Annotated in this window: 50 protein-coding genes (2 of these 50 only partly in view); 24 read left to right on the forward strand and 26 right to left on the reverse strand. The window is 70.4% G+C overall.

Going from position 1 to position 57,671, the window contains the following annotated elements:
• The 6 genes from OG272_RS45400 to OG272_RS45425 form a co-directional block, all read left to right on the forward strand.
• A protein-coding gene (locus OG272_RS45400) for an extracellular solute-binding protein (protein WP_405895928.1) crosses the window boundary here: on the forward strand, nt 1-488 show its end. 760 nt of this gene lie to the left of the window's left edge; the window shows 488 of its 1,248 coding nt (coding positions 761-1,248); its start codon lies beyond the left edge, outside the window; the stop codon is at nt 486-488.
• A gap of 20 nt (nt 489-508) precedes the next feature.
• The gene (locus OG272_RS45405; RefSeq protein WP_405895929.1) at nt 509-1,480 is read left to right on the forward strand and encodes a carbohydrate ABC transporter permease; all 972 of its coding nucleotides are present in this window, start codon (nt 509-511) and stop codon (nt 1,478-1,480) included.
• A 17-nt stretch (nt 1,481-1,497) separates the two neighbouring features.
• Nucleotides 1,498-2,322: a carbohydrate ABC transporter permease gene (locus OG272_RS45410; protein WP_326585483.1), complete on the forward strand. Its 825-nt coding sequence runs from the start codon at nt 1,498-1,500 to the stop codon at nt 2,320-2,322.
• Nucleotides 2,323-2,361: 39 nt separating this feature from the next.
• Nucleotides 2,362-4,113 (forward strand): amylo-alpha-1,6-glucosidase, encoded by a 1,752-nt coding sequence (locus tag OG272_RS45415; RefSeq protein WP_405895930.1) that lies wholly within the window; start codon nt 2,362-2,364, stop codon nt 4,111-4,113.
• A gap of 166 nt (nt 4,114-4,279) precedes the next feature.
• Nucleotides 4,280-5,803, forward strand: a complete 1,524-nt coding sequence (locus OG272_RS45420; protein WP_405895931.1) for an ABC transporter substrate-binding protein — start codon at nt 4,280-4,282, stop codon at nt 5,801-5,803.
• Between the two features lie 6 nt (nt 5,804-5,809).
• A complete protein-coding gene (locus tag OG272_RS45425) occupies nt 5,810-7,597 on the forward strand; it encodes an ABC transporter permease subunit (protein ID WP_405895932.1) in 1,788 nt (595 codons plus the stop codon).
• Between the two features lie 147 nt (nt 7,598-7,744).
• Here OG272_RS45425 and OG272_RS45430 read toward each other — a convergent pair whose 3' ends face one another.
• Nucleotides 7,745-8,560, reverse strand: coding sequence for an SAM-dependent methyltransferase (locus OG272_RS45430; protein WP_405895933.1), 816 nt, complete (start codon nt 8,558-8,560; stop codon nt 7,745-7,747).
• A 385-nt stretch (nt 8,561-8,945) separates the two neighbouring features.
• Between OG272_RS45430 and OG272_RS45435 the strand changes: the two genes are divergently transcribed.
• Nucleotides 8,946-9,221, forward strand: a complete 276-nt coding sequence (locus tag OG272_RS45435; protein ID WP_405895934.1) for a glycoside hydrolase family 95-like protein — start codon at nt 8,946-8,948, stop codon at nt 9,219-9,221.
• A gap of 215 nt (nt 9,222-9,436) precedes the next feature.
• On the opposite strand, the gene OG272_RS45440 is transcribed toward OG272_RS45435, so the two are convergent.
• The gene (locus OG272_RS45440; RefSeq protein WP_405895935.1) at nt 9,437-9,727 is read right to left on the reverse strand and encodes a hypothetical protein; all 291 of its coding nucleotides are present in this window, start codon (nt 9,725-9,727) and stop codon (nt 9,437-9,439) included.
• 316 nt (nt 9,728-10,043) lie between these two features.
• On the opposite strand from OG272_RS45440, the gene OG272_RS45445 reads away from it, so the two are divergent.
• The 8 genes from OG272_RS45445 (at nt 10,044) to OG272_RS45480 (ending at nt 19,238) form a co-directional block, all read left to right on the forward strand.
• Entirely contained in the window at nt 10,044-10,787 is a 744-nt protein-coding gene (locus OG272_RS45445; RefSeq protein ID WP_405895936.1) for a DUF5701 family protein, read from the forward strand.
• Between the two features lie 240 nt (nt 10,788-11,027).
• Nucleotides 11,028-12,050, forward strand: coding sequence for a sulfotransferase family protein (locus OG272_RS45450; RefSeq protein ID WP_405895937.1), 1,023 nt, complete (start codon nt 11,028-11,030; stop codon nt 12,048-12,050).
• Nucleotides 12,051-12,280: 230 nt separating this feature from the next.
• The gene (locus tag OG272_RS45455; RefSeq protein WP_327726309.1) at nt 12,281-12,805 is read left to right on the forward strand and encodes a GtrA family protein; all 525 of its coding nucleotides are present in this window, start codon (nt 12,281-12,283) and stop codon (nt 12,803-12,805) included.
• 284 nt (nt 12,806-13,089) lie between these two features.
• Nucleotides 13,090-15,045, forward strand: coding sequence for a calcium-binding protein (locus OG272_RS45460; RefSeq protein ID WP_405895938.1), 1,956 nt, complete (start codon nt 13,090-13,092; stop codon nt 15,043-15,045).
• A 530-nt stretch (nt 15,046-15,575) separates the two neighbouring features.
• Nucleotides 15,576-15,992: a hypothetical protein gene (locus OG272_RS45465; RefSeq protein ID WP_326573727.1), complete on the forward strand. Its 417-nt coding sequence runs from the start codon at nt 15,576-15,578 to the stop codon at nt 15,990-15,992.
• Nucleotides 15,993-16,137: 145 nt separating this feature from the next.
• Entirely contained in the window at nt 16,138-17,274 is a 1,137-nt protein-coding gene (locus OG272_RS45470) for a hypothetical protein (RefSeq protein ID WP_327726307.1), read from the forward strand.
• Nucleotides 17,275-17,583: 309 nt separating this feature from the next.
• Nucleotides 17,584-18,153: a snapalysin family zinc-dependent metalloprotease gene (locus OG272_RS45475; protein ID WP_327726306.1), complete on the forward strand. Its 570-nt coding sequence runs from the start codon at nt 17,584-17,586 to the stop codon at nt 18,151-18,153.
• A gap of 224 nt (nt 18,154-18,377) precedes the next feature.
• Nucleotides 18,378-19,238, forward strand: coding sequence for an oxygenase MpaB family protein (locus OG272_RS45480; RefSeq protein ID WP_326573722.1), 861 nt, complete (start codon nt 18,378-18,380; stop codon nt 19,236-19,238).
• Nucleotides 19,239-19,748: 510 nt separating this feature from the next.
• Here the strand turns inward: OG272_RS45480 and OG272_RS45485 are convergent.
• From OG272_RS45485 to OG272_RS45495, 3 genes are all read right to left on the reverse strand, one after another.
• Nucleotides 19,749-20,477, reverse strand: a complete 729-nt coding sequence (locus OG272_RS45485) for a dienelactone hydrolase family protein (RefSeq protein WP_327726304.1) — start codon at nt 20,475-20,477, stop codon at nt 19,749-19,751.
• Nucleotides 20,478-20,828: 351 nt separating this feature from the next.
• Nucleotides 20,829-21,176 (reverse strand): hypothetical protein, encoded by a 348-nt coding sequence (locus OG272_RS45490; RefSeq protein WP_327726303.1) that lies wholly within the window; start codon nt 21,174-21,176, stop codon nt 20,829-20,831.
• 37 nt (nt 21,177-21,213) lie between these two features.
• Nucleotides 21,214-21,906, reverse strand: coding sequence for a TetR/AcrR family transcriptional regulator (locus tag OG272_RS45495; protein WP_327726302.1), 693 nt, complete (start codon nt 21,904-21,906; stop codon nt 21,214-21,216).
• Between the two features lie 148 nt (nt 21,907-22,054).
• Here OG272_RS45495 and OG272_RS45500 point away from each other — a divergent pair, with 148 nt between their 5' ends.
• From OG272_RS45500 to OG272_RS45510, 3 genes are read left to right on the forward strand one after another with little or no spacing between them, the layout of a single operon-like run.
• Nucleotides 22,055-22,726 carry an SDR family NAD(P)-dependent oxidoreductase gene (locus tag OG272_RS45500; RefSeq protein ID WP_327726301.1) on the forward strand — a complete coding sequence of 224 codons (672 nt, stop codon included), beginning with the start codon at nt 22,055-22,057 and terminating at the stop codon, nt 22,724-22,726.
• Nucleotides 22,727-22,767: 41 nt separating this feature from the next.
• Complete coding sequence (locus OG272_RS45505; RefSeq protein ID WP_327726300.1) at nt 22,768-23,226, forward strand: hypothetical protein; 459 nt, start codon at nt 22,768-22,770, stop codon at nt 23,224-23,226.
• A 14-nt stretch (nt 23,227-23,240) separates the two neighbouring features.
• Nucleotides 23,241-23,429, forward strand: a complete 189-nt coding sequence (locus OG272_RS45510; protein WP_405895939.1) for a hypothetical protein — start codon at nt 23,241-23,243, stop codon at nt 23,427-23,429.
• Between the two features lie 153 nt (nt 23,430-23,582).
• On the opposite strand, the gene OG272_RS45515 is transcribed toward OG272_RS45510, so the two are convergent.
• The 5 genes from OG272_RS45515 to OG272_RS45535 all read right to left on the reverse strand — a co-directional run bounded on the left by OG272_RS45515 (nt 23,583) and on the right by OG272_RS45535 (nt 28,149).
• Complete coding sequence (locus OG272_RS45515; RefSeq protein WP_405895940.1) at nt 23,583-24,413, reverse strand: amidohydrolase family protein; 831 nt, start codon at nt 24,411-24,413, stop codon at nt 23,583-23,585.
• The gene (locus OG272_RS45520; RefSeq protein ID WP_405895941.1) at nt 24,410-25,492 is read right to left on the reverse strand and encodes a tyrosine-type recombinase/integrase; all 1,083 of its coding nucleotides are present in this window, start codon (nt 25,490-25,492) and stop codon (nt 24,410-24,412) included. The genes OG272_RS45515 and OG272_RS45520 overlap by 4 nt, the downstream gene beginning before the upstream one ends.
• 268 nt (nt 25,493-25,760) lie before the next feature.
• Nucleotides 25,761-26,186, reverse strand: a complete 426-nt coding sequence (locus OG272_RS45525; protein ID WP_326573704.1) for a DUF6003 family protein — start codon at nt 26,184-26,186, stop codon at nt 25,761-25,763.
• A 279-nt stretch (nt 26,187-26,465) separates the two neighbouring features.
• Nucleotides 26,466-27,689 carry a phospholipase D-like domain-containing protein gene (locus tag OG272_RS45530; RefSeq protein WP_405895942.1) on the reverse strand — a complete coding sequence of 408 codons (1,224 nt, stop codon included), beginning with the start codon at nt 27,687-27,689 and terminating at the stop codon, nt 26,466-26,468.
• 289 nt (nt 27,690-27,978) lie between these two features.
• Nucleotides 27,979-28,149, reverse strand: a complete 171-nt coding sequence (locus OG272_RS45535; RefSeq protein WP_326573700.1) for a hydrophobic protein — start codon at nt 28,147-28,149, stop codon at nt 27,979-27,981.
• A gap of 558 nt (nt 28,150-28,707) precedes the next feature.
• Here OG272_RS45535 and OG272_RS45540 point away from each other — a divergent pair.
• Nucleotides 28,708-29,157, forward strand: coding sequence for an ATP-binding protein (locus OG272_RS45540; RefSeq protein WP_326573698.1), 450 nt, complete (start codon nt 28,708-28,710; stop codon nt 29,155-29,157).
• A gap of 105 nt (nt 29,158-29,262) precedes the next feature.
• Here OG272_RS45540 and OG272_RS45545 read toward each other — a convergent pair whose 3' ends face one another.
• The 3 genes from OG272_RS45545 to OG272_RS45555 form a co-directional block, all read right to left on the reverse strand.
• The gene (locus OG272_RS45545) at nt 29,263-30,108 is read right to left on the reverse strand and encodes an RNA polymerase sigma factor SigF (protein WP_328224615.1); all 846 of its coding nucleotides are present in this window, start codon (nt 30,106-30,108) and stop codon (nt 29,263-29,265) included.
• Nucleotides 30,109-30,357: 249 nt separating this feature from the next.
• Nucleotides 30,358-31,548 (reverse strand): PP2C family protein-serine/threonine phosphatase, encoded by a 1,191-nt coding sequence (locus OG272_RS45550; RefSeq protein WP_327726293.1) that lies wholly within the window; start codon nt 31,546-31,548, stop codon nt 30,358-30,360.
• Between the two features lie 815 nt (nt 31,549-32,363).
• Entirely contained in the window at nt 32,364-32,810 is a 447-nt protein-coding gene (locus OG272_RS45555; RefSeq protein ID WP_327726292.1) for an ATP-binding protein, read from the reverse strand.
• 214 nt (nt 32,811-33,024) lie between these two features.
• On the opposite strand from OG272_RS45555, the gene OG272_RS45560 reads away from it, so the two are divergent.
• Nucleotides 33,025-33,390, forward strand: coding sequence for an STAS domain-containing protein (locus OG272_RS45560; protein WP_327726291.1), 366 nt, complete (start codon nt 33,025-33,027; stop codon nt 33,388-33,390).
• A 69-nt stretch (nt 33,391-33,459) separates the two neighbouring features.
• Here the strand turns inward: OG272_RS45560 and OG272_RS45565 are convergent, their stop codons facing one another.
• Both OG272_RS45565 and OG272_RS45570 read right to left on the reverse strand, forming a co-directional pair.
• Entirely contained in the window at nt 33,460-33,873 is a 414-nt protein-coding gene (locus OG272_RS45565) for a hypothetical protein (RefSeq protein ID WP_326573689.1), read from the reverse strand.
• 241 nt (nt 33,874-34,114) lie between these two features.
• Nucleotides 34,115-34,711: a TIGR03086 family metal-binding protein gene (locus OG272_RS45570; protein WP_327726290.1), complete on the reverse strand. Its 597-nt coding sequence runs from the start codon at nt 34,709-34,711 to the stop codon at nt 34,115-34,117.
• A gap of 263 nt (nt 34,712-34,974) precedes the next feature.
• Between OG272_RS45570 and OG272_RS45575 the strand changes: the two genes are divergently transcribed.
• On the forward strand, nt 34,975-35,877 hold the full coding sequence (locus OG272_RS45575) for a hypothetical protein (protein WP_327726289.1): 903 nt from the start codon (nt 34,975-34,977) through the stop codon (nt 35,875-35,877).
• A 453-nt stretch (nt 35,878-36,330) separates the two neighbouring features.
• Nucleotides 36,331-37,116 carry a DUF5995 family protein gene (locus OG272_RS45580; RefSeq protein ID WP_326573684.1) on the forward strand — a complete coding sequence of 262 codons (786 nt, stop codon included), beginning with the start codon at nt 36,331-36,333 and terminating at the stop codon, nt 37,114-37,116.
• Nucleotides 37,117-37,169: 53 nt separating this feature from the next.
• Here OG272_RS45580 and OG272_RS45585 read toward each other — a convergent pair whose 3' ends face one another.
• Complete coding sequence (locus OG272_RS45585) at nt 37,170-37,583, reverse strand: arsenate reductase ArsC (protein WP_326573682.1); 414 nt, start codon at nt 37,581-37,583, stop codon at nt 37,170-37,172.
• Nucleotides 37,584-37,674: 91 nt separating this feature from the next.
• Between OG272_RS45585 and OG272_RS45590 the strand changes: the two genes are divergently transcribed.
• Entirely contained in the window at nt 37,675-37,983 is a 309-nt protein-coding gene (locus OG272_RS45590; protein ID WP_326573680.1) for a metalloregulator ArsR/SmtB family transcription factor, read from the forward strand.
• Nucleotides 37,980-38,759, forward strand: a complete 780-nt coding sequence (locus OG272_RS45595; protein ID WP_326573678.1) for an MIP/aquaporin family protein — start codon at nt 37,980-37,982, stop codon at nt 38,757-38,759. Before OG272_RS45590 ends, OG272_RS45595 begins: the two co-directional genes overlap by 4 nt.
• A gap of 373 nt (nt 38,760-39,132) precedes the next feature.
• Here OG272_RS45595 and OG272_RS45600 read toward each other — a convergent pair whose 3' ends face one another.
• The 10 genes from OG272_RS45600 to OG272_RS45645 form a co-directional block, all read right to left on the reverse strand.
• Complete coding sequence (locus OG272_RS45600; RefSeq protein WP_405895943.1) at nt 39,133-42,276, reverse strand: alpha-N-acetylglucosaminidase TIM-barrel domain-containing protein; 3,144 nt, start codon at nt 42,274-42,276, stop codon at nt 39,133-39,135.
• 97 nt (nt 42,277-42,373) lie between these two features.
• Nucleotides 42,374-43,288 carry a beta-glucosidase gene (locus tag OG272_RS45605; protein ID WP_405895944.1) on the reverse strand — a complete coding sequence of 305 codons (915 nt, stop codon included), beginning with the start codon at nt 43,286-43,288 and terminating at the stop codon, nt 42,374-42,376.
• Complete coding sequence (locus OG272_RS45610; RefSeq protein ID WP_405895945.1) at nt 43,285-44,229, reverse strand: hypothetical protein; 945 nt, start codon at nt 44,227-44,229, stop codon at nt 43,285-43,287. The genes OG272_RS45605 and OG272_RS45610 overlap by 4 nt, the downstream gene beginning before the upstream one ends.
• 5 nt (nt 44,230-44,234) lie before the next feature.
• Nucleotides 44,235-45,659, reverse strand: a complete 1,425-nt coding sequence (locus tag OG272_RS45615) for an alpha-L-fucosidase (protein WP_405895946.1) — start codon at nt 45,657-45,659, stop codon at nt 44,235-44,237.
• A 39-nt stretch (nt 45,660-45,698) separates the two neighbouring features.
• Nucleotides 45,699-47,861 carry a GDSL-type esterase/lipase family protein gene (locus OG272_RS45620; RefSeq protein WP_405895947.1) on the reverse strand — a complete coding sequence of 721 codons (2,163 nt, stop codon included), beginning with the start codon at nt 47,859-47,861 and terminating at the stop codon, nt 45,699-45,701.
• A 9-nt stretch (nt 47,862-47,870) separates the two neighbouring features.
• Nucleotides 47,871-49,115 (reverse strand): SGNH/GDSL hydrolase family protein, encoded by a 1,245-nt coding sequence (locus tag OG272_RS45625; protein ID WP_327726283.1) that lies wholly within the window; start codon nt 49,113-49,115, stop codon nt 47,871-47,873.
• 10 nt (nt 49,116-49,125) lie between these two features.
• The gene (locus tag OG272_RS45630; protein WP_327726282.1) at nt 49,126-49,491 is read right to left on the reverse strand and encodes a hypothetical protein; all 366 of its coding nucleotides are present in this window, start codon (nt 49,489-49,491) and stop codon (nt 49,126-49,128) included.
• An 8-nt stretch (nt 49,492-49,499) separates the two neighbouring features.
• Nucleotides 49,500-53,147, reverse strand: a complete 3,648-nt coding sequence (locus tag OG272_RS45635) for a beta-galactosidase (RefSeq protein WP_405895948.1) — start codon at nt 53,145-53,147, stop codon at nt 49,500-49,502.
• The gene (locus OG272_RS45640) at nt 53,144-55,012 is read right to left on the reverse strand and encodes a glycoside hydrolase domain-containing protein (protein WP_327726280.1); all 1,869 of its coding nucleotides are present in this window, start codon (nt 55,010-55,012) and stop codon (nt 53,144-53,146) included. The genes OG272_RS45635 and OG272_RS45640 overlap by 4 nt, the downstream gene beginning before the upstream one ends.
• Nucleotides 55,013-55,122: 110 nt before the next feature.
• Nucleotides 55,123-57,671: the 3' portion of a TIM-barrel domain-containing protein gene (locus tag OG272_RS45645; protein WP_405895949.1), read on the reverse strand. It continues 487 nt past the right edge of the window; the window shows 2,549 of its 3,036 coding nt (coding positions 488-3,036); the start codon falls outside the window, past its right edge; it ends in the stop codon at nt 55,123-55,125.

Below are 57,671 nucleotides of genomic sequence, written 5' to 3' on the forward strand. Positions count from 1 at the left end.
CCAGCTGGCAGGAGTTCGCGAGCGGCGACTACGCGTTCGCGGAGAACGGCACCTGGCAGCTCGCGGGCGCGGAGAAGGCCGGCTTCGACTACGGCGTCATCCCCGTCCCCGCTTCCGGCGGCGGTAACGCCGCCGCCCCGACCGGCGGTGAGTTCGTCACCATCCCGGTGCAGGGCGACACCGGCCGCTACGCCACCTCGCAGAAGCTGGTGGCCTGCCTGACCAGCACCGAGAACCTGTACGACACCGACACGACCCTGTCGTACGTGGCCCCCACCGCCGAGGTTCAGGACAAGCAGGTCGCCGCGAACGCCGAGCTGAAGCCGTGGGTGGAGGCGGTCAAGGCGGCCAAGGGGCGCACCAGCGACGACCTGGGCACCAAGTACCCCAAGATCTCCGAGCAGTTGTGGAAGGCCGTCCAGTCCGCCCTGAGCGGCGCCGAGTCTCCGAAGGACGCGCTCACGGCCGCTCAGTCCGCCGTCAAGTGACCGCACATGAGGGCCTTCTGATGACTGACACGGCACAAGTGCCACGCCGTCGGCCCGTGCCCGGCCACAGCGGGGCGGCCCCCGCCGCCCCGCCCCGGACACGGCGCCGCCCGACCTCCCCGCAGTGGGCGGCCTGGGCGTTCCTCGCCCCGGTCACCCTCTACCTCGTCCTCTTCTACGCCTATCCGCTCTACCGCAACCTCGACCTGAGCCTGCGGAACTACACCGTCCGTTCCTTCGTCCAGGGCGACGCGCCGTTCACGGGCCTGGCGAACTACCGGACCGTCCTCGACGACCCCACCTTCGCCCCGGCCCTGCTCCACACGGTCGTGTTCACCACCGTGTGCCTGGTCTTCCAGTACGTCATCGGTCTGGCTCTCGCGGTCTTCTTCCACCAGCACTTCCGGCTCTCCGCCACCCTGCGGGCGCTGTTCCTGGTGCCGTGGCTGCTGCCGCTGATCGTGTCGGCCTCCACCTGGTCGTGGATGCTCAACAGCGACTCCGGCATCGTCAACGCGGCCCTGCACGCCGTCGGGATCGGCCCGGTGAACTGGCTGACCTCACCGTCCTGGTCACTGACCTCGGTGATCATCGCCAACATCTGGATCGGCGTCCCCTTCAACCTGGTCGTGCTGTACAGCGGCCTGCAGTCCATCCCGGCCGGCCTCTACGAAGCCGCGGCCCTCGACGGCGCGAACGCCTGGCAGCGGTTCTGGCGCATCACCTTCCCGCTGCTGCGCCCGGTCTCCGCGATCACCCTGCTCTTGGGCCTGGTCTACACACTCAAGGTCTTCGACATCATCTGGATCATGACCAAGGGCGGCCCGGCGGACTCGTCCACCACCTTCGCCACCTGGTCCTACCAACTCGGCTTCGGCAACCTGCTGCCCGCCTTCGGCCCCGGAGCGGCCGTCGGGAACCTGCTCGTCGTCGCCGCCCTGGCCTTCGGCCTGGTCTACATGAGGGTCCAGCGAAAGCAGGCACTGTCATGAGCGGAAGCGGCAAGGCCATGCCCCGAAGCGGCAACCGTACGTGGTGGAAGACGGCCCTCGGCCTCCTGCTGACCGCGGTCATGCTCTTCCCGGTCTACTGGATGCTCAACGTGTCCCTCACCCGTGATCAGGACATGCGCAAGAGCCCGCCCGGCCTGTTCCCGGCCGACGCCACCCTGGAGGGCTACCGCAAGGTACTGGACGAGCAGCTGCCCTACCTCGGCACCAGCCTCGTCATCGGCCTCGGCACCGTCGTCCTGACCGTGGCCCTGGCCGCACCCGCCGGATACGCCCTGGCCAAACTCCGCCCACACGGCGGCGGCATCCTCAACTTCGTCCTCCTGGCCGCCCAGATGATCCCCGGCATCATCATGGCGATGGGCTTCTACGCCATCTACCTCAGCCTCGGCCTGCTCCAGTCCGTCCCCGGCCTGATCATCGCCGACTCCACCCTCGCGGTCCCCTTCGCCGTCCTCATCTTCACCGCCTTCATGTCCGGCATCCCCGGCGAACTGCTCCAGGCCGCCAAGACCGACGGCGCCGGACCGCTGCGCACCTTCTGGTCGATCGTCCTGCCCATGAGCCGCAACGCGATCGTCACGGTCTCGCTGTTCGCGTTCCTGTGGTCCTGGTCCGACTTCGTCTTCGCCGGCACCCTCGCGAGCGGCGGCGCCCACGAACCGATCACCCTCGGCATCTACCACTACATCGGCAACAACAACCAGGAGTGGAACGCCATCATGGCCACCGCCGTCGTGGCCTCGCTGCCCGCCGCGGTCATCCTCGTCCTCGCCCAGCGCTACGTCGCCGCCGGCGTCACCGCCGGAGCCGTCAAGGACTGACCGGCCCCTTCCCCCCTCGAAGAAACGAGTAGCCCTTTCATGACCGCCGCACGACCCGGCCCGGCCTTCTCCCTCCACGACATCCCGTTCAGCACGCACGGCTCCTGGTTCGACATCTCCCCGGTCCTGGCGGAGAAGACGTACGCCGAGGACCTGCACCTGGTCTCGCACCAGAACGGCATGCACGCCGTCCTGCGCCTCGTGCCGCTCGACGCCACGACGGGCGAGCGGGCCGAGACCCGCCTGGAGGCGACGCCGGCGCTGCTGAGCTGGACCGGCGCGGCCGGCCGGGTCGAACTGGCCTACGAGTCGCCGGACACCGTACGCCTGCGGGGTACGGGGCACCCGCTGAGCGTCTCCGCGGCGGCCCGAACGCTGACCCCCTTCGCCGGCACCTACTTCTTCCACGACGCGGCCGCCGACGCGTACGTGTTCACGTCGTACGAGACCGGACGTCGCTACCGCGTCACCGTGCTCCGCGGCGCGGCGGTCGACACACGCGGCAGCCAGGCCCTGGGCAGCGCCGACCGCGGCCTCACCATCAGCGCCGACGCGGACGGCCCCTGGGAGATGGCGGTCGAGGAACTCGACACGGCCCGGCCCCCGTACACGCCGACCACGCCTTTCGGCAAGATCGTCGAAGCCGCGCGGAACTCCTTCGCGGACTTCGTCGACGCGGTGGCCCCCTGGCGTTCGTCCGCCACCCCGGCAACCGAACTCGCCGCCTACGTCGTGTGGTCCGCGACCGTACGCCCGGCGGGACTGGTCACCCGTCCCGCCGTCCTGATGTCCAAGCACTGGATGGACAAGGTCTGGAGCTGGGACCACTGCTTCAACGCCCTCGCCCTGGCCCCCGGCCTCCCCGAACTGGCCCGGGACCAGTTCCACCTGCCCTTCGACCACCAGGACGAGACCGGGGCACTGCCCGACTCGGTCACCCACTCCGAAGTCCTCCACAACTTCGTCAAACCCCCGATCCACGGCTGGGCTTTCGCCCGCCTCAGCCGTCGCCTGACGACGCCCCCGAGCGAGGCGGAACTGACCGAGACGTACGGCAGGCTGGAACGCTGGACCAGCTTCTGGCTCACCGCGCGACGTGCCCCCGGCGCCGCGCTGCCCCACTACCAGCACGGCAACGACAGCGGCTGGGACAACGCCACCACCTTCGACCCCGAACGCGTGGTGGTCACCGCGGACCTGGCCGCCTTCCTGGTCCTCCAGCTGCACGAACTCGCCCGGCTGGCGACGCAGTTGAACAGACCGGACCAGGCCCGCCGATGGATGCGGGACGCCGAGGCGACTCAGTCGGCGATGCTCGACCAGCTCTGGACCGGTGACCGCTTCGTCTCCCGGGGAGTCGCCGGCGGCGCCACCTGGCCCAGCTCCAGCCTCCTCGACCTGATGCCCGTCGTGCTGGGCGAGCACCTGCCGGACGCCGTCAGCCGCGCCCTGGCCGACCGCATCGAGACCCACCTGACCCCGCACGGCCTCGCCACCGAACTCCCCACCTCGCCCCACTACCTCCCCGACGGCTACTGGCGCGGCCCGATCTGGGCCCCCGCCACGATCCTCATCGAGGACGGTCTCCGCCGCAGCGGCCACCACCGCCTGGCCGACGAGATCAGCACCCGCTTCCGCGCCCTGTGCGAAACCCACGGCTTCGCGGAGAACTTCGACGCCCTCACCGGAACGGGCCTGCGTGACCGCGCCTACACCTGGACCGCCAGCAGCTACCTCCTCCTCGCCGAGGCCCACGAAAACCGCGACGCCCCGGACGCCCGAAAGCGCTGACTTCCCCACACCCGCGCGGTCATGCGGGGAGAAGTCTCAACGGTTGAGACCTCACACACCTGGTGAGAGCTTGGTAAGGCTCACCTTATATCCTGTGGTCGAGCCCCCGGATGTCGCTTGTCGCGCGCCGGGGGCGTGAGCTGCCCTCCGCACGACAGGACCGACCATGCGCACCACTCCCCGCCACCTCGTCGCGGCTCTCGCTCTCACCCCGTTGCTGGCCGGTTGCTTCGCCGCCGGCGAGGAGGGCTCGGGCGCGAGTGGCGGGTCGGGAGCGGCCGGCCGTCTGCGGATAGCCCTCGCAGTGCCACCGGCGCAGGCCCTGTCGCCGTACAGCAACGACGCCACCGTGCTCAGCAAGCTCTCCGTGGCCGAAGGACTCACCGCCCTGGACGAGGAGGGCGCCGCGGCACCCGCCCTGGCCGACTCCTGGACCCGGAAGAACGACACGACCTGGGTCTTCGAACTGCGCAAGGCCACGTTCCAGGACGGCACCGAAGTCACCGCCGAGTCGGTCGTCAACGCGCTCGACCACGCCAACGAGGCCGAGACCAAGCCGCGCGTGCTGAGCGACGTGACGCTGACCGCCAAGGCCGACGACGCCGACACCGTCACCATCACCACCAAGACCGCCGACCCGGTGCTCCCGCTCCGGCTCGCCAGCCCCGCCCTCGGCATCCTCTCCGAGAAGGCGTACGCCGCCGACGGCACCGTCAGCCCCGTCGGCACCGGCACCGGCCCCTTCGCGATCACCCGGCTCACCGGGAAGACCAAGGCCACGCTCAGCCGCTACGACGGCTACTGGGGCGGCAAGGCCAAGGCGCCCGGCATCGATGTCACCTGGATCGCCGACGGCACCGCCCGCGCCAACGCCCTGCGCGGCGGCGACGTCGACATCGCCGAGTGGATCCCCACCGCCCAGGCGAAGCTCCTCGACGAGAACACGCGCCACGAAGTCCCTTCCGTGCGCACCGACAGCCTGATCCTCAACACCGGCAGCGGCATCTTCACCGACGCCGGCCTGCGCGCCGCCGCCCGTGAGGCCGTGGACGGCGGCGTCCTCGTCGACTCGGTCTTCGGTGGCTACGCCGACCCCGCGCAGGGCCTGTTCGGGCCGGCTGTCTCCTGGGCCACCGACCGGCGGACCGAGGTCACCGGCCGGGCCGAGGCCGCGACCGCCGCACAGGTGAAGACGGAGACGAAGGGCAAGACCCTGCGTCTGGCCACCTACACCAACCGCGCCGAACTCCCCGAGGCCGCGACGGTCCTCCAACAGCAGTTGGAGAAGGCCGGGTTCACCGTGAAGCAGGACGTGCGCGAGTACACGCAGATGGAGGCCGACCTCCTCGCGGGCAAGTACGACGCCCTCGTCTTCTCCCGGGTCACGCTCCTCGACACCGGCGACGCGGTCGCCTATCTCGCCAGCGACTACACCGGCGACGGCGTCTACAACATCGCGGGCCTGAAGGACACGAAGGTCGACCGGGCCATCAAGTCCGCGGCCGAGGAAGGCGACACGGCCGAACGGCAGCAGAGGATCATGCGGGCCGAGGCGGAGATCCTGCGCACCGACGCCGTCGTCCCGCTGGTGCACGAGAAGGTCGTGCAGGGAATCGCCGACGACGTCGAGGGGGTCCTCCTCGATCCCCGCGAGCGGTCCCTGGTCGACGTCGACACCCACCTGAAGTAACCACCGATGCGGATCACGTCGTCGGCCGGTGCCCAGGCCCATCCGACCCGGTGGCGCGCGGGGACGGGCCGTGTCGTCGCGGGAGCGGCGCTGCTGGCGGCCGTGGCCTTCCTGCCCTGGCTGTCCGGGATCGACCCCGCGCTGACCGTCCTGCGTGCCCGCTCCGCCGACCAGGACCCGACCCCGGCCCAGTTGACCGCCGTACGCGAACAACTGGACCTGGACGAGGGGCCGTTCGCCCATCTCTCGGGATGGCTGGCCGGACTGGCGGGCGGGGACGCGGGTACCTCCTGGGTGTCGGGCGAACCGGTTCTGCCCCAGGTGATGACCGCCCTCGCGGTCTCCGTCACGCTCATGCTCGGCGCGCTGGCCGTCACGACCGCGGTGGCCGCGCTGGTCTGCGCCCGCACCCTCCGCCTCGGCTCCCGGCGAGGGCTGCGGCAGAGACGGGCGGGCACCGCCGCCGCCGTCCTCGCCGCGTTGCCCAAGTTCCTGCTCGCCTCACTGCTCGCGACGGTGTTCGGGGTGTGGCTGGGCTGGTTCCCCTCCCAGGGCTGGGCGGGACCGCAGTCGATGGTGCTGCCCGCCCTCGCCCTCGGCGTGCCCTCCGGGGCGATGATCGGCGGTCTCCTCGACCAGTCCCTGCCCGCCGCCTTCAACGAGCCGTGGGCACGGACCTGGCGCGCCCACGGATACGCGGGCGGGCGCATCGCGCGCACCGCGCTGCGCAGCGCCCTGGCCGGGGTGCTCCCCCAACTCCTGCCGACCGTCGTCGCCCTGGTCGGCGGTGCGGTCGCCGTCGAGAAGATCTTCAACATTCCGGGCCTCGGCCGACTCGCGCTGGACGCGGCGATCGCCCAGGACATGCCGCCGCTGCAGACCGCGACGCTGGCCCTGGTCCTGCTCGGTGTCTGTGCCGGCTTCCTGATCCAGGCGGCGCGTCACACTCTGCTCGGCCCGGCCCTGCGGGACGGCGCGCTGCCCGCCCTGCACCCGCCCCGGCTCACGCGACCGCGGTCGCTGCCCTGGGTCATCGGCCTCTGCGCCACGGCCCTGCTCACCCTCGTCGTGGCCGGTCTCCTGCGCGACCCCTTGTACGTGGAGACGACGGCCCGGCTCCTGCCACCCTCCTTCGCGCATCCCCTCGGCACCGACTCGCTCGGCCGCGACCTGCTGGCCCGGCTGGGCCACGGAGCCCTGCGCACCGTCGGCGTGGCCCTCGCGGTGACGGTGGTCAGCGCTCTCGCCGGACTGGTGATCGGTACGACGGCACAGCTGGGGGCGGGCCTGACCGAAGTGGTGTCGACGCTGCCGGCCGTCCTCGCCGCTCTGCTCACGACCGCGGTGACCGGACCGTCGGTCTGGGGCGCCGCGTGCGCGGTGTGCGTGGTGGCCTGGACCCCGTACGCCGCTCAGACGGCCGCCCTGCTGGAACAGGAACGGGCCAGCGGCCACCTGCTCGCGTCGATCTCCTTCGGCGCGGGCCCCGCGTACCTCCTCCGCCACCACCTGCTGCCGGCGGTCCTGCCCGCGCTGGTGCGCAACGCCCTGCTGCGGCTGCCCACCACCGTGCTCGTCCTGGCTTCCCTGGGCTTCCTCGGCCTGGGCGAACAGCCGCCCACCCCGGAGTGGGGCCGTCTGCTCTCCGAGAACCAGCCCTACGCGGAACTGGCCCCCTGGACCGCACTCGCCCCGGCCGCCGCCCTCGTCCTCCTCTCCTTCCTCGCCGTCTCCACCACGACATGGGGACGCGCCGGGACCCGCCGCCGCGCCCCCGGGCCCGGTCCCACCTGACCGGACGACAACGCCGGGATCAACCGCGTCGAACCCGGGACCCCGTCCGCGCCGCCGGGGACATCGCGGGCGCCGGTCGGGTCGTGCCGGTGAGCGCCGCCCCGCGTCCCCGGGCTCGCCGGGTCCTGACCCCACGACGCGGCGGTGTCAGTGTTTCCGGGCCACTGCCCCCAACTGGGGTACGACGGTGGGCCCGTCGCCGGGTTCAGGGCGCCACAGGGAGCACGGGACGAGGCCCGGATCCAGGAGGGTGAGGCCGTCGAAGTACCGGCCGATCTCCTTGGCGCTGCGAGCGGTGACCGGCGGTTCGGCGTGGGCGTTCCAGAATGCCATCGCCTCCAGCTGGAGGTCGCCGCCGAGTTCGGGCTCGGCGGTGGGGTGGGTCAGCACGAGGAAGCTGCCGGGGGCGAGCGGCTCCAGGAGTCGGCGCGCGATGGCCTGCGCCTCGGTGTCGTCGAGGACGAAGTTGAGGATGCCGAGCAGCATCAGCGCGACGGGCTCGGTGAAGTCGAGTGTCCGACCGGCGATGCGCAGGATGGCGTCGGGGTCGTGCGCGTCGGCGTCGATGTAGGCGGCGGCGCCTTCCTCCGTGCTGGTCAGCCGGGTGCGGGCGTACGCCAGAACGACAGGGTCGTGGTCGACGTACACGATCCTCGACGAGGGCGCGATGCGCTGGGCGATCTCGTGGGTGTTCTCCAGGGCGGGCAGGCCGGTGCCGATGTCGAGGAACTGGCGTATCCCATGGTCCTCGGCGAGATGGCGCACCGCGCGGATGAGGAACCGCCGGTCGGCGGACGCGATGTCGCGGATGACGGGAATCATGCCGGCGACGTGATCACCGACCTGCCGGTCGACCTCGTAGTTGTCCGTGCCGCCCTGCCAGTAGTTCCAGACGCGGGCGTTGTGCGCCGTGCCGGTGTCGGGTCGCTCGTGCGGGGTGCCGGTGGCCTGGTTCTCGCTCACGTCTTCCTCTCCTCGCACGCCCAAGGATCCGACATGTCTTCCTCTCCTCGCACGCCCAAGGATCCGATGGCGGTGGGCAGTTGTGGCCCGTTGCGGCGTGACGTGGCGTCATTGTGCCGTTGCGGCTCTCTGCCGCGTCGGGGAATCGGCCGATCAAGACCCGAGCCGACGGCCCGCACGGACCCTGCTGGGAGAGTCAGTGCCGCACACCCCTAGACATCCGATCTCTTCTCCGGCGACGATGATCACGCCCCCGACTGGCGTCGGTGAGGCTGCACTTCCACCGTGAAAGAGCCGATGAATGGGCCGGGAGATCTCGTTGTGACCAATGAATCCCAAGCCCGCCTCGTAGCGCGCCAGCCGGGCATCGGTCCCGCCCTTCCAGATGGACGGCAACTTCGGCATCTCGGGGGCCGTGGCGGAAATGCTCCTGCAGAGCCACGACGGAGTCATCCACCTGCTGCCCGCCCTGCCGGACACGTGGAAGGCCAAGGGCGCCTTCACCGGCCTCCGCGCCCGTGGCGGCTACGAGGTCAGCTGCGAGTGGCGCGACGGAAAGGTCACGTCCTACGAGATCGTGGCCGACCGGGCGCGCGGACGCGGCAAGGTCACGGTGCGGGTGAACGGCATCGACACCAAGGTGAAACCGGTCAAACCCTGACGGCGGCTCCCCCGCTCTTGACGGCGCCTCACTGTTCGGACGGCGACTCACGTTCGGACGGCGACTCGCCTGCCCGACGCCTCTCGCCGCGGTCGCCACGTTCGCCTCCGCGACCTCCGCGACCGGGACCGTGAACCTCGACCACGGTCCCGGCCGGGGCCGACGAGAGGGTGTGACAGAGCCTGCCGACCTGCCGGAGCGAGGGAACGCCCAGCTCAGGGTTTGCTGGCGGCCTCGGCTGCGTTGCCGGCGTCGGCCGCCTCGTCCCGCGCCATGTGAAGAAAGCGCCGGATCGCTTCGACCGACATGTCGAGCGCCTCGGACGCGGACTGCTCGTCGCCGAACACCTGCACAGCCTCGGTGACCGCCACGGCCAGCTCGGCTTCTGCCTTGCGGACCTTGCCCTCGGCCTTGTCCACCGTGTCGACGACCGACAACTGGCGGCGCTGCTTCTCCTGAAGCCGCTGTTTACGGGAAAGCGTCCTGTCGACGTTCTGCACAGTCATGCCCAAGATCATAATGGCCTGGGCGTGTGCCCTGAAACGGTCAACTCGCCTTGCTCTCAGCGGGGTTCGCTCGTCGGCGGGCTCCCGGTGCAACCGGGTGGCGCAGGAGGTCAGGAGGGCAGTGAGGTGAGCCCGGATCCCGGATCCCGGATCCCGGATCCCGGATCCCGGATCCCGGATCCCGGATCCCGGATCCCGGATCCCGGACACGTGCGGGGTCGTGATCACGAGAGGGGACGGATACGGCGGCGGGAACGTTCTGGTGGGCGGTCTCGTTGCCTCTGCGCCCGTTTCCGTCGCCGTTCCTGGGAGCATCGTGCCCGAAACCACGCCCGCCACCGCCACAGTCCTCCCCGCACTTCCGACCCTGAGCGCGCAGGCCGAGCGACTGATCGAGCTGGGCGTGCACGAGCTCGCCGGACTGTCCGTCGGTGAGCTTCGTACCTTCGCCGACTCGGCCGAGGCGGCCAAGTCGGCTGAGGTGCCTGTCGGCAGCGACAGCGACACCGACAGCGACACCGGCGGTGACAGCGAAGGCGAAGGCGACGGCGCTCTGCTCGCGATTCACCCTGACCTCGTCCCGGCCTCCGCCCTGGCGCCGCTGCTCCGCCGGAACGGCAAGCCGGGCTTCGTCGTCATCGACATGCCCGACGTCGACGGCTTCGCCCCCTGCGGCGTCGAGCTGCCCGACACCCGCCTCTACCTCGTCACCGGCCTCGACCGCGGGGACCACATGGCCAACTGGAGCCCGGACGAGGCACTGCCGGCCCTCACCAAGGAGGATCGCACCCCGCTGCTGCTCACCGAGGGCATCCACTGGGTGCTCCAGCAGCCCGAGGTCCTCGAGCGCAACCACTGCTTCATGACCATCGGCTCCCGGCTGCGCAAGGCGAACGGCACCCTGGACGCCCGCACCCCGGCGATCTGGATCAGCAACGGCACCGGGCGCGACGGCCGCGAGCGCCGCGACGCACCCAAGGTCGGCTGGTGCTGGTGGGGCAACCGGCACACCTGGCTGGGCTTCGCCTCCGCGACGAGCCGCAGGGTCCAGGATTCGTAAGGGCCTGATGACAGGGTGGGAACGGGGAGGACCAGCGAACCGCCGGCGATGCGAGGGGACTCTCATGACACGGACGCCGGACACCTCGGCGGCAGCCGACGGCGGTTCGCCCTCGGGATCGAGAAGTCAGCGGGTGTCCGCGTCCGGCGCACCCCCGAGGGCGCTGTTCCGGCAGAGTGGTGCGGGACGTACGGTGCATGCCCCCGTGGACGCGCCGGTCGCACCATTCGAGAGGGGATCATGCGTTCTCTGACCTTCGTCTTCGGTACGGGGCGCAGCGGCTCGACGGCGTTGTCACGCATCCTCAACGCCCATCCGGACGTGCTGAGCCTGAACGAGTTCATGGCCTCGGTGGGCGACGCGTCCTTCCCCGGGGGCAAGGTGGGAGGCGAGGAGTTCTGGCAGGCGCTCTTCCGGCCCGCGCCGCATTTCGAGCGGATGATCCGCAGCGGGCTGCCCCTGCCCGAGTTCCTCTACACCCGTCGCCCCGGCAGGTACTCGGCGCGGACGACGGGGATTCCCGCGCTCTCCCTGATGGTGCTGCCCCACCTCACCGACGATCCCGACAGGCTCCTCGACGAACTCGGCGCAGCGGTGGTCCGGTGGCCGGAGCGCGGCGCCGCCGAGCACCACCGGGCCCTGTTCGGCCTGCTCTGTGCCCGGCTCGGACGCACCGCCGTCGTGGAACGCTCCGGGTACTCGACCGGCTGGGCACCGGGACTGCGGGAGGCCTTCCCGGACGCGAAGTTCGTGCACATGTTCCGCGACGGCCCGGACTGTGCCCTGTCCATGAGCCGCCACCCCGGGTACCGCACCATCTCCCTGCTCCGCGAGATCAGGACCCGCTCCGGCATCGACAGCTTCGCCGACCTGACCCCCGAGCACGTCCGGGCCCTGCCCCCGGACCTGGCGCCCCTGCTCGACGAACGCTTCGACCCCGCCCTCGTACGCGACCGGCACATCCCCCTGCGGACGTTCGGCACCCTGTGGTCCGAACTCGTCACCGAGGGAACGCAGTTCCTCACCCGGCTCCCCGCCGACCGGCGCACCACCCTCGCCTACGAGAACCTCCTGGACCACCCTGTCGAAGAGCTGTCCCGCCTGGCGGAGTTCATCGGCGTGGCCCCGCTGCCACGCTGGCTGGACACGGCGTCCACCCTGCTCGACCACGGCCGGCGAGGCTCCGCCCTGACCCTGCCCGCCGCCGAACTCGCCGAACTGCGGGACACCTGCGCCCCGGGCATGGACGCCCTGGAGATATAGCGTTCAGCTTCAACCATTGCAATGAACTCTGGTGAGGTTGTTGCATTCGCTTCAGATTCGTTGCAACGAAAATCCTGCCTTGGCCTGCACTCATCCAGAATATACGCAACAATTGTGTTGCCGTTTATGTGAATGCAACGTAGCGTTTCCGTATCAAGAAACAGCGCCTCGATGGCCTACCGGGTCGGAGGCGCGTGTTTCGCGGAGTGGGCGATCAAGGGGGTCAGGCCATGGACACGGTGCAGAGTCGGCAACAGGCGGCCCCCGGCGCCTGCACCGCCTTCGCCCGCTTCGTGTTCTGCGGCGGCGGCGTGGGGCTCGCGTCCAGCTTCGCCGTGGCGGCCCTCGCCTCCTGGATGCCCTGGGTCCTGGCCAACGCCCTGATCACGGTGGTCTCCACACTCCTGGCCACCGAGCTGCACGCCCGCTTCACCTTCGGTGCGGGCAGGCGCGCGACCTGGCGCCAGCACGTGCAGTCGGCCGGGTCGGCGGCGGCCGCGTACGCGGTGACCTGCGGGGCCATGCTTGCCCTGCAGTGCCTCGTGGTGGCGCCCGGTGCGACGCTGGAGCAGATCGTCTACCTGTCCGCCTCCGCACTCGCCGGTGTCGCCCGGTTCGCGGTGCTGCGCCTCGTCGTCTTCACACGGAACCGCTCACGGGCCGCGGCCGCCGTCCATGCCACCCGCCCCGTGCCCACGGCCCAGGCCCGTACGGCGGCACCCACCGTCCCGTCGGTTCTCTGCCGCGCCGCCTGACCGAGTCGCCGGAACGGCGCGGGCCGTCATCCCTTCCGGCGTCCCGCACCCGCCACGCCGACACCTGTTCGCGTAACGACTTGGGTCGCGCCGGACGTGCTCACCCGCTCGGATGGATTCTCTGCGTCCGGTGAGTGCAACGCCGCTCGTGGCGTCCGCCCGTGTGTGCGAACGACGGAAGGCTGTCGCACATGCATACACCTCATGTGCGACCAGCGTCGCGGCGTCGCGGCGGCCGCCGCCGGACTTGGGCGGCCCGGACCGGGACCGTCGCAGCCACCGTCGTGGCACTCGTCCTGACCCTCCCCGGCACCGCGGCCGCGGCCCCGGGCGACCTGGATCCCACCTTCAGCGGTGACGGCAAGGTGCTCACCGGCATCGCCGACGACGATCGCGCCAACGACGTGGCCGTGCAGTCCGACGGAAAGATCGTCTCTGTCGGCGCCTCCGCCGATTACTCGGTGACGGAGAGCCACTTCGCGCTGACCCGCCACCACACCGACGGGACCCCGGACACCGACTTCGGCGGTGACGGCACGGTGACGACCCCCATCAACAACATGGACCCGGACCTCCAGTGGAGCGAGGCCCACGCCGTGGCGTTGCAGCCCGACGGCAAGATCGTCGTGGCGGGCACCAGCTGGCGGGGGTCCGAGAACTGCTGCTGGTTCACGGTGGCCCGGTACAACACCGACGGCACGCTGGACTCGGGCTTCGGCGGCGGTGACGGCAGGGCGTTCACCGACTTCGGGGGCCCGGACGAGGCCCGGGCCGTGGCGGTGCAGCCCGACGGCAAGATCGTGGCCGTCGGCAGCGCCGGCGGCCAGGTCGCGCTGGCCCGCTACAACGCCGACGGTTCCCCGGACACGGGTTTCGGCGGCGGTGACGGCCAGGTGAGCACCGACCCGGCGCCCGGACTGCCGGAGGAGGGCGGCGACGGGCGGGCCCTGGCGCTCCAGTCCGACGGCAAGATCGTTGTCGGGGGTCAGGTCGGGACGACCCGCTTCGACTTCGTCGTCCTCCGCTACAACCCCGGCGGCACCCTGGACACCGGATTCAGCGGCGACGGCATCGAGCGCACCGACTTCGGCGCGTACGAGTCCGTGGAGGGACTGGCGGTCCAGCCCGACGGGAAGATCGTCGCCGCCGGCGGCAGCAGTGGCAGGTTCGCCCTGGTCCGCTACAACACGGACGGCCCGCTGGACACGGGCTTCGACGGCAACGGCAGGGTGCTGACCCCCGGCGGCGAAGCCGCGGACGTGGCGCTGCAACCGAACGACGGCCGGATCGTCGTCGCCGGAAGCAACGGCCCCGGCGGCGATGTCGCCGTCCTGCGCTACAACCCCGACGGCACCCAGGACACCGGATTCGGCACCGGCGGCGTCGCGGCCGCGGACTTCGGTGGCGGCGACGCCGCCCAGGGTGTGGCCCTGCAGGCCGACGGGAAGATCGTCGCCGCCGGCTGGGGCGGCCCGGACAACGACTTCGCCCTGGCCCGGTTCGAGGGCGGCGGCGCGGCGCCTCCGCCGCCGGCCGGCGTGGACCTGTCGGTGACGAAGTCCGGTCCCGCCACGGTCAGCATCGGCGACCGGCCCACCTACACCGTGCGGGTGACCAACACCAGCACCACGACCTCCGCCACCAACGTCTCGCTGTCCGACACGCTCAGCGGAGTCGCCGTCTCGGTGGTCTCCGCGACCACCGCCTCGGGCACCTGTACCACCACCGCCACCAGCGCGAACTGTGCCCTGGGCACCCTCGCCCCCGGCGCCGCCGCCACGGTGACGGTCGCCGCGGAGCCCCGGGCCACCGGCACCCTCACCGACCGGGCCACGGTCGGCGCCACGCAGACCGACCCGAACTCCGCCGACAACACCGCCACGGCGACCACCACGGTCAACAACGCCCGCGGCTGCACCCGCGTCGGCACCAGCGGCAACGACACCATCACCGGCACCTTCGGCAACGACGTGATCTGCGTCCTCGGCGGCGACGACACCGTCAACGCCGGCAGCGGCAACGACACCGTCCACGGCGGATACGGCCACGACCGCCTCGACGGCGGCTCCGGCAACGACACCCTCAACGCGGGTCCCGGAAACGACAACCTGATCGGCAACTTCGGCACCGACAACCTCAACACCGTCGACAACGTCCCTGGCAACGACACCGCCAACGGCGGCGCCAACACGGACACCTGTACGACGGACGCGGGCGACATCCGCATCAGCTGCCCCTGACCCGTACGCCACCTCCGTGACACCGGGCCCCGCACGACGACGCGTGCGGGGCCCGGTGTGGCGAGCGCACCGCCTCTCGGCGGGGGACGCGCCCGCGCCCGCACCTGCACCTGCGCCTGCGCCCGCGACCACGTACCGCTACGACGTCGACATGGCCCCGGTCGAAGGAGCCGCCGTGCGAGCCCCGTGAACGCGCGGACGGTACCGGCGAGAGCCGCACCGACGGGGCACCGCGGAACTTCCCCGCACGGTCCGCCGGGCGGTCCGCCGAGACCACCTGACCCGCGATCAGGATGGCGCCTGGCACGCCTGGCACGCCTGGCGAACATGGTCCGGCTGGACGGCCGTCCCGGACACGGTGAGGGCGGCAGCGGCCTCGCGCATGACGCGTGGCTCCGGCGCTGTGCGACGCCGCGGCGGGGACGGACGGGTTCCGGCCAACCTGCTCGTTCCTGAGTACGCGTACTCAGGTCCGGAGACGATCACCCCTGCAGACTGTGGCGTCCATGACGGATCAGTGAGGAGTGAGCGTGAACCGGACGAGAGAAGTCCTGGCCGTGACCGTACTGACCGCCTGTGCGCTGGCGGGTGCCGGAGCGGGGCCGGCAGCCGCGGCCGGAGATCCCCTGCTGCCCCACCCCGGCCCGGATGGTCTGGTGTGGGTGGAGGAGCAGACCGGTGACGGCGGGGTCGCGTCGGGAGGCGCCTGGGAGGGCCTGCCGACCGTCCTCACGGTGGCGTGCGAAGGCGGCGGTGACGTCCGGGTGACGATGCGGTCGCAGGACGCGGAGGTCGCCGCGTTCTCCGTCGACTGCCCGGCGGGGACCGCCGGAGTGGGCTCGGTGACGATGGACCCCGGAGTGGTGCGGCGGGGTTCCTTCACCATCGGGGTCGACGCCTCGTCGGAGGAGATCCGGTGGGCGTTGACGGTGACACAGCCGGAGTAGCCGCAGGCCGAGCGGCAGCACGGAGATCTCCTCTCCGGTCCTGCGCCACGACCGGCCTCGGCCGGTCCGACGGTGTCGGCCGAGGCCAGGCCGTGGCGCCTGGCCGCCGACCGGCGGGTCTTCCGGGCCATGTGAGGATGTGGCCATGGCGTGGCTGAGGGAACGCGGGGGGCGGGCGGCAGGGCTCGCGGTCGTGGCGGGTGCGGTGTTGGCACTGACCGCCTGCGGTTCGGGTGGCTCCGCGGAGGGGGACGCCGGGGACCGGGAGTCGAAGTACAAGCGCGTCATCGAGGACCCTCACCCGCGCCCCGCCGATGTCATCGAGGCGGCCGGCGCACCCACCGGCGCGGTCCGCGCGGGCGATGGCTCGCTGCTGCTGACGTACGACGCCGGCAACGTCGAGGACGACGAGGGGCCGGCCGCCACCGCCTGGCGCATCGTCGGCCCCGACGGCCGCACGGTCGCCGAGCACGCGGAACACGCCGACGCGGAGGCGACGCGGCCCGCGTTCAAGGGGGTGAGCGGGGGCTTCGTGGGGGTGCCGCCGGGGGAGGGGACCGAGGGAGCGTACGCCCTCGACGTACGCGGCAAGCGGCACGAAGTCGTCGTCACCGAGACCCCGTTGCGCGTCCGCCCCGACGACGTCCTGCTCGCCGAACTGGAGCCGACCCTCGTCTACCGCCCCGCCACGCGCACCGTGGCGCCCCCGGCCGGGGTGCCCGACGACGCCATCGGCCTCGCCGTCGACGAGGGGGGCACGGTCTGGAGCCTGGAACAACACCTGACCGAAGCCCCCGACCGCGTCGTATGGCAGCGCGACGGTCGCACCCTTGGCTCCACGACCGTCCCGGAGTCCTACGCGGGCGGCGCCCTCGCCGCGCGGGGTGGCACCGTGGCGCTCGCCCTCACCCGGGACGAGGGCGTGCGCGGCCTGTTGGTGACGACGGACGGGGGCGAGCGGTGGCGGACGGTCGTCGCCGGCGACATCCCCTGGAAGGACCTGAAGCGTGGCTCGGAGCTGTTCGTCCTGGAGGTGCTGGCGGACGGGCGGCTGCTCGTCGGCGAGGAGGGCGGCCGCTACTGGCTCGCAGCCGACCGCACCAACAGCGCCTTCCACGCGCTGAAGACGCCGGCGGCCTTCACGTCGCTCACCGTCGACGGCACGACCCTTTACGGCATCACGGACGCGACGACCGCGACGTACGACCTCGTACGGGGCGAAGGGCTGTGGATCTCCACCGACGGCGGACACGAGTGGCAGCGCCACGACCAGCGCGGATAGCGGCACCAGGGCCGGCACCAAGGCCGGCGCCACGGCTGGCACCGCGGCGGTTCGCGGCCCCGCCCGGCGCCCGGAGATCGGGCCGTGGCCGACGAACCGAGGCCGCAGGGACCTCGCGGCCTTCCGGCGGTGTCGGTGGCGTACGGCACACGGCGTACGGCGTACGGCACACGGCGCACGGAACACGGCGCACGGAACACGGCGCACGGCCGGGGCCCTCAGATTGACGGATTAGCCTCCGCTCCTCATGGGCAGCGAGCGGATAGTGTCATGAGCACGACTACCCTTCCCCCCACAAGGAGGTCGATCATGCATGTCCGTACGCTGACCGGCGGCCTGGCCGCTGCCCTGATGGTGTCCCTGTCCCTGTCCCTGACGGGCGGCCAGGCCGTGGCCGCCCCGTCCGAAGCGGCTGATGCTCCCCTGGCCGCCCGTGTGTTCACCTACGACGCGGGTGGCTCCGCGGAGTTCAGGAACGCGGTCGACCGGGGCGCGGCGATCTGGAACGAGAGCGTCGACGCCGTCGAGCTGCGGCCGGCCGCCGCAGGGCAACACGCGAACATTCGGGTCCTCGCGGACAACGGCTGGCCGCGCGCCCTCCCCACAACCCTGGGCAACGGAACCGTCTACATCGGGCGCCAGGCCGTCGACCAGGGCTACGACACGATTCGGATCTCCGCCCACGAACTCGGTCACATCCTGGGCCTGCCCGATCGTAAGCCCGGACCGTGCTCGAGCCTGATGTCCGGTTCCAGCGCGGGCACCGCGTGCACGAACCCGTATCCGAACGCTGCGGAGAAGGCGGAGGTCGAGGGGAACTTCGGTGGCGCGCTCGTCGGGTCGGCCCCGGCGGCGCGTGCCGAGGTGATCGTGGACTGACGCCTGCCGTACCGACGCCTGCCGCACCACATAGGAGGAAGCCCGTACGCCCGGCACGCTGCTCACGCCGGGCAGGTGCGGGCCAGGAGGCCCGACAGCCGAACGCCCGCCCGCGTTTCCGAGGCGGGCGTTCGCGCGTGGGGCCTCCTGGCCAGGGCTGGAGCCATGCCGGCGTTCGGACGGGCATCGCGGACACTGGGTAAGGGGGAGACGGGAGGCCGACCGTGTTGACCGCAGTGCGTGATCAGCTGGGCCAGGCCCTGTTCCGCCGCGTCGCCGGCCCCGACGGGCCGCGGACGCGTGCCCGCATCCACGACACCCCCGGCCCGCGCTGGTTCGGACCGGACCGCCCGATCCGCGTCGTCCACGGTGACGCCTCCATGTTCATCGGCGGGCTGAGCGCACTCCTGCTGCAGTCCCTGCACCCGCTCGCCATGGCGGCGGTGGCCGGGCACTCCGGCTACCGCGGCGACCCGTGGGGCCGACTGCAGCGCACCAGCACCTTCCTGGCCGTGACGACCTACGGCACCGCCGCGGACGCCCAGCGGGCGGTCGACCACGTTCGCGGCATCCACGAACGGATCCGCGGAACGACGGCCGAGGGCGTGCCGTACCACGCGGCCGATCCGCGACTGCTCGGCTGGGTGCACGCCGCCGAGACGGACAGCTTCCTGCGCGCCCACGAACGCTACGGGGCTCGCCCGCTGGACGCCGCCGGCTACGACGCCTACGTCGCCGACACCGCGCGCGTCGCCGAGGCGCTGGGGGTGAGCGAACCGCCACGCGACCGCCGCGAGCTGGCCGAGTGCCTGACCGCATACCGGCACGAACTGCACGCCACGGCCGAGGCCCGGGCAGCCGCCCGCTTCCTGTTGTTCCAGCCTCCCCTGCCCCTTGCGATACGGCCCTTCTACGGTGGGCTGGCCGCGAACGCCGTCGCCCTGCTCCCGCCCTGGGCCCGCGGCATGCTGTGGCTGCCCCGGGTGCCGGTCGTCGAGGATCTCGCCGTACGCCCCACCGGACGGGCCCTGACCCGGACCATCCGCTGGGTCATGACCCCACCTCGCCAGTCACATCCGACGTGATCTCGGCGAGCGCGGGGCAGGACGCCGCTTGAGGCAAGGGACCATGCGCGGCCGTGATCGACCGGGCAGGCCCACATCCGGGGCGGATCGCTTCACGCCCCACCACGATCACCGCGTCGACGTCGACCCGGCCGCCACCGCCCGCCACGTCGGTGCCGTGAGCCTGGCCGATCAGACCACTGCCGTGCGCGGCGGGATGCCGGGGCGGCGAGCCCTCCCGGCGTGGTGGACGGGACCGCGATTCGCCATCGATCGCTGCGTTGTCGGTGTCGGTGTCGTTGTCGTCGGCGGCGACCGCAGCACGGCTTCGCCTCCCAGGACCGCACCCGGTGGCGCGGGCATGGCGGCGATGGCCAGGCTCCCGCGGAGCACGGTGACACCGCGCGCCCGATCCGCGGATCCGCGGTGGGCCGGTCCGCGATCCACGCTGCGGCGGCCCCGGCCGGAGGGCGGGTCGACGCGCCGGGCGGGAACGGTTCCGGCCGACGCGTCGAGCGCTGCGGTCCTGTGTCAGCTCAGATGCCGGGCGAAGAACCGCGACGAGTCGTCGACCTCGAACGACGGCACGTCGCCGTGCCTGCCGGGGTTGGCGTGCAGCGTCTTCTCGTCCGAGGCCAGGGCGTCGAACAAGGCCAGGCTCTGGTCCCGCGGAACCATGTGGTCGTCCCACTGGACGAGGAACCGCACCGGCACGGTGATCCGCGCGGCGTCCTCGGCCAGCCCGTCCACGCCGAGCAGGCCCAGCACTGCCGCGCGGATTCGGGGCTCTGCGGCGATGAGCGGGATGCCGAGTCCGCAGCCCATCGACATGCCGCAGTAGCCGACCGGGCCGACGCCGACCCGGTCGAGACGCTGGACCGCGGTCAGCACCGCTTGCCAGTCCGCGACGGCCTGACCGGCCAGGTGGCTGTGCATGCCGGCGACCAGCGCGCCCGGATTCTCACCGGCGGCCATGCCTGCCCGCATCCGGGCGACGATCCGGCCGAACTCCTCGCCCTTGGGCCGGTCACCGTGGTGGGGCGCGTCGATCGCGACGACCGCGAAACCCTCGGCGGCGTAGCGGCGCGCGCGGGACACGAGGCCCGGGGACGTCTTGTGCTGTCCACCCCCGTGGCCCAGCAGAATCAGGGGACGGGTACCGCGGTCGTCCTGCGGAGCCCACAGCACGCCGGGGATCTCGCCAAGGGTGAAGAACTGTTCGGTGACGGCGTTCGACGACGTCGAGGAGGTGAAGCGCATGAGCGTTTCAAGCCTTTCGGGATGCCTTGTGCGGGCGCTCCCTAGGCCATGCGACGGAGGGAGTCCCGACCTGTGACAGCGTTGATCGGACTCACCTCCTCCATTGCGCGGTGATGCACGGCGGACCCGAAAATATCAGATCATCAAGGGCCTCTGGCAGCCCCCTACCTCTGGCCTGGCCTCCGCCAAGTGAGCGTGGAACTTGGCGACTTCGCTCAGCGGGCGAATTCCGGCGACCCGGGCGACCGGGATGTGACGTGGCCTGCCGCGTGCTCGCTCAGGAGTGTGCCGATTGCTGGTAGTTCCGGCTATCAGAAGTTGCGCAATGCGGTGCTGTGCTACCGCCCGATGTCAGTCGTGACGGGCGAGCTTGACCGCGACGACGAGCAGGATCACGGCCGGCAGCGGAATCAGCACCAGGTTCGGGAACATCCCCAGAAGCAGGCCGCCCAGCACCGCGCCGGCGATGGAGTCTGAGGCCATGATCGTGGTGAAGCGGATGTTGGCGCCGAGGACGGCGAAGCTGCCGTCGCGGCTGTAGCGGGCGAAGGCCACCAGCATGGTCGGCAGGGAGACCAGCACGCGGCCTTCGAGCACGCCGTGTCGCCGGTGCACGCGGAGGTCACCAAGCGCCTCCGCGAACTCTGCGTCGCGGGGACGGAGGCGTACCGGCTCGGCCTGGTCGCCGGGAAGGGGCACCCCCGCGGCGCCTTGGGACGACGACGCGTGCCGACGGTCAGGTGCCGCAGGCCCCGTTTCCGCCGAGGCTGATCATGGCGCGGTACAGCTGCTCCTCTGTGAGCGGCGGTGCCGGTAGCGGGTGGGCGCGGTCGGTTCGGAAGCCGTCGAGCAGAAGGTAGAGGTGGCGGCGCCAGGCGTCCGGGGCGATGGTGTGGGTGGCCTCGGTGACGCGGCTGTGCGACCAGATGACGAAGGCAAGGTCCTCGGGGGTGAGGTCGGGGCGCAGGCTGCCCTGTTCCTGCGCACGCTCGACGATGTGTACACCGAGTTCGCGGATGCGGGTCTGGGCGCCCGCCAGGCAGGCGCTCTCCGGCAACCGTATGGAGGCCAGGTCGTTGAACCCCCGGTCCTGTGACTGGAGTTCGCACATGGTCTCCAGGAAGTGGCACAGCCCCGCCCAGGCGTCATCCATGGTGACGGCCTTCTCGGCAGCCTCCCGCCAGACGGCCAGCTTCCCGGCGAAGGTCGCCTGTACCAGGTCCAGTCGGGTGGGGAAGTGCCGGTACAGCGTGCCGATGGCCAGCCCGGCTCGCTTGGCCACCTGCTCCAGGGGTGCCTCCAGGCCCTGCTCGGCGAAGCAGGAGCGGGCCGCGGTGAGCAGGGCCTCGCGATTGCGCTGCGCGTCGCGCCGCAGGGGGCGGACAGGGGCCGGGTTCCCGGCAGAGGCGGACGGACGGTCGATGGCCATGTCACTCAGCCTACCAACCGGAGGGGTGCCTCATATTCTCTGCTACGATCCAAGAAAATGAGGCTGCCCTCGACTTTCAGTCCTGACCGCTGTCGTGGCGGGAGGTGCCCCTCATCCGTCCAGCCCGTCGACCGGAGGAGCACCATCCATGCCCGTCATCGCCGTCATCGGGGCAGGCCCCGGACTGGGCCTGTCCATCGCCCGCCGCTTCGGAAGGGAGGGTTTCCAGGTCGCCCTGGTCTCCCGGACCCAGGACAAGCTCGACGCGCTCGCCGCACAGCTCGCCGAGGACGGCATCGAGGGCGCGGGCTTCGCCGCGGACGTGACGCGTCCCGACTCGCTGCAGTCGGCGCTCGCCGCGGTCGCCGACCGGTTCGGGGCCGTCGACGTACTGGAGTATTCACCCGCCGACCCCACTTTCGCCGGCGCCGCCGCCGTCGACGCCACGGCCCAGGACCTCCACAAGCAGCTCGACTACTACCTGTACGGAGCGGTCGCCGCGGTCCGTCAGGTCCTGCCCGCCATGCTCGAACGCGGCAGTGGCACCCTGCTGTTCTCCACGGGCGCCTCCTCGGTCCGGCCGAGCGGCGGCCCGTTCGGCAGCATCGGCGTCGCGGCGGCGGCCCTGCGCAACTACGCCATGGCCCTGGGCATCGACCTCGCCGAGCGCGGGGTGCACGCCGCGCACGTGGCGATCGGGGTGTTCATCGGCAGCGGTCCCGGCACCGAGCCCGAGACCATCGCCGAGCACTACTGGAACGCGTACACCAAGCGCGACCAGGCCGAGATCGTCCACACCGTCCCCGGCGGCATCAGGTGAGCACCTCCGGCACACCCGCGGCGAACACGACCAGGCCACCCATGGTGAAGATCTTCCGAGCCGCCAACAAGGTCGTACGTCCGCTGCTCGCCTCCCGCTTCCACAAGCCGCTGAGCGGACGCCTGATGCTGCTCACGTACAAGGGGCACAGAACGGGTCGCCAATTCACGGTCCCCATCGGCTACTTCGACTGGGATCCCGGCACGGTGCTCGCCATGTCCTCCCAGCTCGGCTGGATCCCCAGCATGCGCGAAGGGTCCGCCGTCCGGCTGCGCATCCGGGGCCAGGACCACGCCGCCGTCCCGACGGTCGTCGAGGACCCTGAGGAAGTCGCCGCCCTGCTGGGTGAGTTCGGCCGGCGCAAAGGGCCCAAGGCCGCCAAGGGGCTGATGCTCGGCCTCCCGGGCGACCGGCAGCCCACCGACGACGAACTGCGCACGGCCGCCGCGAAGACCCGCTTGGTCTGCTTCCGGATGGAGCCCGAGCGGCCGGGCCGGTAGCACTCGACCAGCTGATGCGGTCGACGGAGACCCTTCCCGCCCGCAAGCACTCCAACTATGAGCGCCAGGAGCGGATCATCACCGAGGCCCTGGCCGACCGCTGGCCGGACCCTGCACGGCAGCAGGCACTCCGGCTGGTCACCATGGTCGGACTCGGCACACTGCCCCTGGCCATCCGGCTCGATGCGCTGTCACGGGGCTGAGGCGGAACTGCTCGAGGTGCGACGCTTCGGTGGAACACGGGTCGGACGTGGCGGCGGCCAGCACGCCAGGTCCGACCCGTGCCTGGCGGTCACCGGGCGGATGGCCCGCCAGGCCGTCGCTGGACCGCCGCACCGACCGCGACGCGGGACCAGTCACTGGATTCGGTCGAGCCCGAGCAGCTTGTCGGCGTTGCCGTGGGCGATCTTGTCCTTGTCTTCGTCGGACAGGTCCGAATCGGCCAGGAACGGCACGGCACCCTCGTTGCCGATCATCGGGAAGTCCACGGCGTGGATGATCCTATCCACGCCCACGGTGTCGACGCAGTAGCGCAGCTGAGCAGGCAGTTCGGAGGCCAGCTCGACCAGCGCGGTGCTACGTGCCATCCGGGGCCGGATGCCGAGAGCGTGCAGTCTGCGCATCACCTGGCTGCGGCTGAGGGGCCGGCCTGGGTATCGGCCGGGGAACAACCAGCGCTCGGCCGCGGTGGAGCCCGCCACCGCATCGGCGTGAAGGGCGAGCAGGAGTTCGTCCAGAGGTGGAGGCATCTGGGCCGGGATGCTGCCGAGCCGCAGCGCCACCGCATCGGCGGTGAGGTGTACGTCGTCGGTAGTCAGTTCTGCGATGCGGTGGGGCTGCTGTGCGAAGAGCAGAGCGAGGAGGCCGGCGGTCTTGTCCACGATCGGAATCTCCTCGTCGTGGATGAGGCGGCTGACCAGGCTCCAGCGGGCGTCTTGGGCGATGAGTTGGCCGGTGAAAGCGGGGGTACCGAGGGGCACGGCCAGCTGCCGGGTGTGCCCCTTACGGCTGGTCCGGACGAGGAAGCCCTGCACGCGCGGGCCGCGGGCGGGGTTCTCGTCCAGCCAGGCGTCGATGAGGTCCTGGGAGCACGCGCTGAGCGGGATGTTCTGGCTGCTGAGCCAGTTGAGCAGTTGGATCACCTGCGTGACGTAGGCGCGGGCACCGTGGACCTGCCCGTGGGTCAAGCGGTGGCGGCGCGAGACGGTACGTTGTGCAGGGCCTTGTCCAAGACCTTGCGCATCATCGTGTTCATGAAGTCGCTGCTCACGCCGGTGTAGAGCGCGGTTGTCGAGGCGAAGCGGTGCCCCACCTGCCGCTGGACGAACGCCGGGTCCGCGCCGTCCTCGATCTGGTGGGTGACGTGGCTGTGCCGCAGGCAGTGCGGCACAAGGCCGGAATCCAGGCCGAGAGCATCGCGGTACTCGGCGAAGCGGTCCTCGATCTCCCGGGCCTGAAGCCGCCCGCCGCGCTCGGTCGGCCACAGGGCCGCTCCGGCCGAAGTCCGGTAACGCGGACGGATGTTGGCGACGTAGTCGTCAACCGCATCCACGGCCCAGGGCATGACGCTGAGGACCGTCCGTCGCTTCGGCGGCGAACCCTTCGACCTCTTGCCGTACCGGACGTGGAGGGATCCGAACCGGCCCAGTTCCGGGGCCTTGGGATTGCGGTACCAGTCGGCGAGGTCGAGCTTCGACGTCTCCGTGCACCGCAGCCCCCACCCGTAGATGACCTTGTAGACCGTGGCGTCCCGGTAGGCGGCAAGCGCACCCTTTCGGCCGAGTCTGATGGCGCGGTCGACCTGAGCGTCGGCGTAGTCGAGGAAGAGCTGGATTTCCTCCCGCGCCATCGGCCGCCGGCTCGCCTCCCCCTCGTAGTCAACGAGATGGGCAGCGGTGTTCCACTCGTGGCAGATCTGCACCGGGTGCGTGCCGAACCGCAGTTCGCACTCCTGCGGCCACTGGTAGTGCGGCGAGGTGATGTAGTCGCAGAACAGGCTCACGGCCGTCTGATAGCCGCGGATCGTCGACTCCGCACGGTGGAGCTCCGCCATCAGGTACGTCGTCCACTCGTCCATGGCGGCGGCCGACCAGTTCCACGGATACGCCTCGGCGAAGTCGTTGAACTGCCGCACCACGCACAGCCGGTCGTTGATCGTCTTTTGCTGCAGGCGCCGACCTCCACGCTGCTGACGCGTCCAGCCCTCCAACATCGCCTCGAACACGGCGTCTTCGGGATGCAGCAGCGTCACGCTGTCCAGCAGCACCAGCCGGGCGGAGCCCTCACTCAGGTCGGTCGCTCACGCACCCCTCTCCCGCTAGGTGCGCGAATCACGCATCAGATGAACGGGTCACAGCAAGAGGGCAGGTCAGAAGCCCGCTACAAGCTCATACAGGAGGTACCTTGATGCCGCAGACCCCCAGCTCGGACGACTCCGAATCGCGCATCAGACGCAATTCCCCGGGGGTGCCGCCTTCCACCGCGCGGGCGCAGCCGCTCGCCTTCCACTTCCACCGCGCGTGCGCAGCCGCGCGTCAGCCGCTCGCCGCGGCAGCCACCGTCGCGGGATCCACCCCGGTCAGTTCGACGACGCGGTGCGGTGGCACGCCGGCGGCCAGTGCGCGTCCGATCAGGCCGTCCCGGCCGTCCGCGCAGTCGCGGTAGGCGAGCAGTTCCTCCTCCACCTGGGCGAGCGACTCCGGTGCCATCCGGTGGCGGACCCGGCTCAGTTCCTCGTCGCTCAGCGGGACGGGCAGCCGTTCCGCCGTCTCGGGGATGGCCGCCGTCTCCTCCGGCGGCAGGAGACGCAGGTAGGGGGAGGTCGGCGTGCTTCCTTGCGCGCTCAGCCACGCGAGTACCGCGGGAGTCTCCATGCACGCGAGATCCTCGACTGCCGCGGGGGCCACGCCGAGGGGCGCGGATACGTCGTCAAGGAGGAACAGGTACGCGTCGTCGGTCATCCTCGGCCCTTTCTCAACGGTGTCTGATCGACGTCCCAATACCCCGTCGCGGCCGAATTACCGCCGACTCACCGGCGCCGAGTCGCCGTCGCGGGCACGGCGTCGGTTCGCCCCCGGCACGGGACGGATCCGCAGCGCCGGATCCATGACGCGGGCCCCGCCACGGACCGCTCCCGCGACGCTTTCCCGGGTCGTCGGTCGGGTTCGGCGCCTTCGGCGCCTTCGTCTGTGGGCGCCCGCACGTGCGCGCCCATGGGTCGGTCGTGCGTGGGCGGCGGGTCACAGGAACCGGCGGATGGGCTGCACGGCGGCTTCCCGAGCCCTTTGTATGACGGAACGTCTCTTCCAGCGGTCGGCCCGGATGAGTTCGCTCACCGCGATGTCCGCGTCGAAGTGCTCGTCGAGGGCGGCGGTGAACTCCTCGTCGAGCACGGCGAGCATGACCTCCTCGTCATGGTCGAGAGAGCGGCGGTTGAGATTGGTCGAGCCGATCAGCGCGGCGACCTGGTCGACGGTGATGACCTTGGCGTGCATCATCGTCGGCTGGTACTGGTAGATCTTCACTCCGCAGGCGGTGAGGCTCTCGTAGTGGTGTTGGCCGGCCATCTGGCAGACGCGTTTGTCCGTGTGCGGACCCGGCAGCAGGATCTCCACCGCGACCCCGCGCCGGGCGGTGGCACACAGCAGCTCGACGAAGTACGCGTCCGGCGAGAAGTAGGCGGTGGCCAGGCGGAAGCGCTCCTCGGCGGACTCCAGCATGACGCGGATCAGCGTCTGCATGTCCTGCCACCCGATGCTGGCCGAGCCGCGCACCACCTGCACGATCGCGTTGCCCTGCGGGCGGTGCTCGACGAACCGGTCCCGTTCGTCGAAGAGTTCGTCGTGGCATTCGGCCCAGTTCTGGGCGAACGCGGCGGCCACACCGTCCACCGCGGGCCCGCGCACCTCGACGTGCGTGTCGCGCCACTCGTTCTCGTTGCGCGCGTCGCCGCACCATTCCTGGGCGATGCCCACCCCTCCGGTGAACGCGGTCTCCTCATCGACGACGAGGACCTTTCGGTGACAGCGGTGGTTCTGTTTCAGCGGTGAGAGGTACAGCGGCTTGCGGAACCAGGCCACCTGCACTCCGGCCTGCTCCATCGTCTCCAGTTGCTCGGCCTCGATCAGCCGGCTGCCGAACCCGTCCAGCAGCAGCCGCACCCGCACACCGGCGCGGGCCCGTTCCGCGAGGGCGTGGGCGAACTCGCGGGCGATCTCTCCCCTCCAGTACACGAACGTCATCATGTCCACCGTGTGGTCGGCACGGCGGATCGCGTCCAGCATCGCGGCGAAGATCTCGTCTCCGTTGCGCAACGGGGTGAGCGCGTTGCCCTCGGTCGCGGCGACCCCTATCAGGCGCTCCAGACGCCGACGTATCCGCGCCACGCGGTACTCGACGGACGGTGCGCCCGGCACTTCGGGGACTCGCGGAGTCAGCTCGGGCGGTTCCTGCGTACTGGTCATGGCATCCCCTGGCCGGAACGCGAGGTGGAAGCGTGTCGGGCCGCGGTGCCCGGTCCGGCGCGGGCTGAACGGCCAGCAGACTGTACTCGGTGTCCACGGCGACGGCGGCGGGTGAGGCCGTGCGGTCCGCGCCCCCGGAAACCGTCACGCGAGGGCATCCCGGAGGTGCGACCCGCCCACTCAAGACCGCACGGTTCCGCCCCGCGCGGTTCCGTCGCGTATGGGACCGGCTCGTAGGGCCCGGCCGTCATGACGGCCGGGCCCTACGAGGGGTGTGGTGCGGGTCAGGTCACCATCGATACCAGCGGCCGCGGCCACCACCGGTGGTGGTGGAGCGCATCACGAAGCCCAACAGCCACAGCACCAGCACGGCGATGGCCAGCCACCACAGAACCTTGACGGCGAAACCCGCACCGAAAAGGATGACCGCGAGAAGCAGAACAAGAAGCAGGGGAACCATAGTTATCGACCTCCTGCGGCTCCGTGTGCCCTACTAATGCATCTCCATTCCTTGACAGTGCCTTGTTTATGAAGGGGCAGTCAGGGCACTAGCGGCGTCACCGCGACAGCGGCAGGCAAAGGCTATGAGGAGGCCAAGGCCAAGACCGAGCAGGCCGAGGGAAAGGCCAAGGACGCCTTCAAACACTGAGGCGCTGCACCAACACTGAGGCGTTGTCCTCATCGAGTGCCCTTCCGGAAAAGCTCCGGGAAGGCACTCGCTGTGCTGCGGCGAACACCACCCAGGGTGGTGAGTTCGGTGGCGTCACAAATTGCCCCGATCAGCTCCGGAGCCAGGCCTGCGCCACCAGCCGATCGCCGTCCGCACCGGCCTTCTCCGCGCACCTTCGAGAGCACCATCCGTCGAGCGTGCCGACAGCGTCCTTCTCAGCCGGCCCGCCCCCGCTGGTCGACCGAGCCGATTCGGGCCCCATGAAGAAGACGACAGCGGGTAGGCGAAATTACGCCATGGCGACACCTTTGTGATGAACGATATGGAACGACCCACGGGAAGAGTTCTATGGTCACCCCGCTCAAGAACCGTGCATCGGATGAACAGGAACCCGCGGCACCCCTGCGCTACACCGCCGCCTGGGACACGGCCGACGCGTCGATCGCCGAAGCACGGGCGGCCGTACGCACGCTGCTGGTCCAGGCAGGTCACCACCCCGACCATCGGCCGAGCCAGGACGCCCAGCTCGTCGTCAGCGAGCTGGTCACCAACGCGCTGCGCCATGCACCCGGCCCGGGCGGTCTGGCGCTGGAAGTGACACCCGACGCCGCTCTGCTGCGTATCGCCGTGAGTGACAGCTCCCCTCGCCCGCCCGAAGTGCGCGCACACGACGCCCGCCGCGTCGGCGGACACGGTCTGTACCTGGTCAGTCGGCTGTGCGACCAGCTGCAGACCGTCGCCCTGGAAACCGGCAAGCAGATCGTCGCCTACCTCCACCTGCGCAAACCCGCCAACTAGCCGGCGTTCGCGACCGTCTCCACGGCAACGCGGGCCCGACGACTCGGGGAGCCGCCGGGCCACCGCGGGACGTCTGTGCCCGCCACGCTCGGGACGCCCGCTCGCTCAGAGCTGGGTGAGCATGCCTTCCCTCAGCCGGGCGAGGGTGCGCGACAGCAGCCGGGAGACATGCATCTGCGAGACACCCAGACGCTCGCCGATCTGGGCCTGGGTGAGTTCCTCCACGAACCGCATGTGGATGATCTGCCGGTCCCGTTCGTCGAGTTCGGCGATCAGCGGGGCCAGCGCGTGGAAGTCCTCCACCAGCTCCAGACCCTGGTCCTCGGCACCGATGAAGTCCTGCAACGCCGCCTCGCCGTCCTCGCTGCCCCCGATGGTGGCGTCCAGGGAGGAGGAGTTGTAGCCGTTGGCGGCAAGGCGTGCCTCGCACACCTCTTCCTCGGGCAGGCTCATCAGCTCCGACAGTTCCTGGACCGTCGGGGTGCGGCCCAGGCGGCTGCGCAGCTCGTCCGTGGCGCGGGCGAGCTGGACTCGGGCTTCCTGCAACCGACGGGGCACGTGCACGGCCCAGGTGGTGTCACGGAAGAACCGCTTGATCTCGCCCACGATGTAAGGGATGGCGAAGGAGGTGAACTCCACCTCCCTGGAGAGGTCGAACCGGTCGATCGCCTTGATCAGTCCGATCATGCCGACCTGGACGATGTCCTCCATCTCCTCCGGCCCGCGGCTGCGGAACCGGCCGGCCGCGAAGCGGACGAGGGACAGGTTCATCTCGATCAGCGTGTTCCGGGCGTAGCTGTACTCGGGCGTGCCCTCCTCCAGCACCGCCAACTGGTCGAAGAACACCTTGGACAGCTCGCGCGCGTCCTTCGGCGCGACCTGAGAGGGATCGGCGACCTCCGGCAACTCGCCCGCCTGTGTGTCCGTAGCCGTCATGCTCATGAGCGCCATGACATACCCCTCCCACCGTCGAAGCCAACTGTGCTGCCGACCGATTTTGCAGCCGACGCCGACGCGCGAATACCCCGGCATCTCGCATCCATGCCTGCGGAACGGCATTTCGGCACCAGGTCGGCCCGGTATCGACGGGTTCCTCCGCTCTCCAGCCGATCGCTGACGGCGCCCGCGTCCTCAAGGACGATGGCGCCGTCAGGACGATGGCGGTCGCATCGGTGTCGTACGGCGGGCCGCTGTGGCTCATCATCGCGGTCCCGGTCTGGTGTCGGTCGACCCCTCACGGTTGGCGTGCCAGTCCAGTATCAGGACAGTGGCGTCGTCCTTGAGGTTGCCGTGGCAGGCGTCGAGCACGGCGGCGGTCAGGCTGCGGACGGCTTCTCTCGGATGCAGCGCGCGGGTCTCGTGAACGATGGAGGCCAGGTCGGCGGCCGCGGCGCCGCGGTCCTGCATTCCGTCGGTGAGCAGGATCAGACGGTCTCCGGGGCGCAGTTGCAGTTCCTGTACGCGGTAGGGGACGGGTGCCGCCACACCGAAGGGCAGGTTGACGGCGAGCTCGACCTCTTCGACGGTGCTGTCGCGCAGCCGCAGCGGCCAGGGATGGCCGGCGTTGACCAGTTCGCACAGGCCTGTTCCCAGGTCGACGCACAGCAGCTGGCCGGTGGCCAGGCCGCGGCTGTGGCGCAGCAGGGCCTGGTGGGCGTGGTTGGCTTGCATGAGGGCGTCACAACCGGTGCGGCGTGCCCGCCGCAGTGCGCCGACCAGCAACGTGGCCAGCAGAGCGGAGTGCGTGTCGTGGCCCATGGCGTCGGTGATGGACAGGTGCAGGGTGTCGCGGTCGAGGGTGTAGTCGTAGGTGTCGCCACCGATGTCGTCGGCCGGGATCAGCCCGGCGGCGAGGGTGAACTCGGCCGCCTCGCAGCAGGGGGCCGAGGGAAGCAACTGGTGCTGGATCTCCGCGGCCAGGCTCGTCTCGGTGGTGCGCCGGCCCAAATGGTAGAGATCCGTGAAGCGGCGGTCCGTGACGATGATGTAGGCCAGCGCGTGAGCCGCGTCGCGGACCTGCCGGAGCACGGTGTCGTCGGCGGACTGCAGGGTCACCTCCAGGACGCCGATACAGTCGCCGCGATTGCTGACCGGCGTGATCACACGCCGTCCGCCCTGGCCGTCCGGTTCCACATGCTGGCGCTGGCTCCGCAGAACGCTGTCGTAGACACTGCCCTGCAGTTCGATCGACTCGGCATGGTCCGGGACCTCACCGCCTGCCGCGGCGAGCCGTACCAGCCGCTGACCGATGAGGTCCACGAACAGGAACGACACACGCTCCGCACCGAACCGCTTGTGCAGATCGTGAGCTACCACATCGACGGATTCACCGGGCGGCGCCGCCTCCGCAGCGGCAAGCAACTCACCCAGTTCCAGATCTCCACCCTCCACGGCAACCTCCCATCGGCTGCCGAAACTTCTTCCCCGACTCTCCGCAACATCACCCCGACTTCCCATCTTGGCTGGTCGGGTCGGGTCGGGACAGGCCGGAGTCGGGCCGGGGTGGGTCGGCACAGCGGGCCCGGCCGGTGCGTGGGCCGACGCACGGCGAGTGGTCCGGGAACGGACCGATGCCGCCGCGATGTTCGGCGAACGAGGACCACCACCAGATCGTGGTCGAGCCGCTCGGCGTCTCAGCCGGCGTCCCCATCGGCGGAACAGGCCCCGGGCAGGCACAGGGGGCCTCTTCGTGAGCGATGTAGTACCAGCGGCAGCCGTGATCCGGTGGCCCGTCCGCGGGCGGAGGGCCGGACTGAGCCGGACTGAGCCGGACTGAGCCGGACTGAGCCGGACTGAGCCGGACTGAGCCGGACTGAGCCGGACTGAGCCGGACCGAGCCGGACTGAGCCGGGAGACCGTCTTGGTGGCCGCCGCGCCCGTAGTGACCAGCGTCCGGTCCAGCGCGGCCAACTCGTCGGCCTCCTGAGCGTAGGGATGCGACAGCGCGGGCACGGTGCGGTCCGAGACGCGGGGCGTCGGCGGCGACGCGGCGGACGAACAGGCCGACCGCGCTCGCGACGCACACGGCGTACTCGCGCGCCGGGAAGGTGAGACAGGTCGCCTCGCGGGTCCTTGCCGCGCTTGCCGATGAGGGCGAGGCCGTTCGCCGTGCGTCCAGCGCAGGCTGTCAGCGGTGAAGCGGTGTGCGCCCAGCGCAGGCCGTCAAGGAAAACGGTGGGGGAGTGGGACGGCTACGGCTACGGCTGCTACTGGGGGCGCCTACCGGTGACGTCCCCGCCGGGATCGTCGGGCAGAGCGATGCGGGCGGTGACGCGCTTTCCGACCGGCTCCCGCTGGACCTCGAAGCCATGCGAGACAGCCATGACGATCTCCAGACCGTGCTGTCCGACTCTGCCCGCGTCAGCGGCCCGGGCCACCGGCAGGACAGGATCGCTGTCCCACACGACCACTTCCACCACGGCGCCGACGATGCGCAGCTCCATCAGCACCGGTCCGGGAGCGTACTTGCGAGCGTTGGTGACGAGCTCGCTGACCACGAGCTGGGTCAGATCCATCGCGCGGGCGGACACCGGCAGGCCGTGCTCAGCCTGGACGCGGGTCAGGAAGTCGGCCGCGCGGTGGCGTGCCTGAGCGATGCAGGTTCCGTCGCCGTCCAGGGCCACGGTGTCCTGTATCGGACGGGCACCAGGCATCACGCTGTCCTCACCATCGGGGACTGATTCCGCCGGGTCCACTTTATTTCCCCCATTCACACGCCTGCGCGTACCCCGTACCGTGCCTCACATGCTCCTCGAGCTCGGCTGAAGCGCCAAACGATTGTCCGCCGTAGCATCGGGGCAGGCTGCCGACGCACAGCGTGTCGGGAACCCGAGCACCGATCAGCGAGCACAGTCGAGGAAACAACCGGTGACAGACACCCAAGGAGCAGCCCGGTCCGGCCGGCTGTCGGCCGACCACACCGCCATCGGCGACATCCGGGTGGTCATCCTGCGCGGCGAGATCGACCACGTCGTCAAGGACGTGCTCAGCGAGGCACTGCTGTCCTGTGACAGCGCGGGGCCGCCGCGGACCGTCGTGAATCTGAGCGACGTGACCTTCATGGACTCCAGCGGCATCAACGTCCTCGTCGCCGCCCACCAGAAGGTGAGTGCGGCTCAGGGGTGGCTGCGTATCGCCGGAGCCCAGGAATCCGTGTTGCGGGTCCTTCAGCTCGTCGGCCTGGATGAGGTCATTGCCTGCCATCCCACTGTCGAGCAGGCCGTGACCGCCTGACCGCCTGACCGCGTCGCTGCACGGCCGTGTCCAGCAGCCTCCCTACCGCTCACGGCCGCACAGCCATGCCTACGCCTGGATCCACCGCTTGAGGGCGTCGACGGTGTTGTCCGGTGCCGTGTTGAAGCACAGCCGGATCCCGGGCGCCGCGTCGCTGAGGACATTGACCAGCCGCTCGAACAGCAGGGTGTTCTCCGGCAGCATGCGTACACCACCGCCGATCATCGCCAAGCCGAACGTATGCTCCTGAAGAAGCTTCCGGACAGCCGCTTCGGCACGGTCCTCGGAGGTGTCGATGAGACACGGGACAACATCGAACCCCGCCTCACGCAGCGCCGCGTTCCCGATCTTGATCCGGGCGGTGAGCGCCGCCTCGTCGAAACCGTCGGGCATCCGACTGTAGTCGAGCGCACTCGGATGGAGCCCGATGGACAGTACTTTCGTGTCCCTCGGTAGAGGTGCTGACGTCATCGGCTTGCCCATGGGCGGTGCCCTCTCTGCTCGCGGCGCGGTGATCTTTCCGGTGTACCACGGAAGCGGGGCGGAGGGCCCGCTCAGCGGGAGTGGTACACCGACTGACGTGCTCCGCCCAACTCCAGCGCCGTCGTAGCGGATCGACCGAACGTAGAGGTGCCACGTGAGTAGTTCCAGCGATGCGCGTGAGTAGCTCCAGCGATGCGCCGACACACCTGGGACGGCACCCCGCCCGCACCTTCGCATGCGGTCAGGCTCGGCGTCTCCACGACGGGTCGCGGCCGGCCAGTCCCAGAGCGCGGTCAAACAGCGGCGCGGTCGCAGGAACGCCGACCTCGGGTCCGAACACCCCGAACTGCCTGGCCATGTCGGCCTTGCCGGCGATGTCCTCGTACAGCGCCGCCGCGAGTTCCTCGTCCACGTTCAGCTTCTGCCCGGTCGCCGCCGCCAGGTCCCAGCCGTGCAGCAGCCACTCGCCCAGCACGATCCCGCCGATGAAGCGGGCCGGCATGCGTCCGCTGCCGGTCAACGCCGTCTCGCCGGCCCACGCCCGTGGATCGCTCCAGACGGCGGCGGTCGCCGCCGACCGGGCGGCATACGTCTCGGCCCAATCCGGTTCCGCGGTGAAGTCATGCCCCTCCGCCACCTCGTCCGCCAGGGCCTGCGGAGGCTGCTTCAGTCCCGCGGCGTGCCCCCGCACGCTGGTCCAGAAGATCAGGTGATTGAGCAGTGCCCCGATTCTCAGCTCCGGGCACGGTGTGCTTCCGCCGAACTCGCCCGGCCCGATCCCTCGCACGATGGCCACTGCGGCTTCCGAGGCCCGGGCCATCACATATCTCGTCTCCATGCCATCCCTTTCCCGCTCGCCGCCGGACATCGTGGACAGGGCGACGAAGACGGGTATTGAACAAACGCGACAACGGGCCCTCCTACGTTTTCCGAGTCCGGGGTGACACGGGCCGAGTGATGGCCGAACGCGCGTACGTCAACCGCTCCTCGTACGACGAGGACGTCTGGCGCAGGTCGGTGCCTGTGTCCGGCAACTGCTGGAAGAGGGGTTGCGCTTCACCGCACCGGTGACCTTTCCGGTTCTCCTCGTGCCTCGAACTCATGGCTACAGGTGCACGGCTGGTCGTAGCGGCATGGCTGGGAGACCGCCGCGAGATTGACATGAATTCGGCTACGGTCGAGCTCATGGATCGCCTGTCCGAGATCACCTTTCTTCTGCCGGAGACGCCGGAATCACGCGGTTTCCTCGGCGAGTTGCGCTCGCTGCTCGCCGAGGTGGCGTACGCCGACTTCGCCGCGTCCGCGTCCGCGGGCAAGGCCGGCCGGGCTGGCGACCGCCTGACCCTCACGCCGCCGCAGCCCGCCGACGCCCGTCCGGTGACTGCGTTTCAGCTGACCGACGTGCTCGCGCCCGAAGTCGTCCTCGACACAGGCCACTCGATCACCCTGTGCGGCGGTGAGACCCCCGATGCGCTTCCCTCGCAGCCCACGGTCGAGATGGCTGACCTGACCCGCCGTCTCGCCGGGCACGTCAAGCGGGTCGATCACACAGGTGTGAACCTGCCCGCCTGCGCCACCTCACCCGAGCAATGGCAAGGCCTGGTCGGCGCACTCGCCTCGGCCTCCACCATGTACCGCTATCCCACCGGCGAGGAGTGGCCGTTCGTCCTTCCCTCGACATCAGATGAGCTCCTCGGCGGCATCCGTGACTTCGTCGTCGGCCGTGAGCCCCGGTTCGAGCTCGTCTACGACCATGGGCTGACGCAGACGGAGTGGCAGTTCGCGCTCTGGACGGACCTGACCCGGACAGAGCTGGAGCTGTTGTTTCCCGAGCCCGAAGGGCTCACATTCCCCGGCCTGGAGGAGATCTTCCGCGTCGTCCCGATCCTTCACCCCTGGCCCGGACTACGCGTCCGATTCGACCTGTGCTATCGCATCGATGACAGGCCATCCGACTGGGAGACCGGCGAATGGCTGGTCACAGAAGGCGGCCGCATTCACTGACACCGGCCCGGTGGCCACCGGCGAACGCGTCGGCGGCACGGTCCGGGCAGGGCGGTTTCGGGGGTTCTCCGCTCATCGTCGCCGGTGCCGCTCTTACGGTCCTGACGATCCGGCTCATGACCGACCCTCACTCCGAAACGCGCTGGACCCGCTGCGAGCTCGGCGTGGCACGATCGCGCTGAGCCATCGGGTGATCGACCTCGTGATCCGCCGCCGCGTGTCGCCCGAGGCGATACGTTCGCACAGACCGCGGACTTCTCCGACGCCGGAGAGAGGCTCAGGCGCGGCCGGTGTGCACCGTGGCCGTGGACGTGGTGGGGAGACGAGTGGGGTCCATCCCGGTTCCTGTAGGGCGGGGACCCGGCCCGTTCGTGGTAGGACGGGGCTGTGCTCGGCACTGCGGTCAGCAGTCAGGGTGCGGCCGAACGAGGGGCCGCGAAAGGGGAGTTGGGCATGGCGGCAGAGAACATCGACGAGGTCGTGGACGGGATTGCCGGGATCGTACGGGAGGCCGGCCGCGCCGGTGACCGGGTCGGGTACTTCGCGGCGCTGTACCGACAGGTGACCGTGGAGGTCCGCACGGCCATTCACGAGGGCCTGTTCGACGACGGCGCCCGGATGGACCGTTTCGACACGCACTTCGGCAACCGCTACTTCGACGCGTACGACGCCTGGCGCCGTGACCGGAGCGGGCCGCGTTGTTGGCGGGAGGCGTTCGGGCTGCTGGACGACGCCGACACCGTCATCGTCCAGCACCTGCTGCTCGGCGTGAACGCGCACATCAACCTCGACCTGGCCATCGCGGCCGCGCGGACCAGCCCCGGCGAGGCCATCCACGCCTTGCGGCGCGACTTCCTGCTGATCAACGACATTCTTGCCCGGGTGGTGCTGGAGGTGCAGGAGTCGGTCGGCGCCCTGTCGCCACTGCTGTCGCTGCTGGATCGGCTCGGAGCCCGGACCGACGAGCGGATCCTCGACTTCAGTGTCCGTCAGTCCCGCGAGGAGGCGTGGTACAACGCCGTCCTGCTTGCCGGCCAGAACGAGGAGGAGCGCGAGGCCACCATCGAGCGGCTCGACATCCGGGCCGCCGTGCTCGCACGGTTGGTGGCGCGCCCGGGCGGCGTCGTCCGGCCGGCCCTGCAGCTGATCCGGAGCACCGAGAGTGATGACGTGCCGGCCGTCATCACTCATCTGGACAACGCCATGGAGGGACCCACCGCGCGGCAGGGGACAGGATGAGGCCCTGTGGAGCGACCGTCCGACTCGGTCGCCTCTCGCCGCGGTCGCCGCGCTCACGCCTGGGGCTTCGGGGCGATCTCCTTGATCAGACCCTCGACCAGCACCTTGATCTCGTCCCGGATCGGGCGGACGGCCTCGACCCCCTGGCCCGCAGGGTCTTCCAACTGCCAGTCCAGGTACCGCTTGCCGGGGAAGACCGGACAGGTGTCGCCGCAGCCCATGGTGATGCAGACGTCGGACTCCTTCACGGCGTCTACGGTGAGCATCTTCGGGACCTCGGCAGAGATGTCGATGCCGACCTCGGCCATGGCCTCCACGGCGGCCGGGTTGACACCGGCGCCCGGGTTGGAGCCGGCGGAACGGACCTCGACGCGGTCCCCGGCGAGGTGGGTCAGCCACGCGGCTGCCATCTGGGAGCGGCCGGCGTTGTGGACGCAGACGAACAGCACGGAGGGCTTGTCGGACATCAGAGGTCTCTCTTGTCTCACGACGGCATCAGGTGCTGATGACATCAGCATCCGGTGGTGTCAGCCACCACTGATGTGACAGTATCAGCGCATGATGACGTCAGTCGACACTGACCTGATCCGGGTGCTGGCCGACCCGCTCAGGCTCCGAATCGTGACCCTGCTCGCCAAAGAGACGCTGTGCACCACCCACCTGGTGGAGGAGACCGGCGCCCGGCAGACCAATCTCTCCAACCACCTGAGAGTGCTGCGCGAAGCCGGCGTCGTCGATACGGAGCCGTGCGGCCGGTTCACCTACTACCGGCTCAAGCCCGACGTCATCGCCTCGCTCGCCGGCCGGTTCGCCGACCTGGCCGAGTCCGCTCGCACCGCAGCCGAGAACAAGAGGGCCTGTCCATGACCCCCGCCGAAGCCGCCCCGACCGCGGAGTCCGCGCCGCCCGCTCCCGCACCGGCATCCGTCGAGCCCGCCCCCGGCGCCACCCCGCCGCGCAACCCCCTGGTCGCCCGGGCCGCCGCCGAACTCATAGGCACAGCCCTGCTGGTGGCGATCGTGGTCGGCTCCGGCATCCAGGCCACCGAACTCACCAAGGACGTCGGCCTGCAACTGCTGGCCAACTCCACGGCCACCGTCTTCGGCCTCGGCATCCTGATCCTCCTGCTCGGCCCCGTCTCCGGCGCGCACTTCAACCCGGTCGTCACGCTCGCCGAGTGGTGGACCGCCCGGCGCGGTGGCGCCGGCGTCACCCCGCGCGAGGTGGCCGTGTACGTGCCCGCGCAGGTCCTGGGCGCGATCGCGGGCGCGATCCTGGCGGACGCGATGTTCGGCGAACCGCTGGTGAAGTGGTCCACGCACGATCGGTCGGCGGGTCATCTGCTCCTGGGTGAGGTCGTCGCGACGGCCGGTCTGATCCTGCTGATCTTCGGCCTGGCCCGGGCGAACCAGCTGCGCTTCGCGCCCGTCGCGGTCGCCTCCTACATCGGCGCCGCGTACTGGTTCACGTCCTCCACGTCCTTCGCCAACCCGGCGGTGACCATCGGCCGCGCCTTCACCGACACCTTCGCGGGCATCGCGCCCGGCTCGGTGGCGGGCTTCATCGGCATGCAACTCGTCGGCGGCGTGGTCGGACTGGCGCTGGTCGCGCTCATCTTCATGCCCGGACGATCGGCCGAGTGACCGACAACACGACCCAGGACAGGGGGCGGTGATCGGCGGCCGCTCGGGCCGGGCTCGCTGCCGGGTACCACCGGCGCCGCCTCGGCGTGCTCCGGCACCGGGTGCCGAAGCGTTCGCCTCGATGTCCTGCCCCCCTCCCAAGCCATCGACAACCGGCCCGGAACTCGTTGTACCGGCCTACGCTCATGCCAGACCACCGGGACCACCGGGACCACCGGGACCACCGGGACCACCGAGATCCGCCCCTCCGCGCTCTGGCGGAGGGGCGTCGGCGTTGACGCCATTGACCTCGGGCCGGCCCCGGCCGGACGGCGTCAGGTGCCCGGCACGCTCGGTGTCACCGGGCTGAGCCGTCCGGCTCCCGTCCGCCCCCTCAGCTGACGGAGAAGTCCTCGAACCCGGCGATCCCGCGGGTACCGGTCCAGCCGTTGGCGGCCGTCATGAAGACACCGATGTCCTGGTGGTCGGCAGCTCCGCCCGGGGTGGCGGTGCCGACCTTCGTCCACGTGACGCCGTCCGTGCTGCACTCGCCGGTGTAGGTGTCGCCGGAGCGTGTCAGGCGCAGGTGTACCGGGGCGGTGGCGGAGCCGGCCAGTTCGATGGAGTCGAACCGGCCGTTGCCCTCGGAGTCCCAGGACAGCGCACATCCGTTGGACGGAGTCACCGCCAGATTCACGTACCCGGCCTGGCCGTCGCCGTTCGAGTCGTCGCCGTTCGTGGAGAGGTCGTTGCGGACGATGAGCCCGGCGCGGGCCCAGGGCCCGGTGCTGTCCTGCGTGGTGACCCGGACTGTGGCGCTCGAGGCGGAACCGAAAGCGGCGGCCCGGTAGACCGTGCCGAACTCGTTGGTGCCGCCCCACAGGTCGGCTCCGGCACCCTCGATGGCGAGCGCGTCACCGGACTGGCCGAAGACCGCGTCGTTGAGGGAGGCGCTGCGGTAGGGGTCCGTCACTCCGGTGCCCGCCATCAGCCGGACCATCGCCAAAGCCGAGCCACGCGAGCCGCCCGTCCGGAAGGACGCGTTCACCGGCACCCGGGAGATCAGCGCGTCGGCGGCCGCGGTGAGGGTGACCCGGAAGGTCGCCGAGAAAGTCTCGCCCGGGGCGAGGGACGCCGCGGTGGTCGTGCCGACGGGCTCGGCGGTCATCCCCTCCGGTGCGTCGACGGACAGCTTCAGCTCCGTCGCCGGCCCGAATCCATTGCGGTTGGTGAACGAGACGGTGACCGTGACCGGGCGGCCCCCGGTCACCGATCCCCGGTCCGCGGACGCGGTCAGTGTCACCTGGTGGGGGTCCGCGGCCAGGGTGTCCCGCACCTGGCGGGCCAGCTTGTGGATGTCGCCGGTCGTCTTCACCGGGTAGCTGTCGTGCCGGTGCGCCCAGCGGTCCTCCAGCGCGAACCAGTCGATTTCGGCCGGCTGCCGACCGGCCGCGAGCGCCGCGGACAACTCGTCGAAATAGGTCTTCCAGCGGGTGTGGTAGAGGTCGCCGACCAGCCCCGCCCATTCCCGGTTGGCGTAGTCGTGCAGCCCTTCCTCGCTGCTCTCCCGGCCGCCCCAGGTGGTGATGATCGACCGTGCGTCGTACTCCAGCTGGTCCTTCTCGGCCCTGGTGGCACCCCAGGAACGGGCGTCGGCCAGCCACCGTCCGAGCAGGTGCTGCGGGGACGTGGCCAGCACCTTGTCCATCAGCTTCATCCAGCTGAGCCAAATCCCGGTGAGCCGGTCGAAGCCGACGCGGTCCCCGGCCTCGTACGCCGCCTTGATCCGGGGCAGCAGCACCCGGCTGCGGTTGGACAGCACCTGACGGGTCACGTCGGCGAGGTCGTAGGCGTAGGCGGAGCTGTCGCGCAGCCGCGGCGCGACCTGGAGCAGTTCGGTGAGCGCCGTGTCGAAGGCCGTGGTGTCGTAGCGGTCGGCCTCCGGGCCCCACGCGGCGGCCTTGTTGGCGCCCAGGCTCGGCCGGGCGCCGAACAGCCCGTCGGGCGCCTCGCTCCACGCGTCCTTGCGGGTCATGTTGTACGCGGTGTCGCGGATCGTCTTCCAGGCGGCGAGGGCGTGCGGGTCCTCGCCGCCGTACCGGGACACGGCGTACGCGGCGAACCAGTCGTCGAGGTCGATGGTGCCGGGTGTCCACGCCAGGTCGGTGAGGAGCGCGAGCGCGGGCGCGTTGTTGTCGGCGGCCTCCGGCATCGCCGCGATCCCGGCGAGCGCGCTGCCTTCCTTGTCACGCCACTTGGGGTACTGCTCCACCCAGTCCGGGGCGTTGGCGCCCATCGGGGTGTGGCCGCCGAAGTTCCAGATGCTGCCGAAGGCGTACGGGGTGCCGCCCCAGTCGCTCTCCCGGTCCGTGACGGTGGTGTAGCGGTCGGACAGGCCGTCCACGATCAGCATCCGGGACTTGTCGACCCCGTCGAGCAGCGCCGTGGACGGGTTGGACTGCCAGCCCAGGATGGCCCAGATCGCGCCCGGGTGGGCCTTCTGGAGCGCCCCTTCGACGGCTGCCGCGGCTTCGTCCACCGGAACGTCACCGGGGTTGCCGCCCTCGTGCAGCAGGTCCATCTTGTACATCGTGCTGTCGCCGAACCGCTCCGACTGGGCCCGGTAGAAGGCGGCGGACACCTCGTCGAAGGCCGTGGTGCGCGGGTCGAGCCAGTCGGGTCGCTTGAAGGCACCCCAGGAGCCCTGGGGGACCACGGCCGCGTCCCCGCCGTGCTTGGCGACGAAGTCGTCCGGCACGGTGCCGAAGTAGCCGGGCAGCACGGGTGTCATGCCCAGTTCGCGCACCCGGTCGGTGATCTTCCGGGCGAGATCGGCGCGCCTCTCGATGAGCCGCCTGGACACCGGACCGCCGAACCCCGACATGTTCTGCAGCAGCCACCACGGCTGATGGGCCGGTGCCGGAATCCACGCGCGCATCTCGGCGTCCGAGTAGCCGAACTGCCGGAAGGTGTCGTAGTGGACGGCATCGCCGCCGGTGTAGACCAGCACCCTGTTGATGCCGTGCAGCGCGAGCACGTCCAGCTCGCGCTCCCACGCGTCCCAGTCTCGGTAGGGGCCGGTGTAGCCGTCGTTGGTGTCGTTGAGGGCGAACCGGTGCGGCACGTTCGCCGACCCGGCGATCTCCCCGTCCGGGGCGGGCAGCAGCCTGGGGAGGTTCAGCTGTTCGCCGTTCCAGGAGATGTCGGCCTTCGCCGCCCGCGCGAGATAGGTGTGGAGGCCGGTGAGCAGCACCGCCGGGCTGGAGCCCGCCACGGTGATCGCCCCGGCCCGGCCGGTGACCTTGAACCGGTCGGTGCCGCCGGCGTCCAGCGCGCGCAGCGTCACCTGACGGTGGTGGTCGGGCAGCAGCCGTCGCAGCGCGACCGACGCGGGGGTCGTGCCGAACGGCTTCGCGACCGTGTCCGCGGCCGCCGGCGCGGCGTGGGCACCTGGCGGCGGCGTCAGCAGGACCACTCCGCCCAACGCGGCCGCTCCGGTCAGCAGACGTCTGCGGCTGAGTGGTTGATTGCCTGTCATGAACGTCCTCTCGAAACTTTTCGGATCTTCCGAGCCGCGGTGCGATGTGGCCGCACCGCACCGCACCGCACCGCACCGCACCGCACCGCGGTCCGGATCAGGCGACGGTCATCGCGAAGATGTGCAGAGCGGGAACACCGCTCGTCAGGCCGTCGCTGACCTTCGGCAGCACGACGGAGTGCAGTTCCTTGTCCTCCAGGTCGACGCCGAAGGTGTAGAGGCTGACCGGGTTCCTGTCCTGGCCCGACGGGGTGTTGCGGTACGGCAGTACCACCGCCGCCGCGGGGTGCGCCGCGTACCAGTCGGGAACCTCGACGGAGAAGGCCTGCTCCGTACCGTCCGCGTACACGACCCTCCCGGGCCCCTCGCCGGCGCCCCAGGTGCAGGTGCCGAGGAAGGCCAGCCGCGAGCCGGTGCCGGACAGCCGTACGGTCTGCCCGGAGGACACCACGTTGTCCTTGGCCCCGGGCCCGGTGTCCGGCCAGGTGAAGGCCGTCCCTCCGTAGGTGACCGAAGCTCCGGGAGTCAGTCCGACCGAGGCCAGCGCCTCGGCGGACAGGCTGGACCGCGAGGCGTCGATGTCGGCGGTGGTGGTGGCGTCGTCGGAGGAGATGCCGGCGTTGTCGAAGGCACTGGCCAGGGACCGGTACGGCAGTTTCAGCGACGAGGTGACGCGGGTGCAGTCGGACCCGTACGCGTGCACGTCGAAGAGCGCGTGCGCGATGCAGGGGACCACTCCCTCGGCGTCGTCGGGGAGCCGGGTCTTCCAGGTGCGGGTGACCGACCGTCCGGGCACGATGCCGCCCAGGCCGTCCGACTCCGCGAGGTCGCCCACGGCGAGGTAGAGGACGGTGTTGCGCAGGGTGATACCGGTCGTGTTCTTGAGAGTGGCGGTCAGGGTCAGGGCCTGGCCCGGCCCGGGGGTGGCCGGGGTGACGGTGAGGGAGACGGGCGGCGGGAGGAAGTCCTGTTCGGGGCGGTAGGCGGCCTGGGCGAGGCGATTCGTTGTCATCTCGTCTCCACTGAGAAGTGGTCGAACACGGCCTGCACCGTGGTGCCGGGATAGTTGAGGTTCACGGCGCTCGCCACCACGCCGGCGTCCAGGGCGCCGCTCGCGGAGGGGACGTTCACACGCGCGATCTCGGTCCAGGAGAGGCCGTTGTTGGTGCTGGAGTACGCCGTGTAGGTGGTGCCGTCGCGGACCAGGCGCAGCCAGGCGGGGTGGGTGGAGCCGCCGCCACCGGCCCAGGTGTCGAGCCGTCCGTCGCCGTCGCTGTCGGTCATGAACTCCAGGCCGAACGACTTCGACATGGTGAGTACGGCGTAGCCGCCCTTCTCCGGGGCGGTGAGATCGCCCGCGACCGCGATGCCGTACTTGGCGGTGGGGTTGTCGCTGCCGGTGAGGCTGACCGTCTTGACCTGCACCACGCTCGACTCGGCGGCGGAGCCGGGAAGGAGGATGCCCCCCTTCTCGTCGGTGCCGCCGGAGAAGTCGCGGCCGCCCGTCCAGATCACCAACTGGCTGCCGTACTGGCCGAACCCGGCGTCGTCGGTGGTGGCGAACGTCCGGTACGGGTCCCGTACCTCATTGGGCTCGTAGGGCACCGTGAACGTCTTCGCGGACCGCGCGCAGTCGCTGCTGTACCCGTCGACGTCGAAGACCACGTGCGCGGTGAACGACACGTTCCCGGCCACGTCGGCCGGCATCGCCGTCTCCCAGCGCCGGGTCGTCCTCGCGCCGCGCCGCAGGTCGCCGAGCGGGATGGTCTTCGCCGCCGTGGTGGCGCCGGGGCTGATCAGGTGGAGCACGGCGTTGCGGAGCGGGAAGGGACAGTCGTTGGTGAGGACCGCGGTGGCGGTGACCGCGTCACCGCCACCCGGCTCGGCCGGCCGCGTGGTGACGGTGAGGGTGGGGCCCAGGGTGTCGAACCGGGTGGCGTCACGGATTCCCATGCCGCTCACCGGGCCCAGTCGACGGTGAAGACGTTGGCGATGTCGCTGGGCAGGGAGGACGGGACGGTGATGTTGATCTTTCCGTCACCGCGGGTCCACCGCAGACTGCCGCTCGTGCCGAGCAGCCGGATCCGGGACGTGGCGCTGATGGGGATGTCGCCGGGAACCGAGAGGGTGCCGCTGGGCGCGCCCAGCACGATGATGTTGAACTTGCCCGGGGAGACGGTGTAGCGGATGCCGAGCGAGCCGCCCTCCTCCTCCGCCCGCACCCAGGGCGTCGACCCGTAGATCGCCGGGCCGTTGACCTTCAGCCAGGCGCCGATGTCCCGCAGCCGCTCCTGCATGATCTCGGGGATCGTGCCGTCCGGCCTGGGACCGATGTTGAGCAGCAGGTTGCCGTTCTTGCTGACGACGTCGGCGAGCAGCTGGATCAGGAACTCGGAGGTCTTGTAGTCCTCGTCCGGCTCGTGCTTGTTGTACCCCCAGGAGTAGCCCATGGTCATGCAGCACTCCCACTTCTGCGGATCCATGGTGGGGTTGGTGCGCTGCTCGTACGTGGCGAAGTCGAAGTGGGTGTCGAACCGGTCGTTGATCACCACGCCCTTGGGATGCTTACGGTTCTTGGCCTGGTTGTAGTAGTGGGCCAGGGGCTCTTCGCTGCGCCACGGCGGGTTGCCGGTGGGCCGGAACCACTGTCCGTCCGCCCACAGCAGCTCCGGGTCGTAGCGGTCGATGATCTCGTAGAGCTGCTTGAGCTCGTAGTCGCCGATGTAGTCCTCGACCGGCTTGTAGCCGGTCATCGGGATTTCCTCGTCGGTGTAGAAGTTGCGCATCGGCCGGCCGATCGCCGGGTTGAAGTACTCGCCGAGCGAGTAGTACAGGCCCGGGCGCACGGTGCCGCGCTTGCGGGCCGCGGTCATCAGCTCACCGACGAGGTCGCGCTTCGGGCCGTACGCCACGGAGTGACGGTCCGTCATCTTGCTGGGGTAGAGGGCGAATCCGTCATGGTGCTTGCTGGTCAGCGCGAAGTACTCGGCGCCCGCCTGCTCGAACAGCCTCACCCAGGCGTCGGGATCGTACTTCTCGGCCTTGAACTGCGGGATGAGGTCGTCGTAGGTGACGTCCTCGCCGTAGGTGTCGCGGTGGTACTTCCACTCGGCGGTGTCCTTGGTGCTCTGGTACCAGAGGTACCACTCGGAGGCGCTTCTCGGCGTCGCGCCGGCGATCACCGAGTAGATGCCCCAGTGGACGAAGATGCCGAACTTGGCGTCCTTGTACCAGCGCGGCACGGGATGGGTGTCGAGGGACGCCTTGGTGGGCTGGTAGTCGGGTATGCCGGAGCCGGCCGGCACCGCCACGCCGGCGAGGGCCTGGGCGGTTCCGGGCGGCGCGAGGAGCACGGCACCGCCGAGGGCGGCTGCGGTGGTCATGAAATGTCGGCGGTTGACTGCCATGAACGTGGTTGCCTCTCACTCGTGGGTGGAGAAGGAGTCGAAGAGCGCGGTCGTGGTCTGGCCGGGATAGGTGAGGTTGACGGCGCTCGCGACCAGACCGGCGTCGCCGGTGCCGCTCGCGGAGGGCACGGTCGCGGTGGCGACCTGCTGCCAGGCGGTGCCGTCGGAACTGGCGTACGCGGTGTAGGCGGAGCCGTCGCGGACGAGCTTCAGCCAGGCCGGGTGGTACGAACTGCCGCCCCCGGCCCAGGTGTCGAGCCGTCCGTCGCCGTCGCTGTCGGTCATGAACTCCAGGCCGAACGACTTCGACATGGTGAGGACGGCGTAGCCGCCCGCCGCCGGCGCGGTGAGGTCGTTGGCGACGGCGATCCCTGCCTTGGCGGACGGGCCGCTGCCGGTCTGACCGGCGACCCGGGCGGTCACGGTGCCGGACGGTGGCGCGGCGTCGGCGAGGTAGACCGCCGCCTTCTCGTCCTTCCAGCCGGACAGGTCCTGGCCGCCCGCCCAGATGGCGAACTGGTCGCCGTTCTGGGCATATCGGGCTTCCTCGGTCGTGGTGGCGGTCGTCAGGTACGGCGCCCGGATCTCGGACGGAGCGGGGGTCACCGTGGCGTCCACGCTGTCGGAGTCGTGCCGTGTGCGGCCGTCCTGCGCGAAGGACGTGCGTACGCCGATCTCGTGGGTGCCCCAGGCCGCGTCGGCGGCGGGGGTCACCGTCCAGGTGACGGTGGCGCTGTCGCCCGGGGTGAGGGAGCGCGTCCGCGTGCTGCCGGCCGGTTCGGCGGACCAGCCGTCGGGGAGGTCGAGGCGTGTGCTGACCCGGGTGACCGTTTCGGTGCCGATGTTGGTAACGGTCGACGTGATCTCCGAGCCCTCGCCGCCGGTTTGCAGGGTCGGCCGGTACGGAGTGAGCCGGACACGGGCCGACGGGCAGTCGCGGGCCGCCCCGAGGGTGGTGAGGTCGACGGCGTCGGCGAACGCCTTCATGCCGGTGTCGTTGGGGTGCAGATGGTCACCGGAGTCGAACGCGGCGGCGTAGCGGGTGGGGTCGTCCGGGTCCCGTACGGCCTCGTCGAAGTCGGCGTAGTCGTCGAAGACGCCGCCGGAGTCGCGCACGAACGCGTTGACCTTCTGCCGCTCGGCCTCCTTGGCCTCGGTCCACCAGTCGCCCCACCCCCGGTACGGCACGACCGTCGCGCCGATCAGGCGCAGCCCGCGGGCGTGGACACGGCGCGCGATCTCCTTCATGCCGTCGATCACCTGGTCGCCCGTGGCGCCGCCCCAGCTGAGGTCGTTGACGCCCTCGAACAGGATCACCGTCCGGGCGCCCGGCTGCGACAGCACGTCGCGTTCCAGCCGGTCCAGTGCCGACGGGTTGCCGTCGACCCCGGCCGTGATCCGGTTACCGCTGATGCCCTCGTTCAGCACCCCGGCGGTGGACGAGCAGGCCGACAGCCGCCCGGCCAGATGGTCGGGCCAGCGCCGGTTGGCGTTCGCCGTGGAGGACGCCCCGTCGGTGATGGAGTCGCCGAGCGCCACCACGGAACCCGCCGTGTCACCGCCGCGTACGTCGACGCCGGTCAGGAACGGGAAGGCGGACTCGGTCCTGGTGAAGGCGTCCCCGGCGTGGTCCGAGGCGTGGTCGCCGCCGCCGTCGGGCGTCCAGTAGACGGTCTGCAGGCCCATCCAGTGCTGGCTGATGTGCGTGAGCCGACCGGGGAAGTACAGGCTGACGACCAGGTCGCCGCGGGCCGGTACGGAAATCCTGACGGCATCGCTCACCGCCTGCTCCCCGGCGGCGATCGTCACCTCGTCCTCGCCGCCGAACCGGACCTCGTACGGTTTCGCGACGGCGGAACCGCCGTCCCGGCGCCCCACGGTCGCGTGGCCGATGGTCACCGGCTCGGTGGTGAAGGCGTTGGTCAGGCGGATGCGTACGCTCGACCCGCCGGCGCTCACCCGCACCGGTATGCGCACCGTCACCTCCGAGGTGCCCGGGTCGTACGAGGCGTGCTGCGCCGTCGCCCAAGTCCCCGTCCACAGCGACTGCTTGGCCTCGGCCGCGGCCGGGGCCGTAGGGAGCAGGACTGCCAGGGTGGCTGCCAGGGCTGTGGCCAGGGCCGCGAGTCTTCGGTGTTCCCGCAGGTGTCCACGCAGATGTTCAAACGGTCCGGACACTGGTCCTCCTCAGGAACACGCGCGGCCGAGACCGAGCCCGGCCAGGTCGATGGAGTCGGCGAAGGCCTTCATTCCGGTGTCGTTGGGGTGCAGGTGGTCACCTGAGTCGTAGGCCGCGCCCAGCCGCCGCGGGTCCGCCGGGTCCCGTACGGCCTCGTCGAAGTCGGCGTAGTCGTCGAAGACCCCGCCGGAGTCCCGGACGAACGCGTTGACCTGCTGTCGCCGCGCCTCCGTCTCCTCGGTCCAGCCACCCCAGGTGAAGTCCTTGTACGGGGTGATCGTGGCGCCGACGACCCGCATCCCACGCCGGTGCGCCCGGTCGGCGATCTCCGTCATGCCGGCGATGATCTGCTCGGCACTCGCCCCGCCGAGATCGTTGATGCCCTCGAAGAGGATCAGGGTCCGCGCTCCCGGCTGGGAGAGCACATCCCGTTCGAGCCGTGCGAGCGCCGAGGGGTTGGTCTCGGTCCCGGCGGTGATCCGGTTGCTGGTGATGCCCGCGTTGAGCACCCCGGTGCCGGGCAGGCAGGCGTTCAGCCGGGCGGACAGCAGGTCGGGCCAGCGCTGGTTCGTGTCGGCCGTCGAGAAGGAGCCGTCCGTGATCGAGTCACCGAGCGCCACCACCGACCCGGCCCCCGGCGCGGTCACATCGACGCCGCTGAGGAAGGGCCAGCTCGTGGTGGTCCAGGTGTAGGCGTCACCGGCGGTGTCGGCGGTATGGTCGCCCGCCCCGTAGTCCGTCCAGTACACGGTCTGCTGCGCCCACCAGTGGTCGGTGATGTGCGTGACCTGACCGGGCAGATGGAGACTGACCACCAGGTCGGTCAGAGCCGGCACGGCGAGGCGGACCGGATCGCTGACCGCCTCGCCACCCGCCGGGATCGTGACTTCGCGCCGTCCGCCGAACCGCACGTCGTACGGGCGCTCCACGGCGGACCCCCCGTCACGCAGGCCCACGGTCGCGTGCCCGACCGTCACCGGGTCGGTGGCGTAGGCGTTGGTCAGGCGGATGCGCACGGATGAACCGCCGACGCTGGTGTGCACCGGCATCCGTACCGTCACCTCGGACATCCCCGAGACCTCGTAGTGCTCACTGGCCGCCGTCGCCCAGGTCCCCGTCCAGCCGCGTCGGGCGCCCTGCCGACCGGCCTCGGCGGAGGCCGACGCCCCGGCCTCGACGGGGGTCACCGTCCCGGCCACGAGGGCCGAGACCGCCAGGAGCAGAGCCGCGAGCCTGCCGCGTATCGCCTGCATGTGCCGCCCCCTACCGTTCCGCGCCGGTGCGCGCGAGCGCCTGGTACGCCTTGGTGGCACCCTCGGCCTTGAGGCTCACGCCCGCCGGGGTCGTGTGTAGTGGTGCCGGGTGTCCCTTGCGAGTGGCGGGGCCGCGGACGGCCTTGCCGTTGGTGACGTCACGCCAAGTCCCGGTCGGCAGGAAGACGTTGGCCAGGACGGTCCGGCCCGCCCGAACCGTCGTGAGGGTCGACCGGTCGGTCGCGAGCCGCAGTGCGTAGCGCGGCATCGCGAAAGTGATCCGTCCGGGTTCGGCGGCGGTCGCCGGGGCCGCGGTGCCGAGCGGCGGGGCGGCCGGGAGCCGCGCCGCCGTGCCGTGCCGGACGGCTCGTCCCACCGCGGGCATCAGGCGCCGCCGCCGCAGGTGAGCTTGGCGTCGGCCCAGTCGGCGTGGTCGGTGGAGACATCGCCGTCCCCGTCGACCAGCAGGTCGAGCCAGCGGGCGCCCGTCACGTCCACGTCGACCGTGGCCCCGCCGTCGGAGCCGTACCGCACCGGGCTGTCGAACAGGGAGCGGCCGTCGGCGATCACCGCGAAGGAGACGCTGCCGTTGTCACCGACCTCGTCGTCCACCCCGGCGGTCGCGGTGAAGCGGGTGCAGCCGCCGCCGAGATAGACCCGGACCTGGCTGTTGGCGTGCACGCCGAGACCCTTGGCGTAGGTGGTGCCGCCCATGCTCAGGGGCCGTCCGTCGCCGGCTGCGGCCTCCCCGTTGGAGGCGTCCTTCTCGACCGGGCCCCAGCCGTTGACCGCCTTGACCAGGGTCGCATCGCTCACATAGGTGTCGGCGGACAGCCCGGGCGGTGGCACCTGCACGGCCCGTACACCCGTGACGGTGCCCGGACGGCCGGGCTGGCTGAGCTTGGCGGTCGCCGACAGGACGGCGTAGTGGACCGGGTCGCCCGGTGGGGTGACGGTGTAGTCCGCGGTCACCGTGTCGCCGGGCCGGACCCGGGCGAAACGGGTGGTGTCGTCGGTGGTCGCGGTCCAGCCGTCCGGGACCTTCAGCGTCAGCTCGACGTTCCGGGCGGCCGGCGCGTCCTTCGGCACGGTGACGCTCACGGGGACCCGGGCGGCGGTGCCGGTGCTCAGGAACGGCTCGGCGTCGACGGTGACACGGGCGCCCGACTCCGGCATGGCGTACGTCTTGGCGTCGTACGAGGGCGCGGCCACCGGGCCGATCTTGATTCCGCCCGCCGAGGCGCCGAGGTCGACGAGCTTGGCGGAACCCGGGCCCGCTCCGGCCTCGGTGGACCACACGGCCAGGGCGATGGTGTTGCTGCCCTGCTCGCGCAGGATGCCCTTGGGGATGACGAACCGTGTCTGCGGTCCGGTGTCCGGCAGATAGCGGCCGATCAGCCAGCCGTTGACGAAGATCTGGGCACGGTAGCCGGTGCCGCCGCCCTCGGCCTCGGCGAGATCGAGGGCGATCGCGTTGTCCTGGCCCTGCGGCAGGTCGAGCCGGGCGGAGGTGCGGTACCAGCGCACGCCGGTCCCGGTCTTCGCGCTCTGTCCGGCGAGGGTGGTGTTCTTCCAGCTGCCGTCGGGGTGACCGGCGAGGGACCAGCCGGCCCGCTCCCCGTACAGCCCCCCGTTGTTGTACGGGCCCCGGGCGGTGTCCACGGAGTCCTCGCCACCCCGGCTGCCCTGGATCTTCCAGGTGAGGGTGGAGGCCCCGCCGACCACCTCGGCGCCGAGCAGACCGCGCGGCTCCTTGGAGTAGTCGTGGCCCCATTCCTCGTTGTGGCCCGCGTTCTCCACGAGGACGGACAGGACGTTGTCCCCGCTGGCCCTCAGCGTGTCCGCCGGGACGTCGAAGGTGTGCCCGCCGTCGCCGGAGGAGCCGAGGTAGCGGCCGTTGAGCCAGACCGCGTACTGGCCGGTCGGGCCGGTGTTGGCGTTCAGCGCGAGCCCGGTCGCCCGCCCCGTGGTCTTGAACCGGCCGCGGTACCAGACGTTGCCGTGGTGGTACCCGTACTCGTCCATCGCGAGGACCGGGAGCGATCCGGCCAGCTCCGGGTTGTTGGCGGTGAGGCGGTCGGCGGTTGTCCAGGTGGAGTCGTCGAAGCCCGGGGCGGACTCCGGTGCCTCTTCCTTGTACTTCCATGTCGTCAGCGTGGGCAGCTCGACCGGGCGCGGTGCCTGGGTGGTGGTGACCCTACGGCCGTTCCACGTCACCCTCTTGGCGTCCGCGATGACCTCGATCCTCGCGGCCTTGGTGGAGTCGCCGGTCAACTTCAGTGTGTCGCCCGCCAGTTCGGCGGTACGGACGAGGGACGGTCCTCGCACGAGGACCGGGCCCTCGGCGGTGTCCTGCTGCCACCAGTGGGCGGTCTCGGCGGTGTCGGCGATCAGCAGTTCCATCCCGTTCACCAGGACCCGGGCCAGGCCCTTGTGGGTGTAGTTCAGCCGCAGGTCACCGCGTTCGGCGTCCCAGGTGGTGGTGACCTCGCCGTCCAGGACGGTGACCTCGGGGCGCTCGGCGTACCGCAGTACGGTCTCTCCGGCCTCGCCCTCACGCCCGTGGAGCAGCGCCACGTCGCGGCCGCCGATCTCGGCGTGCGTCATGATCTCCGAGGTGGAGTAGACGAGCCGCTGGCTCTCGCTCAGGTCGTAGCCCGCGACCAGGAGTTTGGCGTCCCGGCCGTCGACGGTGATCGTGCCCTGCTGCGGTACGCGCGGGTAGTCGCCGTCCGCGCCGGTCAGCGACAGGGTCGTCTCGTCCTTGCCCTTCACGCGGGTGTCGGCGTGCCGGACGGTGAAGAACTGGGCGCCGTCGTCGGGGTTGACGCGCCGGTCGACGCGCAGGGCGTCGTCGGACGGGACGGGCGCCTCGGCCTTGTCGGTGCGCGCCAGTGAGGTGACGGAGTTGACCATGTAGCCCAGGCGCTTGAACTCCTGGTACTTGTCCGTGAGTTGGCGGGACTCGTTGATCGGGGCCCCGTAGTCGTACGACGTGTAGACCGCGTTCGGGTCGGCGAGCCACCCCCAGTTGGTGCCGCCGTACGTCATGTAGAAGGACTGGCCGCTCACCCCTGCGGCGATGTTCATCTTGCTGAACACCCGGGTGAAGTCGGTGCCGGTGAGTTTCGCGCAGTCCTGGTATCCGGTGCCGCCCCAGGGGTCGAAGGCGCCGCCCTGGGCCTCCGGGATGATCAGCGGGGACTCGGGCTTCCACTCGTTGACGTACGAGTAGTCGGGCAGGTTCTTCCAGGTGTCGGGGTCCTTGCAGTCGAAGCCCTGCGGGTAGGCGTCGAAGCCGTAGATGTCCGGTGCGCCCTTGCCGCTGACCCAGTTCTGGTTGGCGCCACCGTCGTTGACGAAGGTCGGGACGTCGATGCCGTCCTGGCGCGCCCAGTCGATGAGGGTCTGCATGTAGTCGGCGTCCTCGCGACCGCCCTGGTACTCGTTCTCGACCTGATACAGGATCACGTTGCCCGTGCCGCGCGTCAGTTGATGCCGAGCGATGATGGGGTTGATCCGGCTCATCCACTCCCGGGCCGCCTTCAGGTACTCCGGCTCGGAGGTGCGGTTCACGCCCGCCTGTGTCTTCCGCCAGGCGGGCATGCCGCCGCCGGAGACCTCCGCGTTGATGTACGGGCCGGGCCGGGCGATCACGTACAGGCCCGCGCGCTCCGCCTCGTCGAGCAGCCGCTCCACGTCACGGATGCCGGTGAAGTCGTAACGGCCCGGCTTGGCGGAGTGGTAGCCCCAGTCGAAGTACAGGGAGACCGCGTTGAATCCGCCCGCCTTGATCTTCTGCAGGACGTCACGCCACGCGTCCGGGCTGGGCAGCCGGAAGTAGTGGAACTCGGCGCCCCAGATGTAGAGGGGTTTGCCGTCGACCCGCACGGAGTACTGGTCGTAGGTGACGGTGTGCGGGGCCTGGGCCTGCGCCTCCGTCCGGGCCGGTGCCGCGGCCGCACCTGTGCTGGTCAGGGGCATGACACTCAGTGCCCCGGCGAGCAGCAGCGATTTCCACTTCACCCTCATGACGTCAGCCCCTTCACGACGGCCGCCCGCGCGGTCTCGATGTCGCCCACGTCCTTCGTCCGGCCGTCGAGGTTCCGGGTCGCGGTGGTGAGGGCCTCGGTCAGGGCGTCGCTGTCGGTGCCGCCGTCCTTCTCCCGCAGCTGGGCGATGAGTTCGTAGTCCTCGATGCCCTCCTTCAGCTGCTCCCAGCGGATGCTGGACATCGGGCCGTCCTTGCCCGGGTAGACCAGGTACTCGTCGCCCTGGGTGAAGATGTGCACCGGCTGCTTGAAGGGGTCGCTGGTCCAGCTGTTGTACGACCAGCGCAGGAAGCCGTCCAGGTTCCGCTGGGCGGAGATCCACGGCAGCATCCGTGATTCGACGGCGGGCGAGTACGACAGCGTGTTGGGGTGGGCCGGCGCGCCGTACACGTAGAAGGTCGTGGTCTTGCCGGCCTTGCGCCGCTCGGCCACCTTCTCCTTCGTCATCGCGTCGATGCCGCCCCAGTCGACGGACAGGTTGGACGCGACGCCCTCGGTGCTGATCGAACCGGCGACGGAGATACGGTCGTCGAAGACCGGGGCGACCTCGTGGACGAAGTCCTTGACGACCGTCATGGTGTCGATGGGCCGCTCGTCGAAGGACAGCCAGGTGTCCTCCAGCCAGCCCTTGGCCTTCAGATGCTTCTCGAAGGCGGGCAGGAACGTTCCCCACGCCTCCCGCCAGCGGTCGCCGCCCAGACCGACGTTCTCGTAGACGGTCTTGCCGGTACGGGTGTCGGTGTAGGTGAGGTGCTCCTGGTCCTGGAACGCCAGCATGGAGAAGGCGCCGATGTCGGGGCCGAGGCCGACGCGTCTCGCGGTCTGGACGTACTTGTCCCAGCGGCCGAAGTCGAAGGAGAACGACTTACCGTTCCAGGCCCAGCCCACCATGCTGGTGTACGGCGTGGCGGTCTGCGACTCCCGGGTGCCGAGCGACCACTGATGGTGCCAGGGGTTGTCGACGATGGTGGTGTTGATGACCTTCTGGCCGCGCGACACCAGGTCGCGGTTGTACGTCTCGATCAGCTTCCAGTGCTGGTCGGACCAGAGCTTGACGCCGTGGTTCTTCGCGATCGTCTCCGGCTGCGCCCACACGTCGAGGAAGAAGTCGTAGTCCTTCGGGTCGGGCACGCTCGCGTCCGCGACCTCGATGGTCAGCGGGTAGGTCGACTGGGTGCGGCCGTCCGCGTTGACCTTCACCGTGCCGGTGTAGGTGCCCGGCTCGGCCGACTTGGGGATCTGGAAGGTGAACCACAGCGGCTGGGCCGCGTACGCGGGTACGTCCACGGAGGACCGCTCCTCGAGCGCGTCGCCGACCACGTCGGGGTTGCGGTCGCCGGACACCTCCTTGGCGGAGCTGACCTGGTCGATGGTGGCGGACCAGTCGACCTCGCTCTTGGATCGCTGCACGGGCACGTACTTGACGAACCGGACCTTGGTGTCGGCGCCGGACAGCTTCGCGCCGCCGGGACCGGTGAGATCACCGACCACGGCCTTGACGTCGTCGAGGTCCTGGCCGGAGGCGATCGCCAGCTGCGCCGAGACCTGCTCGTTGCGGACGGCGGAGAGCTTGAGCTCCTTGGTGTCCTTGCCCTGGACGGCGGTCATCGGGTAACGCGGGACCCGCTCCTCCGCGGAACCGGCGAAGGAGCCGGTGGGAACCCAGGTGATGGTGTCCCTGGTGCCCAGGGCGTCGGCGACCTTGACGGTCAGCCAGGTGGTGGTGGCCTTGGAATTGAGGTCGGTGCTCGTGGTCGTCGTACCGGTGACGGCTATCGCGGTGGTGCTCGCGGCCACGACCACGCCCGCGACGAAGCCGGCGACAGCTGAGGACGTACGTGCCATGGGGTGAGTTCCCTCTCTCACGGACGTGCGAGGAGTGGCCCGTCCCCGGCAGGCGCCAGGGGAGTGGCGGCCTGCCGGGAAGCGGGGGTGGTGCCGGGGATACCGGTGTGTCAGGAGGTGACCGAGAATCCGCTGAAGACGGCTTCGATGTTCTCGCCGGGGTAGTTGACGTTGGCCGCGCTCGCGACCATCCCCGCGTCACCGGTGCCGGCGGCCGACGGCACCTGGGCTGTGCCGACCTGCGACCAGGTCTCGCCGTCCTTGCTGGCATACGCGGTGTAGGTGGTGCCGTCCCGGGTCAGCTTGAGATACGCCGGGTGGTAGGTGGAGCCACCGCCCGCCCAGGTGTCGAGCTTCCCGTCGCCGTCGCTGTCGGTCATGAACTCCAGTCCGTAGCTCTGGGTCATGGCCAGCACCGCGTAACCGCCCTTCTCGGGCGCCGTCAGGTCGTTGGCGAAGGCGATGCCCGCCTTGCCGACCGGTGAGGCGCTGTTCTGGGAGACCAACCGGGCCTGCACGGTGGCCTTCTCCCCGGCGGCGTCGTCGCGGTAGATGACGCCCTTCTCGTCCTTCCAGCCGGACAGGTCCTGGCCGCCCGCCCAGATGGCGAACTGGTCGCCGGCCTGAGCGTATTGGGGGTCCTCGGAGGTGGTGTCGGTCGTCAGGTACGGCGCCTGCACACTGCCCGGGGCGGCTTTCACCTGCGCCTGCACGGTGTCGGACACCTTCTGCGACCCGTTGGATCCGGTGTAGGTGGCGGTGCCGGTGAGGTCGTGACTTCCCCAGCGGGCGTCGTCGGCCGGGGTCACCGTCCAGGTGGTGGTGAGTGTGGCGCCGTTCTTCAGGGACGCTGCGGTGGTCGGGCCGGTCGCCTTGGCGCTCCAGCCGTCGGGCAGGTCGAGCGCCGCCTTCGCGTTCTTGAGGGTCCCGGTACTCCAGTTGGTCACCTCGGTGGTCACCTCGAACGGCGTACCGGCTTTGGTGGACGGGGCGTCCGGGGCGATCAGGACGGAGGCGGCCGGAGCGTCGTCGCGCTTGAGCGCCTTGACGGCCTTGGCGGCACCCTTGGCCTTGAGGTTGACGAAGGCCGGGGTGACGCCGAGTGGCGCCGCGTACCCCTTGAGCGTCTTCGGGCCGCGGATCACGGTGCCCTGGTTGACGTCGTACCAGGTGCCCGGCGGCAGATGGACGGAGCGGGTGGCGCCGGTGCTCAGCTTGGGCGCGGCCAGCACGGCCGGGCCGAGCATCCACTCGTCGGTGACCGTGTAACTCGCCTCGTCCTTAGGGAAGTCGAAGAACAGCGGGCGCATGATCGGGTCACCGGTCTTCAGGGTGCTCTGCACCTGGTCCCAGATGTAGGGGGCGAGCTTCTCGTGGGTCTCGATCGCCTCCCGGTAGAGGTCGACCGTCTCCTGGTCGTAGTCGACCTTCTGCCCGGTGGTGGTGTCGTTGGTGTCCACCGGGGAGGTCGAGGCGTACATCAGCGGCATCAGCGAGGCGGACTGTGCCCACCGCACCAGCACGTTCTTCGACGGCGCGGGCTGGCCGCCGGAGCCGCCGATCATGTCGGACTCGACGAACGGGTAGCCGATGGTGGAGATGGCCAGGTTCTGGGTGGCGGAGGCGCGCAGGGAGTCCCAGCCGGTGCCCTTGTCGACCTGGCGGGTGACGAAGCCGGCCTCGTGGGCCGTCCGGTTCCAGTGCACCCGGATGCCGGCGCCCTGGAGGTCGAACTCGTCGGCGAGCTCGGTGCCGAGCTTCTGGTAGTCGGTGGCCTGGTGGCCCTCGCGCGGCGCGCACTTCTCGTCGAAGAACCGGGTGTCGAACTTCAGCCCGTCGATGTCGTACGTGTCCATCAGCTTCTTGAGGTTGCCCTCGTACCAGGCCTTGGCGTCGGGGTTGGCCAGGTCGATGATCCCGGCCTGGCCGTTCCACCAGGTCACTTCACACGGCTTGGCAGTGTCCTCGGCGTCCATGAGCAAGTAGCCGTTGTCGACCGCGTACTGGTAGTTGTCGGAGTCCAGGTTGATCCACAGGGTGACCCAGATACCGAAGTCGAACCCCATGTCGTGGATCTTCTTGGAAAGGCCCTTGGGATCGGGAAAGGTCTTGGGGTCCCAGGTCAGATTGCCGTAGTTCGACTCCCACTTGTCGTCGAGCTGGATGGTGTGCCCGTCCAGACCGTTGTCGTGGAGGTCGGTGGCGTAGTCGAGCAGCTTCTCCTGGTCGATCTTGGTGTAGAACTGCGCCCAGGAATTCCACAGCGGCTTGGCGTACTGCTCGTACGTGGCGTCCGACTTGGCCGGCTTGCCGACGATGCCGATGTAGTCGCGGTAGACCTCCAGCGGGGTCGACTCGACGAACACGGTGGCCTTGTAGGTGTCGGGCGACTCGACGGTGAAGGTGCCGAGACCGTCCTTGCCCTTGTCGATCGCCACGTCCATGACGTGCCCGGTGTCGACATGGAGACCGGTCGACTTCGAGGTGTACCAGAACGGGTCGATCATGTTGTACGAGGCCGGGCCGAAGGTCTCGTGGTCGACCTCACCGGCGTCCAGCGGCCAGGGCTGGTTGACGCCGGGACCGCCCTGCGGGGTCTCCGCCTCGCCGTGGCCGTACCAGTGGCCGGCCGAGGACAGGTCGTAGGCGAGGCCCAGTT

Origin of the sequence: Streptomyces sp. NBC_00104 (assembly GCF_045160825.1) — a bacterium.
Classification (GTDB): Bacteria; Actinomycetota; Actinomycetes; order Streptomycetales; family Streptomycetaceae; genus Streptomyces.

Bases quoted from the DNA above. Each gene is read 5' to 3' on its own strand.
- OG272_RS45450 (WP_405895937.1), top strand. From the start codon at position 11,028: ATGCGTTCTCTGACCTTCGTCTTCGGTACGGGGCGCAGCGGCTCGACG.
- OG272_RS45575 (WP_327726289.1), top strand. From the start codon at position 34,975: ATGGCTACAGGTGCACGGCTGGTCGTAGCGGCATGGCTGGGAGACCGC.
- OG272_RS45435 (WP_405895934.1), top strand. From the start codon at position 8,946: ATGGACGGCAACTTCGGCATCTCGGGGGCCGTGGCGGAAATGCTCCTG.
- OG272_RS45635 (WP_405895948.1), bottom strand. From the start codon at position 53,147: ATGAGGGTGAAGTGGAAATCGCTGCTGCTCGCCGGGGCACTGAGTGTC.
- OG272_RS45475 (WP_327726306.1), top strand. From the start codon at position 17,584: ATGCATGTCCGTACGCTGACCGGCGGCCTGGCCGCTGCCCTGATGGTG.
- OG272_RS45510 (WP_405895939.1), top strand. From the start codon at position 23,241: ATGCGGTCGACGGAGACCCTTCCCGCCCGCAAGCACTCCAACTATGAG.
- OG272_RS45555 (WP_327726292.1), bottom strand. From the start codon at position 32,810: ATGCCTGGTGCCCGTCCGATACAGGACACCGTGGCCCTGGACGGCGAC.
- OG272_RS45565 (WP_326573689.1), bottom strand. From the start codon at position 33,873: ATGGGCAAGCCGATGACGTCAGCACCTCTACCGAGGGACACGAAAGTA.
- OG272_RS45535 (WP_326573700.1), bottom strand. From the start codon at position 28,149: ATGGTTCCCCTGCTTCTTGTTCTGCTTCTCGCGGTCATCCTTTTCGGT.
- OG272_RS45470 (WP_327726307.1), top strand. From the start codon at position 16,138: ATGGCGTGGCTGAGGGAACGCGGGGGGCGGGCGGCAGGGCTCGCGGTC.
- OG272_RS45570 (WP_327726290.1), bottom strand. From the start codon at position 34,711: ATGGAGACGAGATATGTGATGGCCCGGGCCTCGGAAGCCGCAGTGGCC.
- OG272_RS45440 (WP_405895935.1), bottom strand. From the start codon at position 9,727: ATGACTGTGCAGAACGTCGACAGGACGCTTTCCCGTAAACAGCGGCTT.
- OG272_RS45525 (WP_326573704.1), bottom strand. From the start codon at position 26,186: ATGACCGACGACGCGTACCTGTTCCTCCTTGACGACGTATCCGCGCCC.
- OG272_RS45585 (WP_326573682.1), bottom strand. From the start codon at position 37,583: ATGTCCGACAAGCCCTCCGTGCTGTTCGTCTGCGTCCACAACGCCGGC.
- OG272_RS45545 (WP_328224615.1), bottom strand. From the start codon at position 30,108: ATGGCGCTCATGAGCATGACGGCTACGGACACACAGGCGGGCGAGTTG.
- OG272_RS45405 (WP_405895929.1), top strand. From the start codon at position 509: ATGACTGACACGGCACAAGTGCCACGCCGTCGGCCCGTGCCCGGCCAC.
- OG272_RS45410 (WP_326585483.1), top strand. From the start codon at position 1,498: ATGCCCCGAAGCGGCAACCGTACGTGGTGGAAGACGGCCCTCGGCCTC.
- OG272_RS45530 (WP_405895942.1), bottom strand. From the start codon at position 27,689: ATGACCAGTACGCAGGAACCGCCCGAGCTGACTCCGCGAGTCCCCGAA.
- OG272_RS45500 (WP_327726301.1), top strand. From the start codon at position 22,055: ATGCCCGTCATCGCCGTCATCGGGGCAGGCCCCGGACTGGGCCTGTCC.
- OG272_RS45540 (WP_326573698.1), top strand. From the start codon at position 28,708: ATGGTCACCCCGCTCAAGAACCGTGCATCGGATGAACAGGAACCCGCG.
- OG272_RS45485 (WP_327726304.1), bottom strand. From the start codon at position 20,477: ATGCGCTTCACCTCCTCGACGTCGTCGAACGCCGTCACCGAACAGTTC.
- OG272_RS45495 (WP_327726302.1), bottom strand. From the start codon at position 21,906: ATGGCCATCGACCGTCCGTCCGCCTCTGCCGGGAACCCGGCCCCTGTC.
- OG272_RS45595 (WP_326573678.1), top strand. From the start codon at position 37,980: ATGACCCCCGCCGAAGCCGCCCCGACCGCGGAGTCCGCGCCGCCCGCT.
- OG272_RS45505 (WP_327726300.1), top strand. From the start codon at position 22,768: ATGGTGAAGATCTTCCGAGCCGCCAACAAGGTCGTACGTCCGCTGCTC.
- OG272_RS45610 (WP_405895945.1), bottom strand. From the start codon at position 44,229: ATGGGAATCCGTGACGCCACCCGGTTCGACACCCTGGGCCCCACCCTC.
- OG272_RS45600 (WP_405895943.1), bottom strand. From the start codon at position 42,276: ATGACAGGCAATCAACCACTCAGCCGCAGACGTCTGCTGACCGGAGCG.
- OG272_RS45640 (WP_327726280.1), bottom strand. From the start codon at position 55,012: ATGGCACGTACGTCCTCAGCTGTCGCCGGCTTCGTCGCGGGCGTGGTC.
- OG272_RS45415 (WP_405895930.1), top strand. From the start codon at position 2,362: ATGACCGCCGCACGACCCGGCCCGGCCTTCTCCCTCCACGACATCCCG.
- OG272_RS45420 (WP_405895931.1), top strand. From the start codon at position 4,280: ATGCGCACCACTCCCCGCCACCTCGTCGCGGCTCTCGCTCTCACCCCG.
- OG272_RS45590 (WP_326573680.1), top strand. From the start codon at position 37,675: ATGATGACGTCAGTCGACACTGACCTGATCCGGGTGCTGGCCGACCCG.
- OG272_RS45455 (WP_327726309.1), top strand. From the start codon at position 12,281: ATGGACACGGTGCAGAGTCGGCAACAGGCGGCCCCCGGCGCCTGCACC.
- OG272_RS45605 (WP_405895944.1), bottom strand. From the start codon at position 43,288: ATGACAACGAATCGCCTCGCCCAGGCCGCCTACCGCCCCGAACAGGAC.
- OG272_RS45615 (WP_405895946.1), bottom strand. From the start codon at position 45,659: ATGACCACCGCAGCCGCCCTCGGCGGTGCCGTGCTCCTCGCGCCGCCC.
- OG272_RS45580 (WP_326573684.1), top strand. From the start codon at position 36,331: ATGGCGGCAGAGAACATCGACGAGGTCGTGGACGGGATTGCCGGGATC.
- OG272_RS45625 (WP_327726283.1), bottom strand. From the start codon at position 49,115: ATGCAGGCGATACGCGGCAGGCTCGCGGCTCTGCTCCTGGCGGTCTCG.
- OG272_RS45425 (WP_405895932.1), top strand. From the start codon at position 5,810: ATGCGGATCACGTCGTCGGCCGGTGCCCAGGCCCATCCGACCCGGTGG.